This window comes from Methanomethylovorans sp., assembly GCF_041447285.1.
Lineage (GTDB): Archaea > Halobacteriota > Methanosarcinia > Methanosarcinales > Methanosarcinaceae > Methanomethylovorans.
This window is the reverse complement of record NZ_JBGMEB010000015.1, coordinates 1-56,095: the sequence shown is the minus strand read 5'-3', so window position 1 is coordinate 56,095 and position 56,095 is coordinate 1. Positions and strand designations below refer to the sequence as shown.

The window sequence follows — 56,095 nt, the reverse complement described above, 5'->3', positions numbered from 1 at the left end:
GGGACAAAAACGTACTGTTCCTGCATCTACATCCCCGAAAATATGAAGGCCTATAATAGCGTCAACCCCTTCAAGACCACCATTTTCAATAACTGTTTGTGCCCCTCCGGGATATGTTTCCTCTGCCGGCTGAAAGATCAAACGCACTTTGCCAGAGAACTCATTTTTCTTTTCATGAAGCAGGCGCGCCACACCCAACACTATAGCCATGTGGCCGTCGTGGCCGCATGCATGCATAACTCCTTTATGGCACGAAATATACTCACTATTAAAAACTGTTTCCTCTTCCTGTATCGGCAGAGCATCTATATCAGAGCGAATTGCAATACAAGGTCCTGGACCATTGCCAAGTATATCCGCTATAACACCTGTACCTGCAATGGAACTGCTTTCCAGGCCAAACTCCCGGAGTGAGTCCATAATCCTCTTTTGCGTCATGTACTCATTGAAGCTTAGTTCCGGATACCTGTGGAACTCACGCCTCTTTTCTATGATCCATTGTTCAAGGGGAGACAGAAAATCACCTGTAATATGCACATTTAATGTAATTATAGAAGCAGATTGCTCATAATAACTCATAACCATTTTGTTCGGACAGAAATCTGCAATATAATTATTACTAAGGAGACTTATTACTTTTAAACCAACATAATGGTGACCACGATGATAAAAACACGGCTAAGAGATTTCTTTATAACAAAAGAAGACTGGATATTTGCTGTTTCTGACTACTTTCATCCGCATGGTATACGCTCTACGCTAAGATACGTACCCGATGAAACAGGCGAGCGGCAAATGAACGGAAAAAGATACCGCAAGTATGATTTTGATGATGCTTTCGATTTTATGCGAAAGTTTCGGCCTGAATGGGTAGAAGATGTACATGTGGTGCCCGAAGATCAGATTAAAAGAGTACTTGCTCCTAACGAAGCAATACAACGCCTTGAATCATCTGACAGCAGAATAGCTGCAATAGTAAGTGTTCTGGAAAAAGCCGGAGTTCCAAGATCCCACATGGGAGTTACAGGCTCTTTGCTACCAGGACTGCAGAATGAAACCTCTGATGTGGATTTTGTAGTATATGGAAAATACTGGTTTATAGCCAGGGATGCCATCACTGAGGAAAAAAAAAAATCCGGACCAATAGAAGATATAAATATGGAAATGTGGCAAAGGATCTACAAAAAACGCATTCCAGAGATATCCTTTGAAGAGTTTGTGATCCATGAGAAAAGAAAAGGTAACCGCGGCATGGTAGAGGGCACATATTTCGATCTGCTTTTTGTGAGAGACTGGGAACAAATAAAAGAGCCTTCAGCAAGAGGAGAAGACATAGGAACCATGAAAATAGAAGCAAGGGTGACTAATGCAGATCTTGCTTTTGATAGCCCTGCCGTATACAAAGTAGATCATCCTGAAATTGACCATGTGCTGTCCTACACTCACACCTATGCAGGACAGGCTTTAACCGGAGAACTTATTGAAGCTCAGGGTGTGGTTGAAAAAATAGGAGATAAGAAACGCCTTGTTGTGGGAACCTCACGTGAGCCAAAGGGAGAATGGATCCGTTCCCTTACATTGCTTGAAAAAGAAAAGATGTAACAATAAAAAATAAGGGTCAGAAAATAGGAGGATGTTCATCCTCCACCTGTCACCTGCCCTATGTCAACAATCCTTTCAGGGACTTGTTCTCTTGCAAGTTCGGCCTTGTCAACTTTGCCCTCTTCACGTTCCATTTTCACCTTGACCGCATCTGCACCCGTGACCACAAGAGCTTCAACGTTATAATAGAGTCCAGTAGTATCCATCATAATCCACATAGCGCCTTCTTCCTGCTTAATTTCAAGTACCTTTCCTGCAGTGCCTGTATTAAGATATAGCACATATGAGCCAACAACAATGGGAGTCCCATTTATATCATGGGCTTGGATAAAATCTGAACCTTCAGCCATGTTACCACATTCTTTGAACAAACAAGATTCGGAGTAAGAATAACTGAAAAAGGAATTAAGTTAGGACTTCCTTGCGAAGTTCTCCCAGAGTTGCTACCCTTTCAGCAAATGCATTGTGACGGTGAATACTTTCCTCGTTTATCTGCTTTATAGTCACCACTGCATCGTCAGGAAGTTCAGTGAACTCATTGACAATATTATGAGCCATGGTACGCACACAGTCTTCTACGAACTTAGGATTCTTGTGAGCAGTCTGAACTACCATCGCCTCATCGGAACGTTTCAGCAATTCGAAAACACTTGAACTCATGGATTTCTCTATGATGGCAATAACCTTCTCAAGAGAGATAAAATCGTCACTTGCAACTTCAATAGAAATAATTCCCCTTCCTCTTTGGTTGTGAGTTGCCATGGGCACACGGTGGAGGAATTCGGCAATTTTCCTGTTTTCCACCCCTATTTCTTCAAGCTGTTTACGGGCATTATCTGTCATGATCTCCTGAGCACAGGGACAAGCGGTCATTCCTACAACTTCTGCACCAATAAGCTTGGTAATACTAATATTTCCTGTCTCTTCCCTGCTAGCTTTTGCTTCAGCGAAGATCTCAACTACTTCCTGACACTCCATTTTAGTGGATGGAGATTCTCTTTTTATTACATACTCACTCTTAAGGTGCACTTCTGCCCTCGTAGCATATTCATGCCTCTCGAGCAAATTAAGAGCAACATCACTACATAGCTGCTCGATCTCATAAACAGGCATATTGACTGCTTTTTCGAGAACTTCATCAACTGCCTCAAAATTACGAGAAAGGTTTGCCCCCTTTCTGTCAGATGGCAAGTCCACGAAAATATCAAATGTAGAGATCAGCATAACGGGACGCTTATCTTTTCTTTTGACAGCTACCAGTTTTTTAACGTTCGTTACACCTACGCGAGTCAGGTTAACAGGTATTTTGGGCTTATTAGCCTGTATATCTGGCAATATGACAGTGGAAAGTTCCATAACATTACCTCTAAAAACAAATCGCATTCATGTAAAAGTAAGATGAACCCGTTTTTATGTGTACTTGGTGAGAGGGAATGAGTTCATCACATGTAAATGTTGTGTTGCGCGGGGGATACATTAAAATATTTAAACAGCAATATATTTTCTAAAGGATTATGAGCACGCCCGATAATCCAACTGGCGTAAATCAGAATCGAAAGGCAACATTGAAAGAAAAATATATATACTAGATATGCAGAATAGGTTTATCAATTAAAAATCACATGCAAGCTATGAGGTGACATGATGGTTGAAACAAGGAACTTTGTACTGAGAGATAAGAACGGAAATGAGCACGGTGTATTTACCGGGAAACAGCCACGTCAGGCAGCATTAAAGGTTGCAAACCGCGGAAAGGGAACAAAGGCAAAGCCAGAGACCATAAAGCTCCGTGAGAGGGGCACAAAGAAGATCCACGTCTTCAAGGGCTGGAGAGAAACTGTAGCGGCACCAAAGAACAAGCCCGATTGGATGCCCGACAAGATCAGCAAGCCTTTTGTAAAGAAGGTAGGCATTGAGAAACTCGATAAGATCTAAATCTTATATAAATTACTTACTTTTTGGTTACCAGGAATTCTGGTACCATTCTCTTTTAACACATTTTTTCTGCGACCCGATAAAGATAATATATTGGGATCAATATCAATACTCATACATTTTTATTTATAATCAACTCACCAGATGAGGGTGGACCATGACACTGAAAAGAGAGAATATATTGATAGAAGCCCTTCCTTACATTAGAAAGTTCCATAATGCCATAATGGTCATCAAAGTCGGTGGCCATGCTATGGTTGATAAACAGATAATGAGCGATATCATTGAAGATATAGTGCTACTGAAGTTCGTAGGTATACACTCGATAATAGTTCATGGCGGCGGACCGGAGATCACCGAGAAGATGAACCGCATGGGGAAGAAACCCAAATTTGTTGGTGGGCTACGCATCACAGATGATGAGACCCTTGAAATTGCACGCATGGTACTGGTGGGGAACATCAATACCGATATCGTATCCCTTATAGGCAAACATGGGGGGAAAGGAATTGGTCTGTCCGGCAAAGACGGTAAATTGATAGTTGCAAAGAAAATACCTGCCCAAAAGGTCATGATAGAGAACATGGAGCAGGAAATTGACCTGGGTTGGGTAGGAGAGACAGAGATTATCAACACAGAGATTCTGGAAATTGTCACAGAACATGGCTATATTCCTGTAATATCACCTATTGCTATTGATTCCAGTGGAAGGGGGCTGAACATAAATGCAGATACAGTGGCTGGAGACATCGCTGCAGCTCTGAAAGCCCAGAAACTTATTCTTATGACAGATGTGCCAGGAATTCTGAAAAATATTGAAGATAAATCCTCACGCATATCAAGAGTGAAACTCGAAGATGTGGAAAAACTTGTTAAAGAAGGTATTATTTCAGGCGGCATGGTGCCCAAGTTAAGAGGTGCGGTGACCGCCGTGGAGAGTGGTGTACAAAGAGTACACATTATAGACGGAAGTGTATCTCATTCAGTTCTGCTGGAACTCTTCACCAATACGGGCATAGGAACAATGGTTTACAGAGGCGATGAAGAGGAGTGAGAGATCACTCCAAAACAGGTGAGCCAAAACTTACATCATCCAGAACCAGAACCTTTTCCCACAAATGCTTACAATCGCATTCCAAACCTTCAAGGTCCTGCAGGTTTTGACTCATTGAAAAAGCCCGTATGGCGTCTGCAACCTGCCCACTGCATTCTTTGCAGTTGCGAGGTCCCCTTTTGGCGCCTGCACCTACAGGGTCAGAAGTGATAGTCAGATGTGGGAACTCCCTTTTTGTCCTTTTTAGGATCTCCACAATACTCCACAACCATGGAGGACGGTATTCTCCCCGCTCCCATAGATACTCGATAAGTGTGCCTTTCTGAACATTACACAGATTGATAGAGATCACACTGGAATAAACTGAAGCTTCCTTCACAGAAGTGACAATATCTTCCAAAGCCTGTTTCTCAGAGAGGAATGGGGGTTTCAGCATCAGATACGTCTTTACTGCTACACCATTTGCTTTTGCAACCTCTGCAGCATTGACAAAATCCCTGAAAGTAAAACCTTTGTTAATGGAATGTTTTCTTATGAGGTCCGAACTGGTCTCAAGGCCTATGGCCACCTCAAACAAAGTCTCCTTAAGATGGGCAAGGCAAAACTTCAGAGTTTCATCTGTAAGAAACTCTGGTCTGGACTCCACTACTACTTTAAACACCCTGCTGTCCTCTTCAAGAAGGGACAATATCTTTGAGCGGGCATCTGCAGGCACTTCCTTTTCATCAAGGAAACTGCCGGATGTGAAGATCTTGACCATGAAACGGTCAAACTTTGAGGCTTTTACCATGGCTTTCTGGAACTGTGAGACAAGATCATCCGCAGAAGGAGAAGTATGAGCGCTGTCATACACGTAACCACACATAGTGCAGCCTCCAACCTTACCCCACCAGCAACCAGCGGTTCGGAAGATCATGGTTAAAGTATTCTCTACATTACCATCTACATGGTCCTTACCGGTCCATACGGCAGAGGGCATATCCAGAGGAGTAGGTTTTATCCTCTGCCTCTGACGTATCTCTAAAACTGTAGTATTTAGTGACATTTACTCAAACTCGATGGTTGCCGGGGGTTTCGGAGATAGGTCATAAACAACTCTGGCAACAGAAGAGATCTCACCTGTAATACGAGATTCAATGCGCTTGAGCACATCCCATGGCAGTTCCATGGATTCTGCAGTCATACCATCGCGGGAACCGACAGCACGCACAGCCACTATCCAGCCATGTACCCTCTGGTCACCTTTAACACCTGTGCCTTTGCCCACTATAGCTGCAAAGGTCTGCCAAGGATGGAATCTTTCCAATAGTTCCTCTTCTACAATGGCATTTGCTTCCCTGACTGCATCGACTTTCTCCTCTGTGACCTCGCCTACTATACGCACTGAAAGTCCAGGACCAGGGAATGGCATCCTTTCAGAAATCTCATGAGGCAGATCAATTGCTCTGGCAACCTCTCTTACTTCATCTTTGTAAAGATCTTCCAATGGCTCTACAATAGATTTAAAATCCATAACAGAAGGTAGACCGCCTACATTGTGATGGGATTTAATACCGCCTTCTGATTCTATCCGATCAGGATATATTGTTCCCTGAATAAGGAACTCTGCTTTAAGCAGATGTGCCTCTTCTTCAAACACCCTGATAAATGTCTCACCGACAGCTTTACGCTTCAGTTCCGGATCATCTAGACCCTTAAGAGCTTCCAGAAAACGCTCCTTAGCATCTACGACCTGTAAGTTCATATCAGAGAAAATCTCTTTAATTCTCTTTGTCTCCCCTTTACGCATGAGTCCTGTATCAATATAAATAGGGAATAACAGGTCACCTATTGCACGATGAGCAAGCACAGCGCAAACAGAGCTGTCAACTCCGCCTGAAAGCGCTATAATAGCAGGCCCAGAGATCTGTTTCTTTATCTTCTCTATAGTCTGAGGAATGAATCTGTCAACTTTAACCATGGGATTTCTCCGTATTATAACATTGATGATCTTAATTAGAATAAGTTCAGCGGTTTGACCGGATTATTACAGATATATGATTTAATGCTGTCGATGTAATATTTAAATTTTTGTAGAGTGAAGTATAAGAAGTGATAACACCACCTATAGTTATATACAGCTATTGTTAACTCTAGAGCGATGCACCGGACATTAAGTAAGTACTTCGGATATGATTCATTCAGACCTCTGCAGGAGGATATCATCAAAGATGTCCTTGCAGGAAAAGATGTTTTTGTTCTGATGCCAACGGGTGGAGGAAAATCGCTGTGTTATCAGATACCGGCACTTCTTATGGATGGTGTAACAGTAGTGGTATCACCCCTCATTTCTCTTATGAAAGACCAGGTGGATAGCCTCAGAGCCAACGGGGTCGAAGCCGCATATCTTAATAGCACACTGAGCTACAAGGAAAGCAACCAGATAAAACACGATCTTGAAAAGAACCTTATCAAATTACTGTACGTTGCTCCTGAAAGGCTGACCTTGTCCAGTACATTGTCCCTTTTTGACAGAATAAAAGTAAGCCTGTTCGCTATAGATGAAAGCCATTGCATTTCAGAATGGGGACATGACTTCAGACCAGAATACAGAAAACTAAGTATCCTTAAAAGAAAATATCCACACATCCCTGTCATAGCTCTCACGGCTACTGCTACTCCTAAAGTTAGAGAAGATACAATATCCCAGTTACACATCGAGGATTGTAATACATACGTAGCCAGCTTCAACCGAAAGAATCTGCTTTATCAGGTAAGGCCTAAGAAAGATACCTATGAACAGATAGTGCAATTCCTGCGGGACAGAAAAGATAAAAGCGGGATAATTTATTGTCAGAGTCGCAAGACTGTAGATGAACTAACCGGAAAGCTACGTAAAAGTGGTTTCAATGCCCTGCCTTATCACGCAGGACTTTCTGATGCTGCAAGGAGCAGGAATCAGGACATATTCATCAAAGATGATGTGGAGATAATTGTTGCTACCATCGCTTTTGGAATGGGAATTGATAAGCCCAACGTCCGTTTCGTGATCCACTACGACCTTCCGCGCAATCTTGAAAGTTATTACCAGGAAACTGGCAGAGGCGGAAGAGATGGTCTGGAATGCGAATGTATACTCTTTTTCAGTCGTGGTGACAAGTACAAAATAGATTATTTCATCGACCAAATGGATAAAAATGAAGAAAGAGAAGCTGCCAGGTCAAAACTTAAAGAGGTAATGGACTATTGCCAGAGCACAGTATGCAGAAGAAAAGTACTGCTACAGTATTTTGGAGAAGAACTTAAGGAAGATAACTGTGGAGGATGCGATGTATGCCTCAATCCTATAAAAAGGACTGATGCTACGGAAGAAGCAAAGCTGGTCATCAAATGTGTGAAAGAACTGGGACAAAGATACGGCATCACGCATGTAACAGAAATATTAACCGGCTCAAATAGTAAAAAGATCACTGAAAAAGGACATCATAGACTGAGCAGCTATGGAACTGGAACATATCTCCCGAAGGATAAGTGGGCAGACATTGCAAGAGAGCTTGTTTATCAGGAGATACTGAAACTTGAAGGTTCCAAATATCCTCTGCTTAAACTTGGCGAAGGCAGTGAACAGGTAATTGCAGGGAACAGAACTGTAGAGATCAAGCAATTAGCGCCAAGTAAGGATTCCCTTCTCAAATCAGATAAACAAACAACAAGAGAGAAATTAAAGATAGCTTCTAAGAACGAGTTACCACCCTTAAAAGAAATAGAAGCTGAATATACAACAAGGAAACAAACCGGAAAAAGCAACCGGATAGATGCTGAACTGTTCTCCCGCTTAAAGGACCTGCGCAAAAAGGTAGCTAGCAAAGAAAAAGTTCCTCCTTACATTGTTTTTGCAGATACGAGCCTGAAACAGATGGCAACCCAGATGCCCCTGAATGAAAAAGAATTACTTGAGATCACAGGCGTGGGAGAATACAAACTCCAGAAATATGGAGACATATTCCTAAAGGAAATAAAGGAACATCTGCAGGGTGCCCCTGAACAGAATCGAAAACAGGATGAACAAAAAGTTGTAATTGAAAGAGATCAGAAAGAAAAAGTGATCCAATGTATAATCGGGCTTAGAGAAGAGTTTATCAGGCTAACAAAAGAACAATTAGGAACAGAAGCCTCCGATGAATATATCGAAAAGATTTGGTCAGAGATCCTGCCTAATAAAAAATAACCTGGAAATTGTAAAAATTACTCACAAGTATCCAGAAGATGACGTTTACCATGCCCACGCCTGTCGCCCGGATGGACCGGAGTCACTTTGGCAACTTCTGGTTTGTCCTCATCTTGCTTTTCCTCTTTAGTGTCTTTTTCTCCCAATAGGCATACCTCCATAAAAATATATATGGAGCCAGTTACTAAAAATTACCGGTCAGATCGATGGAACCAGATAATTCAAAGACAGATAGAATATGATATCACCAAAAACAATAGCGACAAGGAAACCTGCTGTAATAGGGATCATAAATGGAAGCCCTGGAGTTATCCAGACATAATCCCCTATTGATCCTTTTTTATGTAATTCTTTGAGCTTCAAGATGGTATCGGCATCTATAGAAGTACCTGTGCGGGTAAATTTTGACACAACGCCATCAGGGGTTTCCTCATATCTTTCTATTAACCTTATATGACCTTCCTGGAGACTGGCAATCTTTTGCCTGTAGCCTATAAGAGCATAAAGAGGTTTTTTGAGGAGCTCTTTAGGAGGAACTGTTACTATATTATAAAACAACAGACCAAGTGGTACTATGACTGTCAGAAGCACTGAATTGCCAAAGACACTGAATGTAAATAGATCCAGCAGAGGAACTCCCCATAACGGGAGTTGAGTAGAATTCAGTGATAGTTTTGGGAAAAGAGGTAAGATAATAGATATGACCATGAGAACTTTGGCATCAGCTCCCCCAAAAGCATGTATTGTGAACAGAATATACACAAAAATGAATATTACTACGAACGAAATTAGAGTTCTGAGAATGTAGGGTAAGCCCAAAGTGATCATCTCATATACTATGAGAGGTGAAGCTGCAGCCAGCATAACAGGCCAGACCTTATTAGATACCCGGCGGGTCTTTATGTCGGAATAACAGGAATATACCAAAAAGGGCAAGCACACGAGGACTTTGAGGAGATCTATCATATCACTGCTTCTCCCATTTTTTGAGCTTCATGATTTCTGAAAGTGTAGCACCTCTTTTTATCTCCTCAAAAAGACGCTTTTCTGTTTTTTCCACTTCTTTAGCTCTTCTTGCGATCTCATAGGCATTTTCTTTTGGTACAACTACAACCCCATTATCGTCGCCTACGATGTAATCTCCCGGCTTAACGGGCAGTGACCCACAGGTAATTTCAGCATTAATTTCACCAAAACCTTTGGGCTCACCGGCGTTTGGTACATATGTACTTGCGAATACTGGCAGTCCTATGGTGGTTATGTCATCGATATCCCTTACAGCACCATCTATAACAACGCCCATAATGCCTTTGTTCAGACAACTAAGAGTTGCCAGACCCCCCCACGGAGCTACATCCCTTCTGCCATTGTAGATAACAATAACATCTCCTTCTTTTGCCATGTCTATGGCCTCAACGGGCTTTGCCCAATCGCCACCAAAGGTCTGTATAGTTACAGCAGTACCTACCATTTTTTTACCCTTTAGCATGGGACGTATGTCCTTCATGACACCCTTACGATGCATAGCATCCGAGATATTCGGAGTTGAAACTCCCATTAACAACTTACGGATCTCAGAATCCTGAGAGGGTTTTGAAACCATTACAACAGAAGGCGAGTCCACACTTTCCCTTATTTTTCGGGAGGAGGAACGTACATCAGCAGACCGGATAATGTTGCCGCCCACAATTACAATTTCGGCTCCTGCCTGAACCGCCCTGGCACAGCCTGTAGCATCCAGACCACCTGCAGCTGCAACGGGAATAGAAACGACCTGTACGATATCAGATATGACATCCAGGGGGTCTCTGCCCACCATCTGCTGGTCGATACCAGCATGCACATTGATATAGTCAACACCCATCTTTTCAAGCTGTTCAGACCTTAAAACCGGATCTGATATCGATATAAGGTCTGCCATAATCTTGACACCATACTTTTTTGCAGCCTTCACAGCTTCAATAATTGTAGAATCATCAGCTCCTGCCAGTACCATAACGATGTCTGCACCGGCTTTAGAAGCCATTTCCACTTCAAGTGCACCTGTATCACTTACTTTCATGTCAGCAAGTATTATTTTTTGAGGGAAGGAGTTTTTGAGAGTGCGAACTGCTTCCATTCCCTCACTCTTTATCAAAGGAGTCCCAACCTCTATCCAGTCAACACCGCCTTCTACAGCTTCTTTTGCGATCTGTACGGCACGGTCTGTTTCAACCAGGTCAAGGGCTACCTGAATGATAGGTCTAATCTAATCACCTTCTGAATATAATTTATTACTACTAAACATACCTTAATATCTATAAACTTAATCGAGGGATTTAATATTGAATGCTTCCTAACCCAATATGAGGATAGTTATTTGGAAAACGAGGAAAAGATCACAGACAACCAAAGAAATGTGTTGCTGAACAAGTTGCATAGACCTCTCTTCTGGGTAGGCGAACATATACCCGAAGAAATCGAAATCAAAGGCAAGAATGTCAAACTGCACGAGATAATCTGGGAGATCATCAATAAAACATCATTTTCCAGAAAAGATATTGAGGATATAGAGGTGTTTCTTTCTTTGTTAAGAGAAAAAGAACACGAATATGAAGGGGCTCTTGAACACAATGACATAAGTTCCGAGGAAGCAAAAAACTTGTTCAATCAGACAGCAGGTATCATGAGAGCTATAATGGATCTTGTTCAAATAGAAGAGGAAACTAGGAGAAAAAATATCCAAGAGACAAAGCACGTCTGTGAAGGTGTGGAAGAAAAGGAATGGGAACTTTTTGTCAAAGACACCAAAGATAAGAAGAATAAATGAAATGCTTTATAAATCAAAAGGCCGCCAGCAAATATTATATCCCATGTGACACCTTTTACGATAAATGAATTTCAAAGACCTGCACATCTTATCAATGAAAGACTTCTCAAAAGAGATGATCGATCACATTCTGGAAACGGCGGAAAAGCTCGAATCCATAGCTGTCATGAAAGAACGTTCTGATATGCTTACTGGAAAGGTGCTTGCAGTACTTTTCTTTGAACCCAGCACAAGAACACGCATGTCTTTTGAAACTGCAATGATAAGACTTGGTGGTGAAGTATTGAGCATGGGGTCAGTGGACGCGAGTTCTATATCAAAGGGAGAGACACTTGCTGATACTATTCGTGTAGTGCAGAGTTATGCTGATGCTATTATATTACGACACCCAAAAGAAGGTGCTGCACGCATGGCTTCCGAGTTTTCCAGCGTGCCAGTGATCAATGCAGGAGATGGCGCGGGACATCATCCCACACAGACATTACTTGACCTTTATACAATAAAGAGGGAAAGCAAACTCGAAGGTGTGAAGATAGCATTGGCAGGAGATCTTAAATATGGACGGACCGTGCATTCCCTCTGTTATGCACTTTCCCATTATGGAGCCGACATAACCCTTGTTTCACCTGATGAGCTGCGCATGCCATATGAGATTATCAAAGATCTTGAAGCCAGGGGCATGAAGGTGAAAGAAACTGATTCTATAGAAGAGGCCATCAATGAAGTAGATGTATTATATGTGACCAGGATACAGAAAGAAAGGTTCCCTGATCCTGCTGAATATCTTCGGGTGGCCAGTAGTTTACAAATTACTCCAGAGCTTCTGGAAAATGCTAAAAGTAATCTAAAAATAATGCACCCTTTGCCCAGAGTCAACGAAATTGACCCGCTTGTGGATAAAACTCCACATGCTTGCTATTTCAAACAGGCTTTTTATGGAGTGCCTGTCAGAATGGCACTGCTGGCACTTGTAATGGGGGCAATGGAATGAATTCGGAAAATACTAACTTTGAGCTGGAACCCGGACTTAGGGTGCGGCCAATTGAAAATGGAACTGTTATTGATCACATAAAGGCTGGCCAGGCACTTAATGTGCTGCATATTCTTAAATTGCCGGGACAATTTGAAAGTGTTGTAAGTATTATCATTAACTCCCCCAGCAAGTATGGTAAGAAGGACGTGGTCAAGATCGAGAACAGGGAACTGAAAGTGAAAGAACTTGATAAAATATCATTGATCGCACCTAACGCCACTATCAATATAATAAGGGGTTTCAAGGTCCTGAAAAAGAACGTTGTAAAAATTCCGGAATACGTGGAAGGAATGGTGGAATGCATCAATCCTAACTGTATATCTAACAGTTCAGAACCTATAACATCCAAATTCCGAGTATATGAAGAAAATGATACTATAAATCTAAGATGCGTTTACTGCGAGCGTATAATCTCTGAGAACATAGCTGACCATCTTTTATAAAGTAAGATTAATAGCTCTGAACGCAGATTTAAAAGCATACATAAAGAAGAAAAAAGAGAATTAAAGGCCAAGAATATCTTCCATGGTGTACATGCCTGGACCGGCATTACATATCCATGCTGCAGCCTTTACAGCACCTGAAGCAAATGCTTGCCTGGAATGAGCCTGGTGTTTTATCTCGATACGCTCACCATCTCCTGCAAACAGTACTGTGTGATCACCTACAATGTCCCCTCCGCGCACTGCATGAATGCCTATCTCTTTCTTACGAGGAGCAAGACCCTGACGGCCATAGACATAATCTTTGCCTCCCAGCGCAGCGCTGATGACATCTGCTGCCTTTATGGCAGTACCACTTGGAGCATCTTTCTTCTTATTATGATGCGCTTCGATTATCTCAATATCAAAATCTCCCAAGTACTTTGAAGCTTCAGAGAGTATTTTGAAAAAGACATTAACGCCTACTGAGAAGTTAGGAGAGATTATACCTGCCACACCATGCTTAGAAACAGCTTCTTCTATAATCTGCTTCTGTTCTTTGGAAAGGCCAGTAGTTCCAATTATAAGATTTACACCTGCTGAAGCTGCCCTAGGGGCATTTACAACAGTTGCGTCGGCAATCGTAAAATCAATCAGTACATCTGTGGATGATTCTTTAAGGACGCGTTCCATATCTTTGACATCAGAAATAGAAACTCCAAGATTGCCTACCTGTGCAGTTTCTCCGGCATCTTTACCAATATTCACCAGATCAAATGCTGCTGAAAGCTCTATTCCATCGTAAGCGACAATATTGGAAATGATGAGCTTACCCATCCTTCCAGAAGCTCCTGTAACTGCTGCTCTTATCATGATATGCACCCAAGATCCTTTAGAACTTCTTCAAGAACCATTTCATTCTCTCTGCTCAAAGGAGCAAGAGGAAGTCTTAATCTACCGTTAGCCAGACCTAACATATTCATGGCTCTCTTCACAGGAATTGGATTAGTTTCCGAGAATAGAACACGTGTAAGTGGTGCAAGTTCATAATGAAGAGCCTTCGCGGTCTGAAGATCATTATTTTGAACAGCATTCACAAGGTCGACCATTTTTTCCGGTACAACATTAGCAACTACTGAGATAACGCCTACTGCACCCATACACATTAAGGGTAATGTAAGGCCATCCTCACCTGAAAGGACCACAAAATCATCATCTATAGTCGTTTCAATTATGCGGGAGACCTTTACAGGATTGCCGCTAGCTTCCTTTATGCCTACGATGTTCTCGATCTTGGCAAGCTCTGTGATAACTTCCAAAGGCATATCTTGTCCTGTACGTGAAGGCACATTATACAGGATCACAGGAATATCAGCACATCTTGCAATGCTTGAAAAATGAGCGATGAGGCCGGCATTGTTTGGCTTATTATAATACGGAGATATGATCAGAACTGCGTCGGCACCTGCATCATATGCATGCCTTGTCAGTTCCACTGCCTCAGTTGTGTTGTTTGAACCAGTACCCGCAATAACAGTTGTGTTGGCACAGTCCACGGTCAAATCGATGAGATCCATGTGCTCGAGAGTGGACATAGTAGCTGACTCGCCGGTCGTTCCGCAAGCCACTACCCCTGCAACACCTCCTTTTTCCACATACTCGACAACATGTTTAAAAGATGCAACATCTATCTTGTTATCAGCATTGAACGGTGTTATGAGAGCAGGAAATACTCCTTCGAACATGGTATCCCTTCGACTGGAAATTTATTCCATGCGTACGTGAGTCATCTTGCGTGTGACGTAGCCAGCCACACGGTTTCTTATAACCTTACTTTCAATTGTGGTGTACTGTGTCACAAGGTGCTTGTTTGTATCGAAGTCCTTTGTGAAAACGTCACCATAAGCATCTATCAAGCGAAGTGAAATGGTCTTAATGTTATTCTGTCTTATGTTTCCCATATATAAATCTCCATTTATTATGAATGTATAATCCTAATATGAATTTTCAGGAGTGGAATTTGTACAGCTTATTACTACTCATGCATTTATAACTTTTGGAATGAAAGATACATCTAACCTTATCCTACATTGCGCAAAAGCAGTGTGCTGGACGGCGTATAAATTTACAGCATCATATATCAGTCTTTCCAAGCAATCTGTCAAGAGTACTAGCCTGCCTGAAAACAATTTCTCTTTGACCCTTACGGTTAACATAAAGACCAATGAACACAACCAACAGACCTAATTCTGGTTTTATTGCCGTTAGAATGATTCCTACAAGCATCACAAAGGAAGAGAGGATACCCTTCAATGCTCCTTTTCGATATGACATTATCCTTGTACGCCTGAAGATACGGATATCCCTCAATGTAAGGAACAATACAACAACATAGGCCATAATGGAAATGTACACATACATGAGATGTCCTCCTCGATAAATAAGCAGATGATATTATTTCAATACACCGGAACATCGAAAAGACGAAACATCTGAAGCTATTACTTTCACTGTGCATGGATCAGGAATTATAACCTTGCATTAGAATATAAACACTCAGATAATAAATGAGCAACTGCCAGCCACGTATAACACTGCATATTGATATGGACAGTTTTTATTCGTCAGTGGAAACAAGAGATAAACCTGAAATCCGGGGAAAGCCTGTGATAGTGGGTTCTGACCCTAAAAATGGCATAGGAAGAGGTGTAGTTAGCACCTGCTCCTACGAAGCCCGCAAATATGGCATACATTCCGGAATGCCCATATCCAGGGCATACAAACTATGTCCGGACGCTGTATATCTCCCGGTTAACATGGAACTGTATAAACATACATCTTCGAGAATAATGGAAATACTAAGAGAATTCTCTTCCAGATTTCAGCAGGTCAGTGTGGATGAAGCATATATAGAGCTTGGAGGAGACATCATAGATTATGATAAAGCCATTGATGTAGCAAAGACCATCAAGGAACATATACTGCACCGAGAAGGACTTACATGTTCTGTAGGAATAGCACCAAACAAAGGAATTGCAAAAATAGCATCTGATTTCAATAAGCCTGATGGTCTTACTGTAGTAAGGCCGAACGAAGTGAAGCGATTCCTAAACCCATTGCCTATATCTAAAATTCCTGGAATTGGAAAGAAAACAGCACCATTATTGCATGAAATGGGCCTTGATACAGTCGGACAACTAGCTGTATATGATGTACAATTGCTGATAGCCCGTTTTGGAAAGTTTGGACTTACAATGCACTGGATGGCTAACGGGATAGACGAGAGGGAAGTTGAGGAAAGAGAAGGAGTAAAATCCATCAGCAAGGAAGATACCTTTGATGAAGATATAGCTGATCCCGATACCATAAAAAGAGTATTTTATTCTCTTTCAGAGAAAGTACATTCATCCCTCCTGAAAAATAAGTACCGATTTCGAACTATCACTATCAGAGTGAGATATGAGAATTTCAAAACCTTTACACGATCCAGAACCTTAACTTGTGCCAGTACAGACCTCTATGTAATGAGAAGAGAAGCTCTGCACCTTATGAAAGAGTTCATAGGAACAGGAAAGTTCAGGTTGCTTGGAGTGGGAGTCTCAAATCTTGAAAAGATAGATGAGAGACAAACATTGATCACAGATTTTTAAATATCCCACCACACAGTTGCTAAATTCCAATGAAATGCAGATCAATGATTCCAGCAACATACAGAAGAAACACAAGCATTGGCTGATGCACAATATATATTGCAAGCGATTTTTTACCCATGATTTCAAGGATATAGATCAACCGATTGCTGGAGAGATCAATGAACTCATACTTACGCCGGTAGCTTGGATAGAATATATTGCCGACGAAGATCCCTAGCATAATAACGCCAAACCATGGAAACAATGGAAAATAGTCAAGACTTTGGAAATCTGCAGGTGTGAATCCAAGCCACACCAGCCAGGGAAAATCAACTGTGAAGCTCTCCACGAATTTACTCAGAAGAAAAACAATCAATCCACCAACAAAATTAGCAAGACGATATTCAAGTAAAGGATATGACAATATGATCGCTACACCAATAAAATGCAGAATGCCAAAGACAATGACCTCATTAGGAAAGAGTAGCCAGCTCCCCATAGTAAAAACCAAGCCCCAGAGAAAGATGTGGAAACCTCTATTCAGGTATTTTTTAAAGCTAATCTGTGAACCTGATATCTTGTTCCGGGAATGACTCAAGGTTAAGGAAACCCCTACCAGAAAAACAAAAAGAAGAGCTGCACTTCTGCCAATATAAAACATCAGCCCTGACCTGATTTCAACCTGTAATACATCAAAAAAAACAAGATCATAAATAAAATGGAACAGCACCATGAGAATTATGGCAATTCCCCTCAGTGCATCTATTTCCCAGAACCGGCCATAAACGCTGCGCATTTCACGCTGCTCCGGAATAAATCATTTTTTCTTTTCTTTCTTCTCAGACTTAAATACAGATGGAAGATGTAGAGCATATGTGCCATCTTCCTTGATGGCCATAACTATTTCCTTCCGCTGCAAAAGAGAATCCAGATTAAGTTCGTAAGAACCCGGAGCCAGTATTCTGACAGACTCTACCCTGTCCCCATCTTCCTCTACGACAGTACGTTCCTGTTTTTCTATACCTATGATCTCATCGATCTCTTTTATGAGCTTCTCTGCCGGAGTCTCTTGCTTGTGGGCTTCGTCAAGGACCTCCGAATCGGCTGCCTCTGGAACTGGCTGCTCTTCTTCAGGACCTTTGACGTAGAGGAACTTGTTCCATCCACATGAAGGGCAGCCGCTTAATATAACTGCAGCTCCATCAACGAATATCTCTCCACATCTGGTGCACTTATGTGACATACTTCACCGTTTTTTAATAAGCACAGGGATATATTAAAACTATTCCTACCCGGATGCCTTCCATCGTTCCAGGCATTATCCAATAAAAAGTAGAAAACAGTATCAGAGCATCATTTTATGGGCTTTTAGAGGAGGAACACACTGTAGTCATCATTGACAAACTCTCTGCAGAAATTATATTGTTCTATATATCCCCTAGTTACTACACATCAGAACTTAGAGAATAATTTAATTAATATTGATTAATATTCATAGTAAAGAGTCATAGGTTTTAACTCCCCTTTACATATATTTTTCTGCACCCCTTTCCATCGCAACATTTATCTGTAATGATACCGTTGAAGGGGAGTACCTCATTCTTGAGAAAACAGATAAAATATGAAGCGGGGTAGGGTAGCCAGGAGATCCCGACGGGCTCATAACCCGTAGACCAATGGTTCGAATCCATTCCCCGCTACTAATTTCAACTTAATCACCTGTACTAACATTTTTGCTTTTACTAAACTAAGCTTTATGTTTTTTATCCAGAATAATTACAAGTACATTGATTTACTGCTACAAAGTAGCGACAGTGAATACAATGATAAATTCCGACCTACATGTTATCTTATTTGGACTTGCATCTGCAATCTGCTGGGGTGCAGGAGACTTCAGTGGGGGCATAGCCACAAAGCGTTCCAATGTTTATGGCGTAGTTCTAATCTCCCAGATCATAGGAACTATACTCCTTATAGTATCTGCCTTGCTGTTGGCTGAACAATTACCCGATAAATCCAGCATATTCTGGGGAGCCATTGCAGGAATATGCGGTTGCTTTGGACTTCTTGCCTTGTACAGAGGGCTTTCAAGTGGAAAAATGGGAATAGTGGCTCCAGTTGCGGCAGTCATCACAGCTGTAGTGCCTGTGATATTCAATATATTTACTGAAGGCATGCCTTCAGTTTACATGTTTGCAGGCTTTGGAATAGCATTTACAGGAGTTTGGCTCATATCAGGTAATGAAAACACAAAGGGCATTGTCCTGAATGATCTTTCTCTTCCACTGATGGCTGGAATAGGATTTGGTCTATTTCTTATCTCAATAGATCACGTGAGTGAAAAAGCTGTGTTATGGCCTCTTGTAGCTTCCAGGATAGCCTCAGTAGGAATGCTGACTGGTTACCACATATTGAAAAGAGAACATGAATTGCCCACCCGTAACCTTCTACCCATAGTTATCCTTGCAGGCATCTTTGATACAGGCGGCAACACTTTCTTCGCATTGGCCTCCCAAGTAGGACGGCTCGACATCGCTGCCGTTATATCATCCTTATATCCTGCAGCCACAGTTATTCTGGCATGGGCAATATTAAAAGAGAGAATAAGAATAAGGCAATGGATAGGGATATTAATTTCACTTGCAGCTATTATATTAATATCCTCTTGATATTGACAAAGTCTTACAATATAATTAAATAAAGGCAACCCTTTAATACTGAAAAAGAACTGAACAGGGCGATCCTTAAATGGTAATGGAAAAACTCGGAAGCTCCTTACAGGATGCACTTAAGAAACTCGTCAAGTCCGGCAGGATAGACGAACACACAGTAAATGAAGTGGTAAAGGACATCCAAAGAGCAATGCTGCAGGCTGATGTTAATGTCAAGCTTGTCATGAAGATGTCAAATCACATCAAGGAGCGTGCTATGAAGGAAGAAGTACCTTCGGGCATGAACCCACGTGAGCACGTAATAAGGATCGTTTATCAGGAACTTATCAATATCATCGGTAAAGGTACTGACATTCCTCTGAAACCCCAGAAGATAATGATGATAGGGCTTCAGGGTAGCGGTAAGACCACTACCACCTCAAAACTTGCACGTTATTTCCAGCGTAAAGGTCTGCGACCTGCAGTAATATGCGCAGACACATTCAGGCCCGGAGCATACCAGCAATTGAAAACGCTTTGTGGCAAACTTAACGTCACTTTTTATGGAGAGGAAGGAAACCCGGATGCAGTGGGTATTGTAGGAAGAGGTCTTAAAGAAGTGGAAAAATACGATGTGATTATAATAGACACCGCAGGACGCCACTCTCTTGAAAAGGATCTTATAGAGGAAATGGAGCAGATCCATGCTATTGCACATCCCGATTATAAACTGCTTGTACTTGACGGTGCAATTGGCCAGCAGGCAAGCGAACAAGCAAAAGTTTTCAATGACTCTATAGGCATATCAGGAGTTGTCATTTCCAAGCTGGATGGTACAGCAAAGGGTGGTGGAGCCATATCTGCCGTTTCGGAAACAAATTCCTCCATCGCATTCATTGGTGTAGGAGAAACACCTGAGGACCTGGAAAAATTCGAACCTGACAGATTCATATCTAAACTGCTTGGTATGGGCGATATAAAAGGACTCATAGAAAAAGCCCAGGACCACTTAAAGGAAGAAGAACTTGACATGGAAGCCATGATGAGGGGACGATTCACCCTCAAGGACATGTACAAACAGCTGGAAACCCTGAACAAAATGGGTCCAATGAAACAAATCATGCAGATGCTGCCTCTGGGAGGCATGGGAATAAAGGTACCCGAAGACGCTTATCAAGTAACTGGCGACAAGTTATCAAGGTACAAAGTGGTCATGGATTCCATGACAGAAGAAGAAATGCTTAATCCTCGCCTCATAGGAAGTAACAGGATAAAAAGAATATCCATAGGCTCCGGATGCAGTCCAGATGACGTCAGAGAATTGCTGCGCTACTATAAAACAATGCAGAACACCATGAAGGGATTGCGTGGCGGCAAATTCAATATGCAAAAGATGATGAAGAAATTTGGCATGTAAAGGCAGTGAAATGTGAGGTCAATATTCCTCACATACTTTTAAGAAATTCAAAAACAGATCCTGACCTTTTTCAGTATGGGCAACTTCGGGATGCCATTGTACCCCATAAAGTGGCTTTGTTTTATGCTTCATAGCTTCGATCTCACAAATATCGGACCTTGCCAGCCAGACGAAGTCTTCCGGAAGAGTTTTTACTTCATCTGCGTGTGAAGCCCATACAGATGTTTTAGGAGCCATACCCTGAAGGATATCATTCTCTTCAAGGATCTCAACCTCAACCTCAGCATATCCCCCATATTTTCCAGGTCCAACCTCTCCACCAAATGCTTTAGCCATTACCTGATGACCAAGACATATACCCAGGATAGGGAGATCAATTTCCCTAATATATTGTGCACAATTACCTACTCTTTCCATTGTCGGGCCACCGCTGAGCACCAGCCCGTCAGGTTCTTTAGAGAGAATATCCTCCACAGAAGAGGTATTTGATATGATACTGGTTTCCATTTCCAGATCACGAACAGTACGATGGATGAGATGGCAGAATTGACCATAGTTATTGATAACAAGGATCTTCATTGTTTTCATGGTATTAACCCACCAGGCGTTTATCGCAAGTAGGGCGAATCAATATAAATACATATGCTATTTTGATACAAAAGAGAAAGTGGGGCGTCCTATTCAGAAATGCGTATAAATAAATACTTATAGAGCATAAATAATATATCGCAAATAATTAAAATCTCACGAGGATGTTTTTTTGGATATTATATCTACTGGAATAGAAGGATTGGACGAGATCCTCGGTGGAGGGGTTCTTAGTCCTTCGACCACATTTATTGTAGGAACACCCGGAACAGGAAGAACCACACTCGGAATACAGAGTTTATGTGCTGCAGCAAAAAAAGGAGAAAAAGTACTATATGTAGCCATTTCTTCCAAAACAGAAGCATCAATTAGGCAAATCTTTTCAAGATATAGTTTCTTTGAAGAGAATATCAACATTCGCACCTTTAATGTGAGCAGTGTGGAAAGAGATCCTCTCACTATGCTTGTAGAGCTGGGGAATATTGTAAATTCGCTTAAGCCTAAATGGATATTGATAGACTCTGTAACACCTATAGGTTTTGGATTCCCAGAAGCAGAAAGACGTAGATTCATGTATTCGCTTAATTCAGCGATCAATGAATGGAATGCAGTTGTCTATTTTACAGGAACTCTGGAAATGGAAAATGCAAAAAGCAATGTAATAAGTGACATCGTAGACAATATTATATACCTTTCCCAAAACCTTGATGCATGGAACACCAAACGGCACATCAGATTAATGAAAGTGAGCGGGATGTCATCCATTCACGGAGAACATACATTTGAGATAGGAACGGAAGGCATATCAATCTACCCAAAAGATATTGTACTAACTAACGATTCCATACAAGTTTCTACAGAGCGTATATCCAGCGGTGTACCCTTGCTTGATGAAATGATAGGAGGCGGGTTGTTAAAAGGAACTGCAAATCTTTCAGCAGGATCTACAGGTACCGGCAAAACTGTTCTTGGACTTCATTTCATTGTAGAAGGGGCAAAAAAAGGAGAAGCTGGAATCATTCTGAGCTTTGAAGAAACTCCAGAAGAGTTATACTCAAATGCTGCTAATTTTGGATGGGATCTAAAAGGAATGGAAGAAAAAGGAGTTATTAAAATCATTCATGAATTGCCAGCTTCCTTGGACCCAAACAAACACATGGCTCAGATAAAGGCAGCGATAAAGGAAATAGGCGCACAGAGAGTACTTTTAGATACAATAGAGGGTTTTGATTATGCCATTTCAAATCCTGCCGAAAGGACACAGCACATAGCTGCCCTAACAAGGCTATTCAGGAACAAAGGTGTTACAGCACTTTTTAACTGCCTTACCATGGAGAATACAGAATTCTCGAAGATTTCTGACATACAGATGGCACCAATTACAGACACCATCATAACATTAAAACAAGACCTAAAATCAGATAATCTGCAGAAATCCCTATCTGTGATCAAGATGAGGGGCAGTGACCATAAAAAAGGGCATGCTATGTATGACATAAACTCAAATGGCTTTACGATAAAAAAATCCAATCCCGAATAAAAGCCAGTCAATTATCTTTTTTCCATACTTTATCTCAAAGACTAGTCTGGAAAAAACTTTATATACCATGCCGTGTTAGTGTGTAACATACTAGCACGGCAAAAATACATTCATATGGAGATATAAAGATGTCAGAAATAGGAAAGAGTATACGTATTGAAAGGATTATGGACAGGAACAGCAGAAACATGGTGATCATACCCATGGACCATGGAATATCTGACGGCCCCATAAAAGGTCTTACTAACATTGCGGATTCTATCAATAAAGTTGCTGAGGGCGGAGCAAATGCAGTCCTTATGCAAAAAGGTATGATAAAGCACGGACACCGTGGATACGGCCATGATGTCGGTTTGATAGTGCACATGAGTGCATCCACGTCCCTTGGACCTGACCCAAACAACAAGGTACAGGTCTGCAGTGTGGAAGAGGTCATGAAAATGGGAGCAGATGCGGTATCCATACATGTAAATGTCGGCTCAGAGACAGAAGCTGACCAGCTCCAGAAATTCGGTAAAGTTGCTGAAGACTGCAATAACTGGGGCATACCTTTACTTGCCATGATGTACCCCAGAGGCAAAAAAGTCACAAATCCACATGATCCTGTGATGGTAGCCCATGCTGCAAGAGTAGGAGCTGAACTTGGAGCCGATGTAGTTAAAACTGTATACACAGGAGATGTTGATTCTTTCAAAGATGTGGTAAAAGGGTGCCCAGTGCCTGTGGTAATTGCAGGAGGTCCTAAGACAGAGACCGATGAGCAATTCCTGGAAATGATAAGAGGTGCCATTGATGCAGGCAGTAGAGGTGTAGCCATTGGCAGAAATGTGTTCCAGCATGAAAATCCCACAAAAATTACAAGAGCAATAACAGAGATAGTGCATAAGAATCGTACTGTAGAAGAAGCTCTTGAATTACTTAAGTGAAACAAAGTGAGAACATGAACAGTAAAAGTGTATGGATAAAGGCCGATGCAGGCAGGTGGGATGACAGGAAGGGGAGGATCACCACCGGATTGGAATCAGGCGTGGATTACGTACTGGTAGATGCTAATGATGTCGAAAAGGTAAGAGAATTAGGGGACATAAAGGTTGCTGCTTTTGCTTATGATGAGAAATCTGCTGCTGATGTAATAGTGATCGGCAAAGGGAGCGAAGGAGACGGCACAAAACCATTGCCTCCCGATTGTAGTGGATCTTTTGATATAATTACTGCCACTCGCCTTAAAGGCAAGGGCCTGAAGGTCGCAGGATATGTAGTGATCCGCAACAAGCAATATGAAGAGTTTGCAGCAGAACTAGCCGGAGTGTGTGACTATATTATTACTGTAGGCACTGACTGGAAAGTGATTCCCCTGGAAAACCTAATTGCAGGATTGCATGACAAGGAAGTCCAGATCATATCCGGAGTCAGGACTTCCGAAGAGGCAAAGCTTTCCCTTGAAACCATGGAACATGGGTCTGATGGGGTGTTATTGGACACAGATGACCCCAGCGAAATAAAAAAAACAGTAGCAATGGCAGAAAGATCTGGTGTTGCCAATCTCGATCTGCAAACTGCTGTTATCACTAAAGTGGAGCAGGTAGGCATGGGAGACCGAGTATGCGTAGACACATGCAATCTCATGACAAGTGGAGAGGGCATGCTTGTAGGCTCGCAATCCTGCGGACTTTTCCTCGTGAACTCGGAAGCAGATGACAGCCCATACGTTGCATCCAGGCCTTTCAGGGTAAATGCTGGTGCAGTACATGCTTATGTGCTGGTCGGGGAGAAGACGAAATACCTCTGCGAACTGGAAGCTGGTGACGAAGTATCCATAGTAAATGCAGTAGGAGAACAGAGAAAAGGCATCGTGGGCAGAGTAAAGATCGAGAGAAGACCACTCATGCTTGTGGAAGCTGACCTTAAAGGGAAGATCGTTAAGACCATCCTGCAGAACGCAGAGACCATCAAGCTTGTGACAAAAGGTGGAAAGCCCGTTGCAGTCACAGATTTGCAACCTGGTGACGAGGTGCTTGTGAAATTCGAAGATACTGGCCGTCACTTTGGAATGAAGGTAGAAGAAACTATCATCGAAAAGTGACCAGAGGATGCATGGTTAAGATAGGTGGCTTTGACCTGTCAAAAGGAGCGGCAGTTGTGGCTGTCATAAGCCACTCACCCCTGGAACAGGCCAAAGCAGCACGTTTGCAAGGTGCAGATATACTGGAAATCAGACTGGACCTGCTTGGAATAGAAGATACAAAGTCGACTTTAGAACTGCTAGCATCCTTGAAATCTGAGGTAGACCTTCCATGTATTGCAACCAATAGGGTACCATCTGATGGAGGGAAATGGGAAGGGAATGAAGAAGACAGAATACAAATTCTCCTGGATGTATTGCCATTTGTGGATGCTTTGGATGTGGAACTTGCTGCTCCTACTGATTCCAGAGAAAAAATCATAAAATCGGCACACGAGCTTGGGAAGACAGTTATCGTGTCACATCACGATTTTAATGGAACCCCCTCCTTTGAAAAAATGCAGAGCATCCTTGGAATGATATGGAAATGCGGAGGCGATATAGCTAAATTTGCTGCGAAGGCTAATTCGCCTGCCGATACTATTAACCTTTTACAGGTCACTCATGAAGCTACCAAACCCGTATGTATGATCTCTATGGGCGATCTGGGAAAACATACGCGTGTGATAGCACCATTATACGGATCAGTGCTGACGTATGGTGTCGTGGGCGAAGCAGTAGCTCCAGGGCAGTTGAGCATAGCTGAACTCAAAAGAACAATGAAGGTGCTCTTATGAAAAAAGTATTTGCTGTATTTGGAGACCCCATAGAACACTCATTATCTCCTATAATGCACAACGCAGCATTCAAAGCTCTGGGAATGGACTGTGCCTACCATGCCTTCAGAGTAAGCAAGGAAAACCTTAAAGACGCTATCAAAGGAGCAAGTGCGATGGGATTTGGGGGCTTGAACCTTACTGTACCTCTTAAGGAAGAAGCTCTGAAGATAGTAGAGCCGGATTCCCTTGCAGCAGCCATGGGTGCGGTCAATACTGTAGATTTCAAAGACGGTATCCGAGGATACAATACAGATGGAATTGGGGCAGAGAGAGCACTTATTGAAGCTGGGGTGAAAATCGAGAGCTCAAAAGTACTCATAGTGGGTGCAGGGGGAGCTGCTCGTGGAATTAGCTTCCAGCTTGCAAGCGACGGAGCCGAAGTGATCATTGCCAACCGTACACCTGAAAGAGCCATACAACTTGCAGAAGATGTTGCTGCTGTTGGAAATGTGAAAGGATGCGGACTTGAGCAGCTGAATGATCTTATAGCCAGAGCTGATGTGTTGATCAACTGCACAACTTTGGGTATGTACCCCTATGTAGAAGATACAATAGCTACAGCAGAACAGATGCATAAAGGTCTTGTGGTTTTTGATATTGTATATAATCCTCTGAAAACGAAACTGCTTATGGAAGCAGAAAAGGCCGGAGCAACAACAGTTTCTGGTGTTATGATGCTGGTATATCAGGGTGCAGAAGCTTTCAGGATATGGAACGGCGTAGAGCCTCCCGTGGAAGTGATGAAGGAAGCTGTGATGGGAGCGCTGAGAACTTGAAAATGCTCATAGTGGGTGGTACCGGCGAAATGGGCCAGTGGTTCTCCACCTTCTTCAGGGAAAGGAGTTTTGATGTCAGTATCTGGGGTAGAAGCGGAAAGATAGAAGTAGCCGAAAGGCTGGGGGTCAGGTTTGCCCACGATCTCCATACAGAAGTGAAAAGAAGCGACGTAGTAATAATTTCCGTGCCTATTGACATCACAGAGCAGGTCATTGCAGAGGTTGCACCGCTGATGAAAGCAGGCAGTCTGCTCATGGACCTCACTTCCCTGAAAACCGGGCCAACTCGTGCTATGCAGAAATATGCTCCACAAGATGTGGAAATTCTGGGCACTCACCCTATGTTCGGACCCACTATACCAAGCCTGCACGGACAGAGGTTCATCCTTACACCCATAAATGACAGGTGCCAGAAATGGTTCCCTATTATAAGGAAGATGTTAGAGGACAGTGGGGCTCACATAGTCATCGTTGAGCCCGAGGAACACGACCGGTTCGTTTCCGTAGTGCAGGGACTTACTCATTTTGCATATATAACTATAGGGACCACATTGGACAAGCTTGATTTCAATGTGAAAGAATCACGCAGGTTCATGAGCCCAGTGTATGACATTATGCTGGATTTCGTAGGCAGGATACTGGGTCAGAACCCTTACCTCTATGCTATGATCCAGATGGAGAACCCGGAGGTTATCAAAGTGCATGATGCTTTCCTTCAGGAGTGTCATCACACATCGGAAATTGTGAGAATACATGACATTCAGGGGTTCATTACAAAAATGAAAGAAGCCGCCATACACTTTGGGGACACAGCCCCTGCGCTCAGACGTTCTGACAAACTCATCAATTTCAAGATCTCAGAATATGACCATCTACTGGCATCAGTGGGAGAAGAGAGAGGGCTGTTGCACGTGTATACTGGAAAGATACACGTCGGTGAAGTATGGAAGGTAAACCCTACTGAGGTTTTGCTTGCAGAGGGAACAAAAACAGTATCACTGAAAATAGAGAATATACAACTGCTCTCAGCAGAGGAGCTGAAAGAGTGGAAAATCAGAAATCTTGTACATCATAGAAGGGATATATCTGTCATAATTCCGGAGAACGCTGATCCCGACATCATATTGGAAGTTCTCTCAGGCAATGCGAACATAGTGAGATCTGAGATCATTGACAAATACCTCATCGATGGGAAAAAGAGTGTGACCTACCGCATCAGCATATTGGCAGACCAGGAGCCTGAGAATGTACAGGCTGACATAGAACGAGTCCTGTGTGGTATCGGATGCCAGTTAAGAGTATGATCGGAGAAAATAGTTGATCATAGCATTGTAATATTCACATGGCTTACGGTTATATGCAGGCGAGTTCAATCACCATAAGAGGTGTCTGGCGAGAATATGAAAACAAATGGTTTTGTTGATAAAATGCAAATGGCTCCAGAGCAGCGCCTGAAATTCCAGAAAGGTGGTTTGTTCTTCTTAGCTGCTTTTGGGATATACCTTGGACTGCAGGGCCTCTATCTTATACTTGTAGCAAGGAACCTGCTGGCAGGTCTCCCCTTGTTCGTGGCAGCACTTATGATAGCTCCGCCACCAGTGGGCATATCTGATATATTGCGCAGCAGTTTTGGGATCAACATGCCCATGTACCAGCGGATGGGCATAGCTATTGTCATGCTATTCATCAGCTGGCTTTTCCTGCCCTGATAATAAAGAAAGATCTGAATAAGATCAGACTTTGCTTACGAGCTCTTCAAGAGCTAACTTGGGATTGTGGGCCTTCACTATGCCTGAGGCCAGCAGCACACCCACTGAACCAAGTTCTAAGGCTGCTGCAAGATCGTCACCTTTGGAGATACCAGCACCACATAGCACTTTTACTGCGGGATTGACCTTAAGAATAGCTTCTACAGAACCTGTGACTACAGCTGGATCGGCTTTAGATACCGGAATACCGGAGCCAATAAGCTCTGGAGGTTCTACGGCAACGTAATCTGGAGACAGAGCTGCTGCAGCTGCAGAGGTTGCCACGTTGTTTGTACATACAATGGTAGCAAGACCCGCTTTCTTTGCAGCCTGCACAGAAGCGTCTATCCCAGCAAGTGTAAGCCGCCTTTCTGAGTGGTTTATGAGAGTGCCGAATGCACCGGCATCCTTGATACATCTGGAGAAAGCATGACCTGTAAAGCTACCTGCACCCACACTGTCAAGGTGCTGTGAATATACAGGTATATCCACCTGAGAAGCTATGCGATAGATATCACAGAACTGTGGAGCAACAGCAATGTCAATGCCCGAATCATCTGCAACATCTTTGCATGCCTGTGCGATCTTTACTGAGTTTTCTCCTGTGCCTTCAAGATATGTCTTTAGGTTCAACACTATCATAATTGAGCTAATTTTCACCCCTCCTGAAAAAGGCGTGTATAATGAACACGCTTAGAAATCGGTCATTACTCTGAACTGATCGATCTCTGGCTTGTTCATGCCTTCTATGAATTTCTCTGCTACCTGCCTTACATCCTTTGCGTTGGTTATTGCACGACCGACCACAAGAATGTCTGCCCCTGCTTTCAAGGCCAGAGGCATGGTATCTATGCGTATGCCACCTGCAACTGCCACCAGAACCTTGTGGGATTCGGTCGAAAATGCCTTAATATCAGCAATGCTGCCCCATGCGTGTTCTGTACCCTCGATGTCAATACCACGGTGTAGTTCCACAACATCTGGCAGTGAGCCTACCTTCTTGAGCTCTGCAAGCACTGCAACCGGGTCTGGACAGTTGAGTGTGTCCATTACAGCATATATTCCAGTCTTGTGTGCTTCTTCGATAGCCTTCTGAAGAGTTGACACTGGTGCAAGAGCTGAGACCACAATGGCATCCGCTGTTGCATCTGCAACCATACGAGCCTCGAGGTTACCTGTGTCCAGGGTCTTGAGATCTGCAACTATGAATGCATCGGGCCTGATCTCACGCAGCTGAGAAATAACATCTACACCATAGCGTTTTATGAGCGGAGTACCGGCTTCGAGTATTACGTGGTCGCTCTTTGGAATCTGAGCAACGATACTGCGGATGGCTGCAATGTTGGGGTTATCAAGAGCAACCTGCAGGTATGGAGCATCCCAAAGTCTTGTGACCTTGAATCCCATGATGCCATGAGCAGCTCTGTCCTTCTCTTTCATAACGGTATCCACACTTGGGAAGCCATCCATGGCCCTCTTGAGAGCCAGCTTGGTGGCCCCGTAGTTGTACCTGTAGATCCTGTTGTAGTCAGTTGCTTCAGGGTGTATGAAAACACTGGCTATGATCACAAGGTCTTCCACGTCCTTCTTGTCGATAACGCCTTCTTCAACGGCATCTGCAACAGCCTTTGCCACCGCTGCCTGTGCAGGACCGAAGATCTGGGCTGCTTGTCCCATGTTCTTTACAGTAACTTTGGGGACTATCAGTGTCGATGGTTTAGCTGGAAGGTTTGGACGGATAACTGACAAGAGAGGAGTGTGCCCGGCGGACAGCTGGGTAATTCCATTTGCAAAAGCAAGTCCTACAGGACCATTCTTGTCACCAATGATAAGATCTACGTGTGCGAGTTCTGGTTCCTCGCCAATGAGTGCTTCGCCGACTAGTAACATACTTCACCTACAAAATTGGATAAATAAAGAATATATATACTCTTCATGTCCGACTTTATATAAGTCAGTGATGGAAACTGGCGCATTTTATATTATGTTTGCGATGGGAACTTTATATAATTGTTTAACTTACCGATGGGAAAAATAGAGTGGTATACTTAATTACCCTCTGCCAGATAATTGCTCATGATGCTGATAGCACAGTATTTCCCGCACATTGTACATGGACCAGGGTTATCTGGGCACATCGTTCGGGGTTTATCAGGATCAAGTGCATGTTCCATCTGTCCTTCCCAGTCAAACTTCACACGCTTCTTGGCAAGTTCCAGATCCTTCCCACTTATACCGTATTTTATGGAATCACCTATATGAGATGCTATCTTGAAGGCTACCAGACCTTCTCTCACCTGTTCTGGTGATGGAAGGGACAAATGTTCAGCAGGGGTGATATAACACAGATAATCTGCACCTGCACCGCTTGCCATGCTTGCTCCGACAGCTCCTGCAATGTGATCATACCCTACAGCAATATCAGTGGGCAGGGGGCCTGCAACGAACAGAGGATAATCGGCAATGGATTTGTATAAATGAACTCTCTCAGCAATGTTATTTGCCTGTATATGTCCGCCCATACCTTCTATGATAACCTGCACTCCATGCTCATGGGCCTCATGTGCAAGCTGCGCATTGCTCTCAGCCTCCATTTTATGAGCTTCATCCCACAGATCATGGATACAGCCACTGCGCATGGTGTTCCCCAAAGAGAGCACAACATCTTTTTTCCTGAGGATCTCCATGACCTCCTCAAAATGTTCAAGGAAGGGATTTTCAGATCTATTGGACAACATGAAGACGCTTGTGAACGATCCTCCCTTTGAAACCATACCCATTACCCTGCCTGAACCTTTGATCTTTTCAAGCATCTTTTTCTGCACGCAGTGCAGCACAACAGAACTCACACCCTCAGTCACATGTTTTTTCAAGTAGGACAGGATGTCATCTCCAGTCATATCCATCAAACCCTTTTCAACAACAGCCTGATAGATAGGAACGGTAGTTATTGGCAGGGATGTGTTCTCAAAAATGGACTTCCTTATAAAAGAGATATCACCGCCCATGGAAAGATCGGTTATGGTGTCTGCACCATACTTTTCTGCAATATGTGCTTTTTCTATCTCTTCACCCGGATGGATGGTATCAGAAGACGTGCCGAGGTTCACATTTACCTTAGTTGTCGCACCCTTGCCTATGGCAATACAGCGACCATTATCTCTTATCATGATAACGAGGCTGCCATCTGCAACCCTGGAAATGACATTCTCTTCATCTATTTTCTCGGTTTTAGAAATTAACTTCATTTCAGAGGTCAGTGTACCATCAAGTGCATGATCGATCTGAGTAGCTTTCATGAGTATCTCCTGTAAGTGAGGAAAAGGCTTGTGAATTTGTTTCTGCCCAGAGGAAGTATGGGTTATTTGTGTATTATAGATTATGCGATATAGCTGCAACAAAAGATTTTAATTGTTATTTCATACGCATCACTCTGGATGGACAAAGGTCTTCCAGCACGCAAACATCACATTTTGGAGAGACTGGTCTACATATCTCCTGGCCGAATCTCACAAGCAGTTCATTAACATACTGCCACAGTTCCCTGGGAACTACATGCTCAAGCTCAACTTCGGTTTCCTCCGGAGTTTTGGTTGTTACCAGGCCAAGACGATTGGATATCCTGTGCACATGAGTATCTACAGCAATTGCATCCTTGCGAAAAGCATACGTGAGAACACAATTAGCAGTTTTCCTGCCCACACCTGGAAGTTTGAGAAGATCATCCATGTTATCCGGTACTTTACCTTCGTACTCCTCAAGAAGTATCCTAGATATCTCTATGATACGCTGCGATTTAACCCTGTAGAATCCCACATCCTTTATCAGTTTCTCAATATCCTCTGGGTCAGCCCCTGCCATAGCTTCCGGAGAATCGTACACTTGGAATAGTTTCTCAGTGGTTGGGATAGTAACATCGTCTCGGGTACGCTGTGATAGCACTGTGGAAATCAACACATAGAAAGGATCATTTGTTCGATCGAAAAATCCCAGAGTGTATCTTTCTCTCAAGCGCGATATGACTTCAGACGCAAGCATGGGAACAAATTGCACCTAAGCCAACTTAAGCCTTTTCGAGCATGAGAATATAGATCCCCGCAAAAATGATCGATTTGGTATGCTTAATCGTTACATTTGATAATATTTCAGTTTGCGGAGAGAGACATATATGCCGCCTACTTTTTATGCATAATTGTTCAATTGGGTGCGATGGATATAATTTCAGATCTTGCTGTTTATGGATATGCCGGGCTGTTCCTCGCAAGCTTTCTTGCTTCAACGGTGCTACCATTGGGTTCTGAAGCACTGCTGTTGTTGCTTATAAATGAAGGATTTGATCCAATGTCATTAGTCATAGTAGCGACTCTAGGAAACTATGGTGGAGCATGTACAACCTACTACATTGGGCTTGTAGGACGCAAGGATCTTATTGAGAAATACCTGTCAATTTCCCAGCAGCATTTGAACAATGCTGAAAAATGGTTTAAAAAATATGGTGTGTATTCCTTACTCTTCACCTGGATTCCCCTCATAGGTGATGCCATCACAGCCATGGGTGGCATAATGAGACTCGACTTTAAGATATTCTCCATTTTTGTGTTTCTGGGAAAGTTCCTGAGGTATCTTGTATTTGCATACATGTTTTTGGGCATAATTTAAAGGCAAAGCATCCTTTCAACTGCTATAATAGATTATATTAGGAAAATTATATATAATTGAATGTTGCTTATATATAAATAAAGGAATGTGAAGTGATGACAGACCCAAAAGAGCAACAGATCAGAAAGCACTCACTTTTGATCCCTGTGGCTGTAGCCACTGGCACATTGATAGCTGTAGGCGTGTATGCAGTTATGCCCAGTAACCTGGCACTGTTCACAATCATAGCAGGAGCTATACTGGTTGGATTTTTCACCTATAGATATGTCAGGTCCACAAAAACAAATTAAGGTTGCAGCGATAGGCTTATAGAGGAGAAATACTATTCTATGCTGCTTAAAGGGCCTGTGGTCTAGCTGGTCATGACGTCGCCTTCACACGGCGGAGGTCGGGAGTTCGAATCTCCCCGGGCCCACTGGGTTTTGTCAGATTCTACGTGTTGAGAGATAATTTTGTAAATTGGCTCGAAATTCCCAAAAAAATGTGGGAAAAAAGATCAAATCCCCACTTATTTTTGAAAGGATCACTTTTTTCTGATTACCAATGCAGCAAGGATCGTTGCCACCAGTGTGATCAAGAAGAATCCATAGCTCATGCCTTTAGATTCTTCTACAGCAGTGAATGTTCCGTCCTTGGTTGTTGTCTGCTGTTCCACGAGTTCAAGATTGTAAACTGAAGCTTCTACCAGTGACAAAGGACTGGATGCACCTGTTTCTCCCAGAACAGAGAAAGAGATCGTCGCTATCTCACCATCTCCATTGATGCCTGAAGCATCTACAAATGCAATGTAGATCTGGCCCGGATTCGTAATATTCGATTCCATAATGGCATTCTTACTGAGTTCTGCAGTTTCCACACTGACCGCCTTAAGCACCGATGGATCATATTTCAACACGAGATCCACACTTCCGACATCATTGGCACCTGCGAGGGCAATGGGAACCTGGACCGTACTACCTGAAGATCCTTGAATATCCCCTATGCTTACAACCAAGGATGCGCCTGATGCAACAGATATAAGACTTACCAATAGCAGAGCAAATAGAATTTTTCTCATATTATACCTCCATGCACAGTTCATTCATTTTACTGCCAGTTGCAAGATCATCCTTGCATCAAGTGAAGTAATCTCCCCGTCCTGATTCATGTCCATGAATGATTGTTTGTCAATTTTGCCCACAGACATCTGCAATGCTGCAAGAGCATCCCTTGCCGAATATACTCCATCACCATCAGCATCACCGGAACCTTCGCCTGCAATTATCACCTTAAACAAACCATCTTTGGAAGAGATAGTAATCGCCTGCATATCCTCCGCAGTGTTTGCTGAAACGCTAGTGATCTTCAGTGCAGAAGATGAACCAGAAGCTCCAATCACATTGAATTTTACATAAGCTATTACACCATCGCCGCCAAAACCCTCACTTGAAGCAAGGCTCACCTTTATGTTCCCTGCTACGATATTGGAGTCAAAAATGGCGCTTTGGGTAAGAGGACCGTTCATCACTTCCTTTGCGTCCAGAACAGCCGGATCGTATTGTAATGTAAGGTCCATATTTCCGATGTTATCTGTCACTCCTTTTAATGTAATGGGAATCTGCACAGTACTTCCAGTAGGAGTGGTACGCGATTCGAATGTAATAATCGGACCTGAAGACGGAACTGATTCATTGGTTTCTGTGGCACCCTCACCCAGTAGTTCAACTGCATCCACTTCTTCCCAGCCTGCAATTTTAGTGTACAGGATAACACCATTTACAGAATACTGAGTCTTATCAAATGTGACCTCGAACCATCCTGGGCAGACCGTACTGTCTGTTCCGGTCCATACAGTATGCTTTTGGCCTGAAGTATCCACAACATCCACCTGGTAGATGAATCCAGCAATATTAGTTTCATGAACACGAACACCTATAGCCTGGACAGGAGTTGAGAAAGATAAATTTAACCATTCTGGATCTGAACCCGAACTTGCAGGGGCCCAGGCAGTAGAGATATCTCCACATGCGTCAGTGTTTGGTACACCAGTAGCCTGGTTTGCTGACCAGCGGTCTGCGGTGTACTCACTACTTGCAGTGGAACCTGAGGCCCACTGTCTTGGGGAAACAGTAGTAGATACGGTGCCAGGAGAGGTATCAGAAGGCACAGTAGTAGTAGTAGAGGTATCAGTATCACCTATTAGTTCTACCGCATCGATTTCTTCCCAGCCTGCGATTTTAGTGTACAGGATAACACCATTTATGGTATACTGAGTTTTGTCAAATGTGACCTCAAGCCAGCCGGGACAGGCGGTACTGTCTGTACCGGCCCATACCGTATGCTTTTGGCCTGAAGTATCCACAACATCCACCTGGTAGATGAATCCAGCGATATTAGTTTCATGAACACGAACAGCTGTAGCTAGTACAGGAGTTGCAAAAGACAAACTTAACCATTCTGGATCTGTGCCTGAACTTGCAGGAGCCCAGGCAGTAGAGATATCACCGCATGCATCTGTGTTCGGTGCACCAGTGGCCTGATTTGCTGACCAGCGGTCTGCGGTGTACTCACTACTCGCAGTGGCACCTGAAGCCCATTGATTTAACTCTTCAGCTGAACAGACTACCGTAGTCATTATTACAATCAGCAATGATATTCCAAAGTAAATGTAATTATTTGTCTTGATTTGCATTTCTATCCCCCACTCCACAAATGATGGTGAACTTTGAGTCCCCTGATCCCATCAATTGAAATCATTGACATGCATAAAAAGAGAACGTAATAAAATTTAAGATCCGTATCCCATAACTTAAACACTAGAATAGCATGATGGTAAAGTTTTGATCAAGCAGATATTTAAAATTATCGTAGGCTCTTAGAAAGAGTATTCAAATGCAATAAAAACAAAAAAGAAAATAGTTACAAAAATTAAAACTATACTTAGAATTATGCCAATATTCGATTTTCACTCAGCTTCTGGTACAAACTTGCAGCGCCCCGGATCACCTGCTTTTGCTATGGCCTCTACCTCAGCATAAGCCATAGGATCATAACGTGGGATATCTGCAGTTCTGTACTTAGGGAAAACAAGGGAATATTCCTTCATATAGGTCTTTCCATCAGGACTTAGAGTCACCCGGAAAACGATTTCAGGCCTGTTGCCTTCTTTTACAAGATATGTACTGTTCATAATGCCACCTTCCTGTGTTCCTTTTATCAATGACACAAATATAGCACCTGTAGAGGCCAAAATAGAACTGGCCTCAATTACAGGTATCCCATCTCATGTCCATATGTAAGTAGTACATTAATGTATTTAAGTTAAATGGTTATTTTAATTAGTAATTATACTTACAAATATGCTCTTGTTGAATAAGATCCGATATGATAATAAGCCAGTACACCAATTGTGCCTCATGACCCTATTATCAAAAAAGGAACTAAGAGAAAGAATACTATCAAAAACGCCACTTATTGAGAATATGATAGATCTGGAAACACAGCTGCAGCCCAATAGTGTGGAGATGACATTACAACGTGTTGAAATTATGGAAGGTGCGGGAGCTATTGATTTTGACAATTCATGCCGAAAACTTCCGTTAAGTAGACCCCTTGAATTTGACGAAGAGGGATGGGTGTTCCTTCCGCACGGAACTTACAAAGTAGTATTTAATGAGATAGTTAATATACCGAAAGACCTGGCTGCCATAGCAAGACCCAGGTCCACAATGCTCAGATGTGGTGTGAACATAGGAACTGCTGTATGGGACTCCGGTTATAGAGGAAGAAGTGAATCCATGTTAGTTGTGCATAATCCAGAAGGATTCAATCTGCGTAAGAATGCACGTATCATTCAACTCCTGTTTTACGAATTGCATGCAGAAGTGGAAGAGGGTTATAAAGGCCAATATCAGCATGAGAACATCTAAGCACATAATTGCTACGTAAAGAATATCTATGTTCAATCAATTATAGCAAGTTATGAGCGAGATTGGTAAATCCGTACGGATGGAAAGGATATTCAACCGTAACACGGGGAAGACTATAATCATACCCATGGACCATGGTGTAGGTGCAGGACCGATCAAAGGCATAATAGACCTCCCAACCACTGTGAACAAAGTTGCAGAAGGAGGCGCAAATGCGGTTCTTGGACATATGGGATTGCCCAGATATGGTCACAGAGGATATGGAAGGGACATAGGACTTATAATTCACCTTTCTGCCTCCACATCCCTGGGACCTGACCCCAACCATAAGGTATTGGTAACTACTGTCGAAGAAGCGATCAAGATAGGAGCAGATGCTGTTTCGGTACATATAAACGTAGGTGCAGATGATGAAGCTCAGATGTTGAAGGATCTTGGTTACGTTGCAAAGGTATGTGATGAATGGGGGATACCACTCATTGCCATGATGTACCCAAGAGGACCAAAGGTCACCTCCGAACATGATGTGAAATTCGTAAAACATGCTGCACGTATTGGAGCTGAACTCGGTGCAGATATTGTTAAGACTAATTATACGGGAAGTATAGAAACCTTTAGAGAAGTAGTAGAAGGCTGCCCGGTGCCTGTTGTTATAGCAGGTGGCCCACAAATGGATACAGAAAAACAATTGCTTCAAATGGTATATGACTCCTTGCAGGCAGGAGGCAGCGGTGTTGCCATTGGAAGAAATGTATTCCAGTCAGAAGATCCCGTAAAACTTGTATCCAATATTTCCAAAATTGTTCATGATGGGATGACAGTAGAGGAAGTACTTGGAGAATGAAAACTATTTCACTTTTACTTTTTTACAAAACATAGACCCGTCAGAGTAAACTCTATTCTCCAGTGGAAATGAAGGGGTTTCCAGACCAATTGCACAGTACAACTTATCGGAGATACCTGGAGAAAAAAATTAGATAAAAGAGGAGTAAGACAAGGCCATTGATTTTTAAAAGACTCATTGAAATGATTGTTGGTGGTGGTACGATATGAAAATGCTTCTTTCGGCCTTGCCTAATACCTTGTATATATGAACACAAATATAAGCATTATGGAGATAAAAATTAATTTTGTGAACATGAAAGAGAAAGTTAGTTCTTCTTGGAAACTCGATAATGTTAAATCCAATGGGAATATCGATGTTCTACCATAGAATAACATTCATATGATAAAAATCATTTTTGAGGACCATTATGGATAGATATGAACAGGTTATAGAATTGGCTAAACGCCGTGGATTTTTGTGGAACTCTTTTGAGCTGTATGGGGGCACAGCCGGATTCTATGATTACGGACCTTTGGGAAGCACTCTGAAACGCAGAATAGAACAGATCTGGCGTGAGATATACGTAATACAGGAAGGGTTTATGGAGATCGAGTGCCCGACCATAGGAATAGAAGAAGTGTTCATAGCATCAGGTCATGTAGGAGGATTCTCAGATCCTCTCTGCGAATGCAAGAATTGTGGCGAAGCCTTCAGAGCAGACCATCTGATAAAACACATAACTGAAGAAGCGGATGGCCTCAGTGATGAGGAATTGGATAAAATCATCGCACAGAACAGCGTTAAATGCCCCGAGTGCGGAGGCGACCTGGGAAATACCTATGAATTCAATCTGATGTTCAAAACCCAGATAGGTCCCGGTACGGGAAGAAAAGGATATATGAGACCAGAAACTGCCCAGGGCATGTTTGTGGATTTCCTCCGGCTCGCACGCTACTACCGCGATAAGCTTCCTTTCGGTGCAACCCAAATAGGAAAATCATACCGTAATGAGATATCACCAAGGCAGGGAGTTATAAGGTTGAGGGAGTTCACCCAGGCAGAAGCAGAGATATTCATTGACCCTAAAAGCAAGAGTCATCCGAACTTCCAGAGGTTTAAAGACACTGCAATTAACCTTTATTCTGATGCAGCACAGGATATTGGAAAATCCGAAATTATGACAGTTAAAGACGCTGTAGATAATGGTATTATTGCACATGAGTTCCTTGCCTATCAGGTAGCATTGGTAAACCACTTCCTGCAGCGCGTTGGTATCGCCCACGACAAGCTAAGGTTCAGACAGCACAGGAAAGATGAAATGGCCCATTATGCCATTGACTGCTGGGATGCTGAGATCCTTACTGACAGATTCGGCTGGGTGGAAGTAGTAGGTATTGCGGACAGGACAGATTACGACCTTTCAGCACATGCCAACATGAGCAAAACAGAACTTTCCATTTTTATCGAGTACGAACAGCCAAAGATGGTAGAAAAGTTCGTGGTAAAACCCAATATGGAAAAGATGGGACCGATGTTCAAAGGCAAAGCAAAGATTGTTGCTGAAGCACTTAAAGCCCTGACAGCCGAAGAACTCGAAAAGGAAGAGATCAAAGTTATAGCTGGCGGAGAAGAGTTTACCGTACCAAGAGAAATGGTGGAGTTCGCCCAGGAGACCATCAAGATCAGTGGGGAGACTATCGTCCCACACGTGATAGAGCCTTCATTTGGCATAGACAGGATCCTGTACTCAGTTATGGAACACGCTTATGATGAAGAAATGGTCCCTGCAAAAGAGTCTGAAGAAGAAGCTGAGGATGAAGCAAGGATAGTCCTGAGGTTCAAGAAAGAGGTAGCTCCTGTAAAAGTTGCAGTATTGCCATTGCTGACCAGACAGGAACTGATAGAACCTTCAAAGGAAATAGCCAACAAGCTAAGAAACAAAGGACTGCTGGCAGCTTATGATGATTCCGGGGCTATCGGTCGCCGCTACAGGCGTAACGATGAGATAGGAACCCCTTATTGTATCACTATAGATTACGATACACTGCAAGACAATACAGTGACTATAAGGGACAGGGACAGCATGCAGCAGGTGAGAGTGCCTATTGAGAAGATAGAAGATGTGCTCTATGAACTTGTACATACGGACAGAAAATTTGAAAGTGCGGGAAAGCCTTTATAATACTTTCACTGCGCTTGCACATATTTAAAAAGATATGGGTTGTATATGTTACACTCGACAAAAAGAATGTAACATGACAAACTATATCAAACACCCACTTATATTGCCTGATACCGTTGAGCAGAGGCTCTATCAGCTTGACCTTGCAGGCCGGGCCCTTTCATCATCCACCTTAATAGTACTGCCCACTGGTCTCGGAAAAACCATAGTATCTTTGCTTGTCATTGCAGCCAGGATAGAAAAATATGGAGGTAGGGCTCTTGTACTTTCTCCGACAAAACCCCTTGTAGAACAGCATGCAGCTTTTTTCAAGAAAGTAATGAAGATACCGGAAGAGCAGGTCATCACTTTTACTGGAAGTGTAGCGCCTGAGAAAAGAGCAGAACTCTGGAAAACTGGAAAGGTTATTGTTTCCACACCACAGGTTATCGAAAACGATGTACTTACGAAAAGGATTAACCTTGAAGATGTTTGCCACATAACGTTTGATGAAGCTCATAGAGCAGTGGGTAACTACGCTTATACTTACATAGCAGAGAAATATTTTGAAAATGCAAAGAATCCGCATTGCCTGGGAATAACCGCAAGCCCTGGAAGTACGGATGAGAAAATAAGTGAAGTGTGTGAAGCACTGCATATACGTTCTGTTGCTGTGAAAACCGAATCTGACAACGATGTGCGACCATATATCCATAAAAAAGAGATTGAATGGATCAAGATCGACCTGCCCAAAGACATGATTGAAATAAAAGGGCTGCTTGAAAAGGTCATAGAAGAAAGGTTCACTAAACTTACGGAGCTTGGATATCCAGTACATAACCAAAAATTCGTTACTAAAAAGGAATTGCTGGGGATGCAGAAAAAGCTCCAGGAAGAACTGAGAGGAATGCCTGATCCTGCAGTATATGGAGCAATATCGATTGTTGCCGAGATAATGAAAGTCAACCATGCAGTAGAGATCATAGAGACACAAGGAATCGAATCCTTGTGTAAGTACATGGAAAGACTGGAACATGAAGCATATTCAAAGAGCGGGAGCAAGGCTTCAAAAAGATTGGCTGAAGACCTATATATGCGACAGGCCATTCACCGGATAAAGGATACGGATAGCGAACACCCAAAACTGGATATGGTAAAGAATATTGTATTCAAACAGATAGCTGGCAGACAGGAATCAAGAGTAATAGTTTTCACGAACTATAGAGATACTGCGGATATGGTCACAGCTGCTCTGGAAACTATGGAAGATATTCGCCCTATAAGGTTTGTCGGGCAAAGCTCCAAATACAAAGACAAGGGCCTTACCCAAAAACAGCAGGTACAGATCATTGAGGATTTTAAAAAAGGCACATACAACGTACTGGTAGCAACTTCCGTAGCAGAAGAAGGATTAGATATCCCCTCAACTGATCTTGTAGTATTTTATGAACCCATTCCTTCTGAGATCAGGAGCATACAGCGCAAAGGCAGAACGGCAAGAAAACATGCTGGCAGGGTTGTAGTCCTAGTCACTAAAGGTACAAGGGATGAGGGCTATTACTGGAGCAGCCTTTCCAAAGAGCGCCGGATGCAAAGCAATATGAAAGAGTTGCAGGAACTTATGCCTGCAAATAATTCTACTTTAGAACAATACGCTCAACCACAGGTGGAAAAAGACCAGAAGCAGTTATCTGAATTTGACAATGAAGGCATAAGGATAGTTATAGATCACCGGGAAGTCCGCAGCCAAATTGCCAGAGAACTGGAAAAGCTGGGGGCGGAAATAGATGTTAAGACCCTGGAAGTTGGGGATTATGTCGTCAGCGAAAGAATAGCGATTGAGAGAAAGAGTGCAGAGGATTTCGTAAATTCTCTCCTGAACAACACTTTGTTCGAGCAGGTCTCCAATATCTCACGTTCTTACGAAAAGCCTGCACTGTTAATAGAAGGAGAAGGATTGTTCTCAGCACGCCAGATCAGCCCTAAAGCGATACATGGAACTCTTGCTTCCATAGGAATAGACTTCGGAGTATCTATATTTTACACCAGGGATGCTGAAGATAGTGCAATTCTTATCCACACACTTGCAAAGAGAGAGCAATCTGATGATCTGAGAGAGATAAAGCTTCATGGAAAAAAAGCCTCACAAATGTTATCGGAACAGCAGGAATACATAGTTTCTGCCATAAGCGAGATCGGACCAAAAGCGGCAAAAACTCTTCTTCAGCATTTTGGAAGTGTAGAGAACGTAATGAAGGCAGAATATGAAGAGTTAATAAAAGTCCCTAAGATCGGACCAAAGACAGCTGCCAGAATAAGAGAAGTCGTATCAGGAGACTATAAAGGATGATTCAAGATTACTATCATCCTTTTATTTGAATTACTTTTTCAGCCGGTCTATGATATCCAGACTCTTTTCAATAAGCTCAAGGAACTCCTTGATCTTACGTGGATCCTGCTCCTGCTGCATAGACTGTGCAAGCATAATGGTTTTTTTCTTCAGCATCTCTTCCAGATCTGGTAAAGTGCTGAGATGGGAATCCTTACATACCGGGGCCTCAGAAGGCTTCTCGATGAGAGATGGAAATGAGCCTACTGAAGAAGAAACTTCTTTTTTAGGCTCTATGTTACCAGATATAGCGGAAGAAACATCCGTTTGTTTCTCCACATGTTTTTTCTGAGCTGCAACAGTAGGTTTCTGTCCCGTATCACATACAGGGCAAATAATGTTCCCTTTGTACCTGAATAAGGGAGCTCCACATTCTGCACAGTGCTGTGCCAGCATTGTACCGCCGACCTCAAGCATTCGTGAGATCTTGGATATTGATTCTTCGTCTTTTTGACTCATGTGTTCCTCTATTACATCGTCTTGAGATATATCATTGAGATAGTACCAATGAAAGTCTTTTTATACCATATAATGGTTTAGTTGTAACTTGATTATCTTATTTTAGTGATAAGTCATCTGAAGGTGATTTGTATGGCAAGCGATTTTAAAGATGTTATAAACCAGTGTACACAGATATTAGAGCAGATCGCAAACGACAGTTCTGTTCCACGAAATATAAGGCGTTCTGCAACCGATGTGCTGACCACACTGAAAAAAGAGGATGAGCCTCTATTTATGAGAACAACAGCAAGTATTTCTATATTAGAAGATATCAGCAACGACCCTAACATTCCATTACATACCCGCACCTTGATCTGGAATGTTGCAAGCCAGCTTGAAACAATTCCTGTAGATGATTAATGATTCCTGTATGAGGAACATGGATGTTACCCTGTAAGGAGTACATCCTCTTAAACCCATTTCTGAATTTGTATTAAATAGGCTTCAGATGATTGTGGCCTTTAAAAATGTGTTAATGACACTATCCTTTTAATTGTAATTGTAGTAAATATAGTGGTCATTAGGAAGAATCAAGAAGGAAACATGATAAAGAGTATTATTGCAAACATAAGAGAAGAGCTGGAAGAAAAAGACATAGCCAGAGAGCAGGGTATAACATTATCACGAGAAATAGTGCGTAATTGCAGAGTAGCGATGCAGCACATCCATAAGATGGAACTTGAAAAAGCTTATTCAATGATCCAAACTGCGAGCAGTAATATGAAAAAAATGGATGATGTACTTGAAAGTCAGCCGGATATATACTATGGAGGCTTTGTGGAACATGCCCAGCAGGAATTCACAGAGTGTAGTGTAATGTATGCCCTTGTTTCCGAAAATAGTATACCCGAACCCAGAGAATTAAAAGTGGAGCCTGTGGCATATCTTAATGGACTGGGAGATGTGGGCGGAGAAATAAAAAGACATATCCTTGATCTGATACGCCATGGAAAGTTGGAGGAGGGAGAAAAATACCTGAGTATCATGGAAGAATTATACATGGGCTTGATGTTATTTGACTATCCTGATGCTATGACACATGGACTTAGGGCAAAGACGGATAGACTACGCCTGCTCCTGGAAACCTCACGCGGAGAACTTACAGCAGCAGTAAGGCAACAAAAACTAGAAATGGCTATGAAAACACTGGAAGCTCAATTCTTATCTCACAAATAAAGAAATAAATAATATCGTGCCGAATAAATCATTATCAAGAGGACATCATTATGAAATTCGACCCTGAATATATCAAGGCATCAGCAAAAGAAGACTTTGATGCTGTATGGAACAACGGCAGGCAATATGTCAAAAGATCACCAGTTAACCAGGGATACCCATACATGGAACTGAACTATGGGAAAGTGCATCCTGTTTACGAGACAATATCACGCCTGCGTGAAGCGTACCTTAGAATGGGCTTCCATGAGATGATGAATCCTCTGATAGTAGATGAGAAAGAAGTGCATAAACAGTTTGGACATGAGGCACTTGCAGTACTTGACAGATGTTTCTATTTAGGAGGACTCCCAAGGCCAAATGTCGGAATATCCGATGAAAGGATCACTAAAATAAAAGAAATGTTGGGCGACATTGGTGAAGAGGGTATCGAGAAGATAAGGAAGATACTTCACGCATATAAAAAGGGAGACATAGAGGGAGATGACCTTGTACCTGAAATGGCAATGGAACTTGGTGCTTCGGACTCACTTATAGTAGAGATGATAGATCAGGTGTTCCCGGAGTTCAAGGAATTGGCGCCATTATGTGGCCGAAAGACATTGCGTAGCCATATGACCTCCGGCTGGTTCATAAGCCTTTCAGGCATATTGGAACGTGCTGAACCTCCTTTTAACTTCTTCTCCATAGACCGCTGTTTTAGAAGAGAACAGGCTGAAGACGCTGCGCGTCTCATGACATACTATTCAGCATCATGTGTAATTATGGACGAAGATGTCACAGTAGACCACGGAAAAGCTGTTGCAGAGGGACTTCTTGCACAGTTTGGCTTTGAAAAGTTCAGATTCAGACCCGATGATAAAAGAAGCAAGTACTATGTTCCTGACACGCAAATAGAAGTTTTTGCATATCACCCCAAGCTTGTGGGTTCAAAGACAAAGTATTCTGATGGCTGGGTCGAAATAGCGACCTTTGGAATATATTCGCCTACCGCTCTTGCAGAGTATGAGATACCATATCCCGTAATGAACCTAGGACTAGGAGTAGAAAGGCTTGCTATGATACTTTATGGTGCAATGGATATGCGTTCTTTGACATACCCACAGATACCACAATACTCACCATGGATCATGCATGACAACGAACTTGCAAAGATGGCGTATGTGGAAAAGATACCTTCTACCGCGGAAGGAGAACAAATTCTTGCATCCATAGTTAAACAGTGTGAACTACACGGTTCTGAACCCAGCCCATGCGAATTTGCTGTATGGAAAGGCATTATCTACAATAGAAAAGTGAAAGTGTCAGTAGTAGAACCTGAGGAAAACACTAAACTTTGTGGCCCGGCAGCTTTCAATGAAGTATTGGCATTTAAGGGAGATATCCTGGGGCTACCCAATAACAAGAAGTGGGAAGAAGCTTTTGAAAATGATTCTGCAAGATCAGGCATAAGGTTCATAGATGCCTTCGCTGCCCAGGCAGCATGGGAAATAGAAGAAGCTGCAAAGAATGGTGAGAATTTGGTTGAAACCAGAGTAAGGATAGTTAAAGTGCCTTCTGAGATCAATGTAAAGATTAAACCTCTGGCTCAGCGCTATATTACCAGCAACAATAAAAAGATCGATATAAGAGGACCTGTTTTCACAACAGTGAGGGCAGAAATCGAATGATCTTTCCTTGCGAGCAGTTCGACCCTCAAGGAAGATCACTAGAAGAACTAAAAGAGATACAATGGAGAATAGCTTCTCAGGTATCTCTTTCTGACTATTTTGGAGCAATGGAAACAACGGCAGGCGCTGACTGCTCTTATTTTCAAGGAAAGGTTATTGCAGTTATAGTGGTGCAGGATGCGAATAGTTTTGAAATTTTAGAGAAAAAGTCTGTAGTGCAGCAAGTAAAGATGCCATATATAAGCACATACCTCTCATTCAGAGAAGGTTATCCCCTATGCTGCGCATTTAGGGACTTGAGAATTAAGCCAGACTTGATGCTGGTTGATGGATGTGGTATATCTCACCCCAGAGGTGCTGGAATTGCATCACATCTTGGAGTTGTACTGGACATACCTACCATTGGAATTTCAAAAAATATCCTCTGCGGGAAAGCCTTAGAACCGATTCACGAAGGTGAAGCAAATCCACTTGTGTATCATGATGAACAAATAGGATGGGCACTTAAAAGTACTCAAAAGAGCAAGCCCATTATAGCCACTCCTGGACACCGGATATCACTTAATTCTACTCTTTCGATGGTTAAAAGATTCCTAAGGAGCCACAAACTTCCAGAACCCATACGTCTGGCACATAATCATGCATCTATGATCAGACAGAATTTACATGAATAGAAAGAAATTAGAAAAAATGGGTTAGAAAATAACCCAGTAAATAAACGAAGTTTACCTTGCATCGAAGAAGGGCATCTCTTCCGCTTCTACTTTTGAAGCTTTGCAAATCTGATTGGATTTGGCACGAAGAACTCTTGCTATAAACCGGGGTTCAAGCTGTATGCGCAAAAGAGTCATTTCACGTTCCTCATAATAGACATCATTACTTTGGATCACCCTATGAGTAATCACCTGGTGCTTGAGTATCTTTGCTATGATACCCATAGTACCACCGCGCAGATCTTCGGGGCTGGTATGAGTTATAAAAATGAAATCTCCTACATTGGACTTGTAAGCTGCAAAAAAATTATGAGGACTGCGGATTTCAATAGTAAGTGCGTGATGATTTCTTAGCTCTGAGATCACACGCTCTGACATGCCTGTTAATGCAACGTACTCCATACTATCACCCATACATTGGGAACTCTTTCCTCGGTGCTGGTTGCTGTTCTGTTGATTTTACATCTTCTGCAAGCCTTTGCATTTCTATCTCGATCTTCGCAGCCTGTTCAATAAGGCTTTCAGTATTAACTGACAGATCATATAGCTGATTTAACACGTCAATTACCACAGCTGCAGCTCTTGGATCCGGATTCTGGCTTTGGGTAGCTCCCAAAAGACTGATACCGGGTACTTCCCGAACCAGGCATTCTGCCATAATGCTTCCCGAGATACCGGAAATTGTACCCATCTGAAAAACTTCTACTTTGTCTTTTATCCTTTCAAGCATTTCAGGCGTTGTAGCTGCTCCGAACACCTTGCGCTCTTCAGACATTGTAGCTATGCCTGCAATTGAAACTACTTCCTTTACATTGATGGCCTTTGCCCAATCCAGTAATGCCCTGCTGATATCATAGGATACCACTGGATTGATTGGTATATCCGAGACAACCATGACAATATTATGTTCCTCACTTTCATAAATCCTCACAGGCATATTGATGAGGCCTTCATAGAGCACGGCTATAGGAGGAAAATGCCTTGAGTCTATGGATCCAACATAAGTCATTTTAAGTTCATCTATGATCTGCTGGCTTGCGATATTACCCACCAGACCTATTCCCGGGAAACCTTCTATAAGTACTGGATTTTCCAATTTGATGGGTTTTGTTACTATTTTTACGTCCTTGTCATCATAATCTGTGTCTGCCAAAAGATCACCTGTTTATACATAAACGCTTAATTTAATCGTTTATATTTTATACTGATCATGATAGATAAGAGCATCGTTCATTAAAATAAAGGAAGGGTAACATGGAAAAACCGATATTATATCTGGAAAGTACAGGCAAAGAGAACACACAACTGGTTATTGATGCGGCCATCAAAAGGGCTCAAGAACTAGAGATCAAGCAAATAGTAGTGGCAAGTACCACTGGATACACAGCATTAGAGATGGCAAAAGCTGCTAAAGGAAAAGATCTGAATGTCATTTGTGTAAGCTACCAGTATGGTGTCAAAGGGGATGGGAAATGGGAGATGGACCTTGATACATTGAAAGAATTGCAAAGTATGGGTGTGGAAGTTGTCGTCCAGTCTCATCTGTTCTCAGGGATAGAAAGGGCTATCTCTAATAAATTAGGTGGAGCCAGCAGAGTGGATGTAATATCTAACGCTTTGCGCTCTTTGTTCGGCCAAGGCTTCAAAGTAGTTGTGGAAATCACAATGATGGCAGCAGACTCGGGGAAGATACCAGTGTCTTCTGAAACGGAGGTCATTGCAATTGGAGGCACAGGACACGGTGCAGATATAGCAGTTGTTATCAGGCCATCACATTCACAGAAGTTCTTTGATGCCCAGATAAGAGAGATCATTGCTATGCCAAGAATAAGACAATAAACCAGTAAAATATTACTGGATTTCTTCTTTTTTGTTCTCTTCTAATAAGAAATCTGGTTCTAAATTTTCATTAACAGCTGGATCTGAATTTGAGGTTGGGTTTTGGATACTGATAGCATATTTAAGAGCTACTGCCGTGATGGCAACTGAAACTACAAAAAGAATTATTGCGATGAGAAAAGCTAGTAATGTGTTCATACTATTTCAAAAATAAAAAATGGAAGTACTGTAAAGTACTTCACTGAGGTTTCTCATAAAGCTTTGTCTTCTGGAACAGCTTTCCTCCCTTCTTAGAGTGGGGCTGCCTGAAAACAGTATCATTGGCTTTCTCGATCTCACGCGCTTCGATTGCAAGCTGGGCTGCTGCCCTCATCATTTCATGACCTGCAGCTGTTGTAAGAGCTACCTGTTCAAGCTCCTTCATCATGAAACATGCAGGGAAATTGATCTTTGCAACCATGTCAGCCATGTGCAGTGCTGCAAGGCCCTTTGCTTTTGCATAGGGGTTGCTGAAGTGAGATCTCTCGATACATACCTCTGGCTTTGCAAGAATGTGAGGCAACTGTATTGGCTCGCCTGCATCTACCTGGGCTGCTACCTTGTCCAGTTCTTCCTGAATGAGCCTTACTACACCACATGTAGAGAGGACTTTCATTGCATCAGAGTTGAAGGATGCCATTTCTACCGGGTCAAGGAATTCGGTCTTTGCACCGATGAGTGGATCGACGGTCATGATAATGTAACCGAAGCCAGCCTGCTGGAGAGCTTCACGGTCCTCTTTCTTGGTAGGTCCATCGGAGACGATGATGCATGGAACATCTTTAAAGTGTTCACGTGCTGCAGTTGGACCTGGAGCGCTTGAGTTCGGACTGATCATAATATAAAAGTCTGCTCCCGTATTCTTGAATTCTGCTGTTGCAGCAGCTTCATCTTTTCCCATTTTGGGACCTGTACCGAAAACACGTACACTGATACCTTCTCTTGCTGCAATCTCATCCTGAACCAGATCAATGACCTGGCTCATGCCCAAATTGCCTAGTTTAATTATTCCAATCTTTGCCATATAAAATCACAGCACAGCAATTGTACAGTGTAGCATATATTACTTTTGGGAAGAATAACACTCGAGTGGAGAGATATCTAGAAGGAACGAAGAATTAGTGGAATTTTGCACCAATTGAGAAGAATCTATCCGAAAAGGTTAAAAGTAATGTCATTTATTTCACATCAGCCTGTTCCATAAGCCCCATTTACAATCTTAAATCCTAGGTAGATCAAGTGAGTTATATAAGTGGTCTTTCTGAGAAAAGTAGTGATAGTAAGAAGTTGATAGTTTTTGATATGGACAGCACACTGATCGATGCTGAAACTATCGATGAGCTTGCGAAGGCGGCGGGAGTTGGGAGAGAGGTATCAGCAATAACCGAAAGGGCTATGAAAGGAGAGATAGATTTCTCCCAAGCACTTAAGGAGAGAGTAAAACTTCTGAAAGGATTAACTTTAGAAGATGCAATAGCAGCTTTAGATAAGATGCCTCTGATGCCTGGTGCTAAAGAACTGATCAATTTCGTGAAGTCTGCAGGATATACTACTGCAATGGTATCTGGTGGATTCACACTATCATCGGAAAGAGTGGGAAAACTACTTGGAATAGACCACGTAGTATCCAACGAACTAATAGTAAAGGATGGGATCATCACTGGCGAAGTGGTGGGATCCCTTACTGCACAGAACTCAAAGGAACTGGTGCTTGAAGAGATTGCAGCTCAGCACGGAATCGCACCTGAAGATTGCATAGTTGTAGGTGACGGAGCAAATGATATATGTATCTTCAAAAGAGCAAGATACGCTATAGCATTCAATTCGAAGCCTGTATTGCGACAACATGCAGATATTGTGATTATAGAGAAGAACCTCAAAGCTGTGATACCAGTCATCGAATCATTCGACCTGGATCAGCGGTGTGTATCGTGCATTAGAAATGCATGAAACGCCGGCTTCAACGCCGGAGAGGGAGGATTAACAAGCGATGTTGAAAGAACTGAACGAGAAGAAGACAGAGCTGAAAAGACTGTCAGAAGAATACAAGACACAGCGCAACGAACTCAATGCCGAAGCAAGCAAGCTTGCTGCAAAGCGTAATGAGCTCAATAAGAAGACTAAAGACCTTATAAACGAAGCTCAGAATCATAAGAACCTTCGCGATGAGAACAATGTGAAGGTCAAAGAGCATAAGGACTTGAGGGATGAGATCAACAACAGGGCAAATGAGATATATGCCCAGATAGACACCATCCGTGGAGAGAATAACCTTACAGGTCCATCAATCAAAGATATCCGTAAAGATATCGACCGCCTGGAGTTTGCACAGCAGACAGAAGTCCTCAGCACAAGCAAGGAAAGAGAACTTGTGAACAAGATCACAGAGCTGCGCAAAATATACAATGCTAAAAAACAGCAGCTTGAAAGCAACCAGGAATTAAAGGAACTGCTCACAAAGGCACAGGATATCAGGGACGAAGCTTCAAAAGAACACACATTTTTGTCCGAATATGCACAAAAAGCACAGGAATATCATGACCTCATGATAGCAACCTTTAAAGAAGCTGACAAGATACGTGCCGAATCCGATGCTGCACACAAGGAATTCGTAAAGTTCCAAGAAAATGCAGATGAGAAACACAAAAAGTTCATAGCTGCCCAGAAAGAGATAAGGGACATTGATAAAGAGGTCCGCAAGCTCAAGAAGGGAGAAACTGATGGCAGAAGAGAAGTATCCAAGGCTGATATGCGTAAAGATGCCGAAGATATCTTTGATAAGTTCAAGGCCGGAGAGAAACTCACTACAGAGAACCTCATGGCACTTCAGAGATCTGGACTGCTATAAAAAAGATAAGATAAGGGTGTTTTCACCCTTAAATTTCAATTTTGTTTTATCAATCATTTAATCCCAGACGGATACGTCTGAACTCAGAATTGCGCATTAAGCATTTGCCACCTGTAAAGGTAGCGTCGTGAGTAATCTTTTTCCATATGGATTTAAGACTATCATCATGAATGTTACCATAACTTAGAGGAAGACAAGAACATGGCCACACGTTTCCTTCAGGAGTTATATGCAACCATTTTTTTCCGGCGAAACAACCCATTTTTCCCACGATGTGAGGTATAGGGAAAATTCGGGGACCATCACTTTTGCTTGCCCTGAGGACAAAATCATCGAACTTTTTGCAATCTTCTGCTGAAAGCACCTCGTTAGTACGGTCAAGCCACCTACCAGTTGGAACGATCTCAAAGAAAGATATTTCTTGTACTCCTGTCTCACAGGCAAGTTGATAGAAATCATCTAATTCATGTATATTCCCAGGGGAGATCACCACATACATATTCACAAGCAGGCCAGCCTCAATTCCATTGCGTATTGCAGAAATGGCATCTTTGAACACACCTGCCCTGCCACGCATGAGGTCGTGTCCTTCTTCATGAGCACTATCCAGACTCACACTAAGCATGTAGAGACCAGCATCCTTAAGGCTCTGTGCACGCTCGGCAGTTAAGCCTACACCCGAAGTGAACAGGGCAGGAATTGCACGCTGCTGGTCTACATAAGATATCAGTTCTTCCAGCCCCACATAGAGCAGGGGTTCTCCCCCGTCGAATATGATCAGGGTTGTGCCTAGATCCTGTGCCTGGTCAATTATTGATTTTACAACAGCAGGTTCTAGCTTTGCACGATTTTTTGTATCGGGCAATGCACAGTGGAGGCATTTATTAGGGCAATCCTCAGTAATAGAAATGGTCAATTGCTCTGGCATATATTTACCCCTCATGTTTCCCAACTGGCTGGACACAAGCCTATCAAAGGATTTGCTTGGAATCGGGGGCATCCAGGTGGAATAAATAAGTCTGTCCCCATCCACCTTTGAAGGCTTCGTATCATCGAACATCCCCATGAGATCTTTAATCATCACTTTAAAAACAGGCGATACTAAACCTTCGGTATCCATCTTCACAAGACCATCTTGAATTGTTGCATAGACCTTGAAAAGGGGATTTTGATAGAAATAATATTTATCCATAGTCACTGCTTACTTCCTCCTCAGTGCAGCCCTGTAGGAAAGCAATGAAGATGGCTTTTTCCTGAGCATGAACATGCCGGTACGTATTGCTTTAGTCACAGGATCACCCTGAATAAAAGAAAGATCCTCACCTTCAAATACCTGTATCATGGAATCTATTTCTTTGTCTGTCATTTTCCGCAGTGTCTCGAGTGCGATGCGGCCGAGATAATACTCATTCCTGTACTCTTTATTCCAGCGTTTTCTGTACTGTGACAAAAATGCTGGAGAAACATCACCTTTTGTAATAGCATCTGCGGCTACATCACCGCACATCTGACCTGCATGCATACCGTATCCTATACCAGACTGGGCTGCAGAGCCTCCGGTTATCATAACCCCTTCACCTGTAATCTCTCCTGGAATAGCAGCGATAGGATCACCACCCACGGACTTGCTGATGAAGGAGATATCATCTAAGCCTTTTATTTTCTTGAAGCGCTCCACCCAGGCATCAAAGAAAGAGGAGACATCCATCCCATGCCCGCGTACGTATACACCCAGGGTTGCCCGATCACCACCACATGGAGAATAGGTTGATTTCCATCCTGGAGCATGATTACCGACATAGTACTCAAACATGTCCGGTTCTCCTATACCTGGTGCTTCGATCTCAGCTTCAAGAGACCATGCTGTATCACGAGGATATTTAATGGGTTTCATGCCCAGAAGACCTGCAATTCTCGAATTGATACCATCAGAAATAATTACCAATTTGGACTTCAACATTCCTTCGTTGGTACTTATAGAAAATACACCTTCACCTCGAATCACATTCAGAGCTTCTACCCCTGTGCGGATATCAACACCGGCCTTGCTCACTTGTTGTGCATAATATTCATCGAATTTCTTACGGTTCAAGAAATATGCAGGGCTCTCTACAACAACTTCGCCACCTGATGGTGCTATAATATGTGCACCTTTGAGATTCTTTATCACATAGCTCTGGTCAACGGCCTCACCAGTCCTATCGAACATTCCTTTAAAGAAAGTGTTTGCAGGATGGGTAGGATTACCAATAGCTTCTTTTCGTTCAATAAGAATAACATTTGCACCCTTTAAGGCAGCATTACGGGCAGCCATAAGGCCTGCCGGAGAGGCACCAATTACTATAATATCTGCATCCATTAGAATTACCTTACCATAATATAGAAGCGTAGCCGGATAATAGTATCATGAGAAGTACATCTACTACAAGTGAACCAAACATTATTCCCCTGTAACGTGAACCCTGAAGGAAAAGACGGCCACCTCTTGGAGGAGTGGGGTTTTTAATGAAATCAAATGATTGAGATAGCATCCATATACCTGCAAGGATAGCACCTGCAAAAAATACAGGTCCAAGATGGGCAGTGATACCTATGGCAATAGAAGCAATAACTCCTACTATCCACATGAGAGTAACGAATTTAGCAGTAGCTGGTACACCAAAAGTTACAGGAAAAGTAGGTGCACCGCGTGCACGGTCTCCTTCCACATCCCTTGCGACACCAGAAAGTGTGAATCCCCAATCAGTAAAACACATCATAAGGCCTAAAAAGATAGCCGGAAGAGGTAAAATTGAACCGTAGTCTGGTTGCTTAAAAATTCCTGCGGGATCAAAGGCCAGCCATATACCAATGGGCACAAGGCCATAAGATATCCCAACGGGTACGAAACTTAAGAAAGTAGACCTTTTTGCAATGCTGGAGTATACGCTGATGGTTGCCACTGCAATAATAAGCACAATAAAAGATTCTGGATTGAGGATCAATGCGGCTGCTGATGCTACCACTCCAAGGAAAATAGCGTATATCAATGCTTTACGTTTTTCGAGCTGTGCAGAAGGAAGAGGCCTGTTTGGAAGATTTATGCTGTCTATATCCACATCACAACAGTCGTTATATACATATGAACTTGTGATAGCTGCATATCCACCAATTACTGCAATAATAAATGACATAAGAGAAGGGAGAGAGCCTGTTGCCAGATAAGAAGCAAGCAACGCACTTGCTGCTGGCAGGGCAAGATCCATCTCCGCTATCTCCGGCCGTAGTAATTCAATAAAGGGATGTGTGGTCTTTGAATCTGAGATTGAAACCATTAGATCACCAAAAGAACCTGTTTTTGAGATTTTGTACTTTGTGCTTAGTTCACAAAGAATATCAGATTATAGTAGCTACCTCTTTCAGTTTCGCGACCAAGGGGTGCTCAAACCTTTCTGCTATCATGAAAGTGAATTCTACATCAGGATTCATTTCTATAAGTTTAAGGACATTCATATATGCCTGTTCAAGAGATTCGTAGTCCGGGATGTGAACTGTTTCTGTATTGAAAGGATAGATTTCAGCTAGCTCCTGCGGGAATGCACCAAAGGGGGGTCTGAATATAAGAATATGATCATAGTCTGCATCTATACGCGTAGGTGAAGCTCTGATCAAAACCTTACCTTTAAATGAGAAATGATCTAATCTGCGAGAAAATCTTAAAACCTCGGGTCTTTTAGAGGATTCTGGGCCGCAGTAAAAGAAAGTGGACTTTGATGCAGGATCATGCTGTTCCAGCCAATCTGAATGTTTGTACATCTGTTTCAGGGCTGAAAGCAAGCGCGGATGCGCACGGCATCTTTGTTCAACTAGTTCCAGTAAGTTACCTTCTTTTATGGATTGCTTTACATAGCGCATTTCTTCAAAAGTCACATAGAGGTTGTGCCGAGCAAGGAGATCTTGGCAATTAGATGCTTTTTTGAGTTGTTCTGCTGTATGAGATACACATACAGGACAGGAACATGGAAGATACTGAAGCTGATCCACATGATAAGTTCCCGTAGTGGTAATGTAGCGTCTATCCTTTGCATAAAGGGCATAAGCCGCAGAGTCAAACAGATCACACCCCAAGGATACTGCAAGAGCAAACATCATGGGATGACCTGCACCAAACAGATGAACAGGAGCAGAAGGGTCTAGCCCTTTTTTGGCCGAAACAATTACATCGACCAGATCTGCATAGCGGTATGTTTCCATGAGAGGAACTACTGCTCCAAAAGGATATACATCAAAACCTACTCCAGAGAGAGTACTTGCACATTCTTCACGCAGATCAGGATAGCTTGAACCTTGAACAGGACCAGCAAGTAGCATATCGCCTTTGACCAAATTACGGGCAGCTTTAAGGCGTTCAATGGTGATACTAAGCTCAGACTCGGCTTGATCTCTTGTGACATTAGGAGGAGTTGGGATATCCAAAGGGACACCTATATCTGAACCTATCTTTTGCTGGAAATCCACAATTTGCTCGTTGGTTACTTCTACTTCACCATATACAGATAATTGGAATGATCCAGAATCAGTCATAATAGGACCATCAAAATCCAGCAGAGAATGAAGGCCATCCTTAAGCGCTTTCTCGCGCAGTTCCTCCTTGCGGTAGATAATATAAGAATTGGTGATGAGCATTTGAGCCCCGAAATCTCTCATCTCTGAGGGCTTGATGGTCTGGATATTGGGATTGATAACAGGCATTACGGTTGGAGTTTCCACTACGCCATGAGCAGTAGTCAATTTACCGATGCGTCCTGCAGCATCCTTATGAAGGATCTCGAATCTGGATGTCATGTGGGGGAAGATAATATTAAAGATATATGTATGTTGCTCATGAAAAAATGTTGTAAGATCATAAGTATAGTCTTGAGATGAAAAATACAAACCAACTGAGCATTATTAAGAGATGCTGATAAAATAGAATCAAAGTACAAACTACTTAAAGAGCTGTAGCCGTTAGAATTAGAGTTAAAATTCATAGAGTGAGCATAGCAGCGATCCGAAGTTCCCAAAGGCTCGCGCACTTAAGTACAGTACGGAACGTGGACAGGCTTATCTTCTGTGTTCGGGATGGGTACAGG

Annotated in this window: 61 protein-coding genes, 2 tRNA genes and 1 rRNA gene (1 of these 64 cut by a window edge); 32 read left to right on the top strand and 32 right to left on the bottom strand. The window is 42.6% G+C overall.

Going from position 1 to position 56,095, the window contains the following annotated elements; all coding sequences use genetic code 11:
* Positions 1-579, bottom strand: partial view of a M20 family metallopeptidase gene (locus ACC612_RS09495; RefSeq protein WP_371854290.1) — the beginning only. The gene continues 675 nt to the left of window position 1, outside the view; 579 of the gene's 1,254 nt are visible here — the first part of the coding sequence; its start codon is at positions 577-579; the stop codon falls past the left edge of the window.
* Positions 580-663: 84 nt separating this feature from the next.
* Between ACC612_RS09495 and ACC612_RS09490 the strand changes: the two genes are divergently transcribed.
* The gene (locus tag ACC612_RS09490) at positions 664-1,602 is read left to right on the top strand and encodes a nucleotidyltransferase domain-containing protein (protein WP_371854289.1); all 939 of its coding nucleotides are present in this window, start codon (positions 664-666) and stop codon (positions 1,600-1,602) included.
* Between the two features lie 35 nt (positions 1,603-1,637).
* Here the strand turns inward: ACC612_RS09490 and ACC612_RS09485 are convergent, their stop codons facing one another.
* Together ACC612_RS09485 and mptA are read right to left on the bottom strand one after the other, a co-directional pair.
* Entirely contained in the window at positions 1,638-1,952 is a 315-nt protein-coding gene (locus ACC612_RS09485) for a DUF2098 domain-containing protein (RefSeq protein ID WP_371854288.1), read from the bottom strand.
* 55 nt (positions 1,953-2,007) lie between these two features.
* Positions 2,008-2,958, bottom strand: coding sequence for a GTP cyclohydrolase MptA (gene mptA / locus ACC612_RS09480; RefSeq protein ID WP_371854287.1), 951 nt, complete (start codon positions 2,956-2,958; stop codon positions 2,008-2,010).
* A 288-nt stretch (positions 2,959-3,246) separates the two neighbouring features.
* Between mptA and ACC612_RS09475 the strand changes: the two genes are divergently transcribed.
* Positions 3,247-3,537 carry a non-histone chromosomal MC1 family protein gene (locus ACC612_RS09475; RefSeq protein ID WP_371854286.1) on the top strand — a complete coding sequence of 97 codons (291 nt, stop codon included), beginning with the start codon at positions 3,247-3,249 and terminating at the stop codon, positions 3,535-3,537.
* A 157-nt stretch (positions 3,538-3,694) separates the two neighbouring features.
* Complete coding sequence (argB, locus tag ACC612_RS09470) at positions 3,695-4,591, top strand: acetylglutamate kinase (RefSeq protein ID WP_371854285.1); 897 nt, start codon at positions 3,695-3,697, stop codon at positions 4,589-4,591.
* Between the two features lie 4 nt (positions 4,592-4,595).
* Here the strand turns inward: argB and ACC612_RS09465 are convergent, their stop codons facing one another.
* Together ACC612_RS09465 and guaA are read right to left on the bottom strand one after the other, a co-directional pair.
* Complete coding sequence (locus tag ACC612_RS09465) at positions 4,596-5,636, bottom strand: archaeosine biosynthesis radical SAM protein RaSEA (RefSeq protein ID WP_371854284.1); 1,041 nt, start codon at positions 5,634-5,636, stop codon at positions 4,596-4,598.
* Complete coding sequence (gene guaA, locus ACC612_RS09460) at positions 5,637-6,551, bottom strand: glutamine-hydrolyzing GMP synthase (protein WP_371854283.1); 915 nt, start codon at positions 6,549-6,551, stop codon at positions 5,637-5,639.
* A 180-nt stretch (positions 6,552-6,731) separates the two neighbouring features.
* Between guaA and recQ the strand changes: the two genes are divergently transcribed.
* Positions 6,732-8,798, top strand: a complete 2,067-nt coding sequence (recQ, locus tag ACC612_RS09455; protein WP_371854282.1) for a DNA helicase RecQ — start codon at positions 6,732-6,734, stop codon at positions 8,796-8,798.
* Positions 8,799-8,815: 17 nt separating this feature from the next.
* Here recQ and ACC612_RS09450 read toward each other — a convergent pair whose 3' ends face one another.
* Genes ACC612_RS09450 through hxlA form a run of 3 tightly spaced genes read right to left on the bottom strand, consistent with a single transcriptional unit; the run spans position 8,816 to position 11,034 of the window.
* Complete coding sequence (locus ACC612_RS09450) at positions 8,816-8,944, bottom strand: hypothetical protein (RefSeq protein WP_371854281.1); 129 nt, start codon at positions 8,942-8,944, stop codon at positions 8,816-8,818.
* Between the two features lie 52 nt (positions 8,945-8,996).
* On the bottom strand, positions 8,997-9,764 hold the full coding sequence (locus ACC612_RS09445; protein WP_371854280.1) for an A24 family peptidase C-terminal domain-containing protein: 768 nt from the start codon (positions 9,762-9,764) through the stop codon (positions 8,997-8,999).
* Position 9,765: 1 nt separating this feature from the next.
* Complete coding sequence (hxlA, locus tag ACC612_RS09440; protein WP_371854347.1) at positions 9,766-11,034, bottom strand: 3-hexulose-6-phosphate synthase; 1,269 nt, start codon at positions 11,032-11,034, stop codon at positions 9,766-9,768.
* 123 nt (positions 11,035-11,157) lie between these two features.
* Between hxlA and ACC612_RS09435 the strand changes: the two genes are divergently transcribed.
* The 3 genes from ACC612_RS09435 (at position 11,158) to pyrI (ending at position 13,083) form a co-directional block, all read left to right on the top strand.
* Complete coding sequence (locus tag ACC612_RS09435) at positions 11,158-11,607, top strand: DUF5788 family protein (RefSeq protein WP_371854279.1); 450 nt, start codon at positions 11,158-11,160, stop codon at positions 11,605-11,607.
* A gap of 64 nt (positions 11,608-11,671) precedes the next feature.
* Positions 11,672-12,598, top strand: coding sequence for an aspartate carbamoyltransferase (pyrB, locus tag ACC612_RS09430; RefSeq protein WP_371854278.1), 927 nt, complete (start codon positions 11,672-11,674; stop codon positions 12,596-12,598).
* Positions 12,595-13,083, top strand: coding sequence for an aspartate carbamoyltransferase regulatory subunit (gene pyrI / locus ACC612_RS09425; RefSeq protein ID WP_371854277.1), 489 nt, complete (start codon positions 12,595-12,597; stop codon positions 13,081-13,083). The genes pyrB and pyrI overlap by 4 nt, the downstream gene beginning before the upstream one ends.
* A 60-nt stretch (positions 13,084-13,143) precedes the next feature.
* Here the strand turns inward: pyrI and dapB are convergent, their stop codons facing one another.
* The 4 genes from dapB to ACC612_RS09405 form a co-directional block, all read right to left on the bottom strand.
* A complete protein-coding gene (dapB, locus tag ACC612_RS09420; RefSeq protein WP_371854276.1) occupies positions 13,144-13,935 on the bottom strand; it encodes a 4-hydroxy-tetrahydrodipicolinate reductase in 792 nt (263 codons plus the stop codon).
* Complete coding sequence (dapA, locus tag ACC612_RS09415; RefSeq protein WP_371854275.1) at positions 13,932-14,807, bottom strand: 4-hydroxy-tetrahydrodipicolinate synthase; 876 nt, start codon at positions 14,805-14,807, stop codon at positions 13,932-13,934. The genes dapB and dapA overlap by 4 nt, the downstream gene beginning before the upstream one ends.
* A 21-nt stretch (positions 14,808-14,828) precedes the next feature.
* Positions 14,829-15,023, bottom strand: a complete 195-nt coding sequence (locus ACC612_RS09410; protein WP_371854274.1) for a 30S ribosomal protein S17e — start codon at positions 15,021-15,023, stop codon at positions 14,829-14,831.
* Positions 15,024-15,195: 172 nt separating this feature from the next.
* Positions 15,196-15,483: a hypothetical protein gene (locus ACC612_RS09405; protein WP_371854273.1), complete on the bottom strand. Its 288-nt coding sequence runs from the start codon at positions 15,481-15,483 to the stop codon at positions 15,196-15,198.
* 146 nt (positions 15,484-15,629) lie between these two features.
* On the opposite strand from ACC612_RS09405, the gene dinB reads away from it, so the two are divergent.
* Positions 15,630-16,712, top strand: coding sequence for a DNA polymerase IV (gene dinB / locus ACC612_RS09400; protein ID WP_371854272.1), 1,083 nt, complete (start codon positions 15,630-15,632; stop codon positions 16,710-16,712).
* Positions 16,713-16,731: 19 nt separating this feature from the next.
* On the opposite strand, the gene ACC612_RS09395 is transcribed toward dinB, so the two are convergent.
* Positions 16,732-17,490 carry a heparan-alpha-glucosaminide N-acetyltransferase gene (locus ACC612_RS09395; RefSeq protein WP_371854271.1) on the bottom strand — a complete coding sequence of 253 codons (759 nt, stop codon included), beginning with the start codon at positions 17,488-17,490 and terminating at the stop codon, positions 16,732-16,734.
* A 21-nt stretch (positions 17,491-17,511) separates the two neighbouring features.
* Positions 17,512-17,937 (bottom strand): Zn-ribbon domain-containing protein, encoded by a 426-nt coding sequence (locus tag ACC612_RS09390; protein WP_371854270.1) that lies wholly within the window; start codon positions 17,935-17,937, stop codon positions 17,512-17,514.
* 382 nt (positions 17,938-18,319) lie between these two features.
* Between ACC612_RS09390 and ACC612_RS09385 the strand changes: the two genes are divergently transcribed.
* From ACC612_RS09385 to ACC612_RS09375, 3 genes are all read left to right on the top strand, one after another.
* Positions 18,320-18,394: transfer RNA gene (locus ACC612_RS09385), tRNA-Met, on the top strand.
* A gap of 123 nt (positions 18,395-18,517) precedes the next feature.
* Positions 18,518-19,363, top strand: a complete 846-nt coding sequence (locus tag ACC612_RS09380; RefSeq protein WP_371854269.1) for an EamA family transporter — start codon at positions 18,518-18,520, stop codon at positions 19,361-19,363.
* A gap of 79 nt (positions 19,364-19,442) precedes the next feature.
* Entirely contained in the window at positions 19,443-20,762 is a 1,320-nt protein-coding gene (locus ACC612_RS09375; protein ID WP_371854268.1) for a signal recognition particle protein Srp54, read from the top strand.
* Positions 20,763-20,780: 18 nt separating this feature from the next.
* Here the strand turns inward: ACC612_RS09375 and ACC612_RS09370 are convergent, their stop codons facing one another.
* Complete coding sequence (locus ACC612_RS09370; RefSeq protein ID WP_371854267.1) at positions 20,781-21,350, bottom strand: GMP synthase subunit A; 570 nt, start codon at positions 21,348-21,350, stop codon at positions 20,781-20,783.
* A 172-nt stretch (positions 21,351-21,522) separates the two neighbouring features.
* Here ACC612_RS09370 and ACC612_RS09365 point away from each other — a divergent pair, with 172 nt between their 5' ends.
* The 7 genes from ACC612_RS09365 to ACC612_RS09335 all read left to right on the top strand — a co-directional run bounded on the left by ACC612_RS09365 (position 21,523) and on the right by ACC612_RS09335 (position 28,216).
* Positions 21,523-22,890, top strand: a complete 1,368-nt coding sequence (locus ACC612_RS09365; RefSeq protein ID WP_371854266.1) for an ATPase domain-containing protein — start codon at positions 21,523-21,525, stop codon at positions 22,888-22,890.
* A gap of 128 nt (positions 22,891-23,018) precedes the next feature.
* Positions 23,019-23,816, top strand: coding sequence for a 2-amino-3,7-dideoxy-D-threo-hept-6-ulosonate synthase (locus ACC612_RS09360; protein ID WP_371854265.1), 798 nt, complete (start codon positions 23,019-23,021; stop codon positions 23,814-23,816).
* 14 nt (positions 23,817-23,830) lie between these two features.
* Positions 23,831-24,973 (top strand): 3-dehydroquinate synthase II, encoded by a 1,143-nt coding sequence (locus ACC612_RS09355; protein WP_371854264.1) that lies wholly within the window; start codon positions 23,831-23,833, stop codon positions 24,971-24,973.
* An 11-nt stretch (positions 24,974-24,984) separates the two neighbouring features.
* Positions 24,985-25,689, top strand: coding sequence for a type I 3-dehydroquinate dehydratase (gene aroD, locus ACC612_RS09350; protein ID WP_371854263.1), 705 nt, complete (start codon positions 24,985-24,987; stop codon positions 25,687-25,689).
* Positions 25,686-26,507 carry a shikimate dehydrogenase gene (gene aroE / locus ACC612_RS09345; protein ID WP_371854262.1) on the top strand — a complete coding sequence of 274 codons (822 nt, stop codon included), beginning with the start codon at positions 25,686-25,688 and terminating at the stop codon, positions 26,505-26,507. The genes aroD and aroE overlap by 4 nt, the downstream gene beginning before the upstream one ends.
* A gap of 2 nt (positions 26,508-26,509) precedes the next feature.
* Positions 26,510-27,811 (top strand): prephenate dehydrogenase, encoded by a 1,302-nt coding sequence (locus tag ACC612_RS09340; RefSeq protein ID WP_371854346.1) that lies wholly within the window; start codon positions 26,510-26,512, stop codon positions 27,809-27,811.
* 81 nt (positions 27,812-27,892) lie between these two features.
* On the top strand, positions 27,893-28,216 hold the full coding sequence (locus tag ACC612_RS09335; protein WP_371854261.1) for a hypothetical protein: 324 nt from the start codon (positions 27,893-27,895) through the stop codon (positions 28,214-28,216).
* Between the two features lie 24 nt (positions 28,217-28,240).
* On the opposite strand, the gene tpiA is transcribed toward ACC612_RS09335, so the two are convergent.
* The 4 genes from tpiA to nth all read right to left on the bottom strand — a co-directional run bounded on the left by tpiA (position 28,241) and on the right by nth (position 32,293).
* Entirely contained in the window at positions 28,241-28,897 is a 657-nt protein-coding gene (tpiA, locus tag ACC612_RS09330) for a triose-phosphate isomerase (RefSeq protein ID WP_371854260.1), read from the bottom strand.
* Positions 28,898-28,948: 51 nt separating this feature from the next.
* Positions 28,949-30,145: a bifunctional 5,6,7,8-tetrahydromethanopterin hydro-lyase/3-hexulose-6-phosphate synthase gene (locus ACC612_RS09325; RefSeq protein ID WP_371854259.1), complete on the bottom strand. Its 1,197-nt coding sequence runs from the start codon at positions 30,143-30,145 to the stop codon at positions 28,949-28,951.
* A 158-nt stretch (positions 30,146-30,303) separates the two neighbouring features.
* Positions 30,304-31,554: a phosphomethylpyrimidine synthase ThiC gene (thiC, locus tag ACC612_RS09320; protein ID WP_371854258.1), complete on the bottom strand. Its 1,251-nt coding sequence runs from the start codon at positions 31,552-31,554 to the stop codon at positions 30,304-30,306.
* 115 nt (positions 31,555-31,669) lie between these two features.
* The gene (nth, locus tag ACC612_RS09315; protein WP_371854257.1) at positions 31,670-32,293 is read right to left on the bottom strand and encodes an endonuclease III; all 624 of its coding nucleotides are present in this window, start codon (positions 32,291-32,293) and stop codon (positions 31,670-31,672) included.
* Between the two features lie 171 nt (positions 32,294-32,464).
* Between nth and ACC612_RS09310 the strand changes: the two genes are divergently transcribed.
* The 3 genes from ACC612_RS09310 to ACC612_RS09300 all read left to right on the top strand — a co-directional run bounded on the left by ACC612_RS09310 (position 32,465) and on the right by ACC612_RS09300 (position 33,329).
* Positions 32,465-32,914: a YqaA family protein gene (locus tag ACC612_RS09310; protein WP_371854256.1), complete on the top strand. Its 450-nt coding sequence runs from the start codon at positions 32,465-32,467 to the stop codon at positions 32,912-32,914.
* A gap of 95 nt (positions 32,915-33,009) precedes the next feature.
* The gene (locus ACC612_RS09305) at positions 33,010-33,204 is read left to right on the top strand and encodes a hypothetical protein (protein WP_371854255.1); all 195 of its coding nucleotides are present in this window, start codon (positions 33,010-33,012) and stop codon (positions 33,202-33,204) included.
* A gap of 51 nt (positions 33,205-33,255) precedes the next feature.
* Positions 33,256-33,329, top strand: a tRNA-Val gene (locus tag ACC612_RS09300).
* Positions 33,330-33,437: 108 nt separating this feature from the next.
* Here the strand turns inward: ACC612_RS09300 and ACC612_RS09295 are convergent.
* The 3 genes from ACC612_RS09295 to ACC612_RS09285 all read right to left on the bottom strand — a co-directional run bounded on the left by ACC612_RS09295 (position 33,438) and on the right by ACC612_RS09285 (position 36,119).
* Positions 33,438-33,971 (bottom strand): cohesin domain-containing protein, encoded by a 534-nt coding sequence (locus ACC612_RS09295; protein WP_371854254.1) that lies wholly within the window; start codon positions 33,969-33,971, stop codon positions 33,438-33,440.
* A 24-nt stretch (positions 33,972-33,995) separates the two neighbouring features.
* Positions 33,996-35,585 (bottom strand): cohesin domain-containing protein, encoded by a 1,590-nt coding sequence (locus ACC612_RS09290; protein WP_371854253.1) that lies wholly within the window; start codon positions 35,583-35,585, stop codon positions 33,996-33,998.
* A gap of 273 nt (positions 35,586-35,858) precedes the next feature.
* On the bottom strand, positions 35,859-36,119 hold the full coding sequence (locus ACC612_RS09285; RefSeq protein ID WP_371854252.1) for a hypothetical protein: 261 nt from the start codon (positions 36,117-36,119) through the stop codon (positions 35,859-35,861).
* A 190-nt stretch (positions 36,120-36,309) separates the two neighbouring features.
* Here ACC612_RS09285 and ACC612_RS09280 point away from each other — a divergent pair, with 190 nt between their 5' ends.
* The 4 genes from ACC612_RS09280 to ACC612_RS09265 all read left to right on the top strand — a co-directional run bounded on the left by ACC612_RS09280 (position 36,310) and on the right by ACC612_RS09265 (position 42,159).
* Positions 36,310-36,822, top strand: a complete 513-nt coding sequence (locus tag ACC612_RS09280; protein WP_371854251.1) for a deoxyuridine 5'-triphosphate nucleotidohydrolase — start codon at positions 36,310-36,312, stop codon at positions 36,820-36,822.
* A gap of 52 nt (positions 36,823-36,874) precedes the next feature.
* Entirely contained in the window at positions 36,875-37,666 is a 792-nt protein-coding gene (locus ACC612_RS09275; protein ID WP_371854250.1) for a 2-amino-3,7-dideoxy-D-threo-hept-6-ulosonate synthase, read from the top strand.
* Between the two features lie 409 nt (positions 37,667-38,075).
* The gene (gene glyS, locus ACC612_RS09270; RefSeq protein ID WP_371854249.1) at positions 38,076-39,830 is read left to right on the top strand and encodes a glycine--tRNA ligase; all 1,755 of its coding nucleotides are present in this window, start codon (positions 38,076-38,078) and stop codon (positions 39,828-39,830) included.
* A gap of 73 nt (positions 39,831-39,903) precedes the next feature.
* Positions 39,904-42,159 (top strand): DEAD/DEAH box helicase, encoded by a 2,256-nt coding sequence (locus ACC612_RS09265; protein ID WP_371854248.1) that lies wholly within the window; start codon positions 39,904-39,906, stop codon positions 42,157-42,159.
* A 30-nt stretch (positions 42,160-42,189) separates the two neighbouring features.
* On the opposite strand, the gene ACC612_RS09260 is transcribed toward ACC612_RS09265, so the two are convergent.
* Positions 42,190-42,657, bottom strand: coding sequence for an Sjogren's syndrome/scleroderma autoantigen 1 family protein (locus tag ACC612_RS09260; RefSeq protein WP_371854247.1), 468 nt, complete (start codon positions 42,655-42,657; stop codon positions 42,190-42,192).
* Positions 42,658-42,789: 132 nt separating this feature from the next.
* On the opposite strand from ACC612_RS09260, the gene ACC612_RS09255 reads away from it, so the two are divergent.
* The 4 genes from ACC612_RS09255 (at position 42,790) to ACC612_RS09240 (ending at position 46,219) form a co-directional block, all read left to right on the top strand.
* The gene (locus ACC612_RS09255) at positions 42,790-43,059 is read left to right on the top strand and encodes a UPF0147 family protein (RefSeq protein ID WP_371854246.1); all 270 of its coding nucleotides are present in this window, start codon (positions 42,790-42,792) and stop codon (positions 43,057-43,059) included.
* 183 nt (positions 43,060-43,242) lie between these two features.
* The gene (locus tag ACC612_RS09250) at positions 43,243-43,875 is read left to right on the top strand and encodes a haloacid dehalogenase (RefSeq protein WP_371854245.1); all 633 of its coding nucleotides are present in this window, start codon (positions 43,243-43,245) and stop codon (positions 43,873-43,875) included.
* 50 nt (positions 43,876-43,925) lie between these two features.
* Positions 43,926-45,545 carry an O-phosphoserine--tRNA ligase gene (sepS, locus tag ACC612_RS09245; RefSeq protein ID WP_371854244.1) on the top strand — a complete coding sequence of 540 codons (1,620 nt, stop codon included), beginning with the start codon at positions 43,926-43,928 and terminating at the stop codon, positions 45,543-45,545.
* Positions 45,542-46,219, top strand: coding sequence for an endonuclease V (locus ACC612_RS09240; RefSeq protein WP_371854243.1), 678 nt, complete (start codon positions 45,542-45,544; stop codon positions 46,217-46,219). Before sepS ends, ACC612_RS09240 begins: the two co-directional genes overlap by 4 nt.
* 51 nt (positions 46,220-46,270) lie before the next feature.
* Here ACC612_RS09240 and ACC612_RS09235 read toward each other — a convergent pair whose 3' ends face one another.
* Positions 46,271-46,660 (bottom strand): DUF473 domain-containing protein, encoded by a 390-nt coding sequence (locus tag ACC612_RS09235; protein WP_371854242.1) that lies wholly within the window; start codon positions 46,658-46,660, stop codon positions 46,271-46,273.
* 4 nt (positions 46,661-46,664) lie between these two features.
* Positions 46,665-47,411: a proteasome assembly chaperone family protein gene (locus ACC612_RS09230; protein ID WP_371854241.1), complete on the bottom strand. Its 747-nt coding sequence runs from the start codon at positions 47,409-47,411 to the stop codon at positions 46,665-46,667.
* 101 nt (positions 47,412-47,512) lie between these two features.
* On the opposite strand from ACC612_RS09230, the gene ACC612_RS09225 reads away from it, so the two are divergent.
* Positions 47,513-48,097, top strand: a complete 585-nt coding sequence (locus ACC612_RS09225) for a pyruvate kinase alpha/beta domain-containing protein (RefSeq protein WP_371854240.1) — start codon at positions 47,513-47,515, stop codon at positions 48,095-48,097.
* A 12-nt stretch (positions 48,098-48,109) separates the two neighbouring features.
* Here ACC612_RS09225 and ACC612_RS09220 read toward each other — a convergent pair whose 3' ends face one another.
* Both ACC612_RS09220 and ACC612_RS09215 read right to left on the bottom strand, forming a co-directional pair.
* A complete protein-coding gene (locus ACC612_RS09220; protein WP_371854239.1) occupies positions 48,110-48,295 on the bottom strand; it encodes a hypothetical protein in 186 nt (61 codons plus the stop codon).
* Positions 48,296-48,335: 40 nt separating this feature from the next.
* A complete protein-coding gene (locus tag ACC612_RS09215; RefSeq protein WP_371854238.1) occupies positions 48,336-49,160 on the bottom strand; it encodes a F420-dependent methylenetetrahydromethanopterin dehydrogenase in 825 nt (274 codons plus the stop codon).
* Positions 49,161-49,375: 215 nt separating this feature from the next.
* On the opposite strand from ACC612_RS09215, the gene serB reads away from it, so the two are divergent.
* Together serB and ACC612_RS09205 are read left to right on the top strand one after the other, a co-directional pair.
* The gene (gene serB / locus ACC612_RS09210; protein ID WP_371854237.1) at positions 49,376-50,086 is read left to right on the top strand and encodes a phosphoserine phosphatase SerB; all 711 of its coding nucleotides are present in this window, start codon (positions 49,376-49,378) and stop codon (positions 50,084-50,086) included.
* Between the two features lie 40 nt (positions 50,087-50,126).
* Positions 50,127-50,984 (top strand): coiled-coil protein, encoded by an 858-nt coding sequence (locus ACC612_RS09205; RefSeq protein ID WP_371854236.1) that lies wholly within the window; start codon positions 50,127-50,129, stop codon positions 50,982-50,984.
* A gap of 49 nt (positions 50,985-51,033) precedes the next feature.
* Here the strand turns inward: ACC612_RS09205 and ACC612_RS09200 are convergent, their stop codons facing one another.
* The 5 genes from ACC612_RS09200 to rrf all read right to left on the bottom strand — a co-directional run.
* On the bottom strand, positions 51,034-52,176 hold the full coding sequence (locus ACC612_RS09200; protein WP_371854345.1) for a radical SAM/SPASM domain-containing protein: 1,143 nt from the start codon (positions 52,174-52,176) through the stop codon (positions 51,034-51,036).
* 9 nt (positions 52,177-52,185) lie between these two features.
* A complete protein-coding gene (locus tag ACC612_RS09195; RefSeq protein WP_371854235.1) occupies positions 52,186-53,343 on the bottom strand; it encodes an NAD(P)/FAD-dependent oxidoreductase in 1,158 nt (385 codons plus the stop codon).
* A 10-nt stretch (positions 53,344-53,353) separates the two neighbouring features.
* On the bottom strand, positions 53,354-54,298 hold the full coding sequence (locus tag ACC612_RS09190) for a UbiA prenyltransferase family protein (RefSeq protein ID WP_371854234.1): 945 nt from the start codon (positions 54,296-54,298) through the stop codon (positions 53,354-53,356).
* A 61-nt stretch (positions 54,299-54,359) separates the two neighbouring features.
* The gene (tgtA, locus tag ACC612_RS09185) at positions 54,360-55,808 is read right to left on the bottom strand and encodes a tRNA guanosine(15) transglycosylase TgtA (RefSeq protein ID WP_371854233.1); all 1,449 of its coding nucleotides are present in this window, start codon (positions 55,806-55,808) and stop codon (positions 54,360-54,362) included.
* A gap of 192 nt (positions 55,809-56,000) precedes the next feature.
* Positions 56,001-56,095, bottom strand: a 5S ribosomal RNA gene (gene rrf, locus ACC612_RS09180); the annotation flags it as partial.

Excerpts from the sequence above, each read along its gene's own strand:
- ACC612_RS09490 (WP_371854289.1), top strand. The coding sequence starts at position 664 with ATGATAAAAACACGGCTAAGAGATTTCTTTATAACAAAAGAAGACTGG.
- ACC612_RS09485 (WP_371854288.1), bottom strand. The coding sequence starts at position 1,952 with ATGGCTGAAGGTTCAGATTTTATCCAAGCCCATGATATAAATGGGACT.
- mptA (WP_371854287.1), bottom strand. The coding sequence starts at position 2,958 with ATGGAACTTTCCACTGTCATATTGCCAGATATACAGGCTAATAAGCCC.
- ACC612_RS09475 (WP_371854286.1), top strand. The coding sequence starts at position 3,247 with ATGGTTGAAACAAGGAACTTTGTACTGAGAGATAAGAACGGAAATGAG.
- argB (WP_371854285.1), top strand. The coding sequence starts at position 3,695 with ATGACACTGAAAAGAGAGAATATATTGATAGAAGCCCTTCCTTACATT.
- ACC612_RS09465 (WP_371854284.1), bottom strand. The coding sequence starts at position 5,636 with ATGTCACTAAATACTACAGTTTTAGAGATACGTCAGAGGCAGAGGATA.
- guaA (WP_371854283.1), bottom strand. The coding sequence starts at position 6,551 with ATGGTTAAAGTTGACAGATTCATTCCTCAGACTATAGAGAAGATAAAG.
- recQ (WP_371854282.1), top strand. The coding sequence starts at position 6,732 with ATGCACCGGACATTAAGTAAGTACTTCGGATATGATTCATTCAGACCT.
- ACC612_RS09445 (WP_371854280.1), bottom strand. The coding sequence starts at position 9,764 with ATGATAGATCTCCTCAAAGTCCTCGTGTGCTTGCCCTTTTTGGTATAT.
- pyrB (WP_371854278.1), top strand. The coding sequence starts at position 11,672 with ATGAATTTCAAAGACCTGCACATCTTATCAATGAAAGACTTCTCAAAA.
- pyrI (WP_371854277.1), top strand. The coding sequence starts at position 12,595 with ATGAATTCGGAAAATACTAACTTTGAGCTGGAACCCGGACTTAGGGTG.
- dapB (WP_371854276.1), bottom strand. The coding sequence starts at position 13,935 with ATGATAAGAGCAGCAGTTACAGGAGCTTCTGGAAGGATGGGTAAGCTC.
- dapA (WP_371854275.1), bottom strand. The coding sequence starts at position 14,807 with ATGTTCGAAGGAGTATTTCCTGCTCTCATAACACCGTTCAATGCTGAT.
- ACC612_RS09410 (WP_371854274.1), bottom strand. The coding sequence starts at position 15,023 with ATGGGAAACATAAGACAGAATAACATTAAGACCATTTCACTTCGCTTG.
- ACC612_RS09405 (WP_371854273.1), bottom strand. The coding sequence starts at position 15,483 with ATGTATGTGTACATTTCCATTATGGCCTATGTTGTTGTATTGTTCCTT.
- dinB (WP_371854272.1), top strand. The coding sequence starts at position 15,630 with ATGAGCAACTGCCAGCCACGTATAACACTGCATATTGATATGGACAGT.
- ACC612_RS09395 (WP_371854271.1), bottom strand. The coding sequence starts at position 17,490 with ATGCGCAGCGTTTATGGCCGGTTCTGGGAAATAGATGCACTGAGGGGA.
- ACC612_RS09390 (WP_371854270.1), bottom strand. The coding sequence starts at position 17,937 with ATGTCACATAAGTGCACCAGATGTGGAGAGATATTCGTTGATGGAGCT.
- ACC612_RS09380 (WP_371854269.1), top strand. The coding sequence starts at position 18,518 with ATGATAAATTCCGACCTACATGTTATCTTATTTGGACTTGCATCTGCA.
- ACC612_RS09375 (WP_371854268.1), top strand. The coding sequence starts at position 19,443 with ATGGTAATGGAAAAACTCGGAAGCTCCTTACAGGATGCACTTAAGAAA.
- ACC612_RS09370 (WP_371854267.1), bottom strand. The coding sequence starts at position 21,350 with ATGAAAACAATGAAGATCCTTGTTATCAATAACTATGGTCAATTCTGC.
- ACC612_RS09360 (WP_371854265.1), top strand. The coding sequence starts at position 23,019 with ATGTCAGAAATAGGAAAGAGTATACGTATTGAAAGGATTATGGACAGG.
- ACC612_RS09355 (WP_371854264.1), top strand. The coding sequence starts at position 23,831 with ATGAACAGTAAAAGTGTATGGATAAAGGCCGATGCAGGCAGGTGGGAT.
- aroD (WP_371854263.1), top strand. The coding sequence starts at position 24,985 with ATGGTTAAGATAGGTGGCTTTGACCTGTCAAAAGGAGCGGCAGTTGTG.
- aroE (WP_371854262.1), top strand. The coding sequence starts at position 25,686 with ATGAAAAAAGTATTTGCTGTATTTGGAGACCCCATAGAACACTCATTA.
- ACC612_RS09340 (WP_371854346.1), top strand. The coding sequence starts at position 26,510 with ATGCTCATAGTGGGTGGTACCGGCGAAATGGGCCAGTGGTTCTCCACC.
- tpiA (WP_371854260.1), bottom strand. The coding sequence starts at position 28,897 with ATGATAGTGTTGAACCTAAAGACATATCTTGAAGGCACAGGAGAAAAC.
- ACC612_RS09325 (WP_371854259.1), bottom strand. The coding sequence starts at position 30,145 with ATGTTACTAGTCGGCGAAGCACTCATTGGCGAGGAACCAGAACTCGCA.
- thiC (WP_371854258.1), bottom strand. The coding sequence starts at position 31,554 with ATGAAAGCTACTCAGATCGATCATGCACTTGATGGTACACTGACCTCT.
- nth (WP_371854257.1), bottom strand. The coding sequence starts at position 32,293 with ATGCTTGCGTCTGAAGTCATATCGCGCTTGAGAGAAAGATACACTCTG.
- ACC612_RS09310 (WP_371854256.1), top strand. The coding sequence starts at position 32,465 with ATGGATATAATTTCAGATCTTGCTGTTTATGGATATGCCGGGCTGTTC.
- ACC612_RS09305 (WP_371854255.1), top strand. The coding sequence starts at position 33,010 with ATGACAGACCCAAAAGAGCAACAGATCAGAAAGCACTCACTTTTGATC.
- ACC612_RS09295 (WP_371854254.1), bottom strand. The coding sequence starts at position 33,971 with ATGAGAAAAATTCTATTTGCTCTGCTATTGGTAAGTCTTATATCTGTT.
- ACC612_RS09290 (WP_371854253.1), bottom strand. The coding sequence starts at position 35,585 with ATGCAAATCAAGACAAATAATTACATTTACTTTGGAATATCATTGCTG.
- ACC612_RS09280 (WP_371854251.1), top strand. The coding sequence starts at position 36,310 with ATGACCCTATTATCAAAAAAGGAACTAAGAGAAAGAATACTATCAAAA.
- ACC612_RS09275 (WP_371854250.1), top strand. The coding sequence starts at position 36,875 with ATGAGCGAGATTGGTAAATCCGTACGGATGGAAAGGATATTCAACCGT.
- glyS (WP_371854249.1), top strand. The coding sequence starts at position 38,076 with ATGGATAGATATGAACAGGTTATAGAATTGGCTAAACGCCGTGGATTT.
- ACC612_RS09265 (WP_371854248.1), top strand. The coding sequence starts at position 39,904 with ATGACAAACTATATCAAACACCCACTTATATTGCCTGATACCGTTGAG.
- ACC612_RS09260 (WP_371854247.1), bottom strand. The coding sequence starts at position 42,657 with ATGAGTCAAAAAGACGAAGAATCAATATCCAAGATCTCACGAATGCTT.
- ACC612_RS09255 (WP_371854246.1), top strand. The coding sequence starts at position 42,790 with ATGGCAAGCGATTTTAAAGATGTTATAAACCAGTGTACACAGATATTA.
- ACC612_RS09250 (WP_371854245.1), top strand. The coding sequence starts at position 43,243 with ATGATAAAGAGTATTATTGCAAACATAAGAGAAGAGCTGGAAGAAAAA.
- sepS (WP_371854244.1), top strand. The coding sequence starts at position 43,926 with ATGAAATTCGACCCTGAATATATCAAGGCATCAGCAAAAGAAGACTTT.
- ACC612_RS09240 (WP_371854243.1), top strand. The coding sequence starts at position 45,542 with ATGATCTTTCCTTGCGAGCAGTTCGACCCTCAAGGAAGATCACTAGAA.
- ACC612_RS09235 (WP_371854242.1), bottom strand. The coding sequence starts at position 46,660 with ATGGAGTACGTTGCATTAACAGGCATGTCAGAGCGTGTGATCTCAGAG.
- ACC612_RS09225 (WP_371854240.1), top strand. The coding sequence starts at position 47,513 with ATGGAAAAACCGATATTATATCTGGAAAGTACAGGCAAAGAGAACACA.
- ACC612_RS09220 (WP_371854239.1), bottom strand. The coding sequence starts at position 48,295 with ATGAACACATTACTAGCTTTTCTCATCGCAATAATTCTTTTTGTAGTT.
- ACC612_RS09215 (WP_371854238.1), bottom strand. The coding sequence starts at position 49,160 with ATGGCAAAGATTGGAATAATTAAACTAGGCAATTTGGGCATGAGCCAG.
- ACC612_RS09205 (WP_371854236.1), top strand. The coding sequence starts at position 50,127 with ATGTTGAAAGAACTGAACGAGAAGAAGACAGAGCTGAAAAGACTGTCA.
- ACC612_RS09200 (WP_371854345.1), bottom strand. The coding sequence starts at position 52,176 with ATGGATAAATATTATTTCTATCAAAATCCCCTTTTCAAGGTCTATGCA.
- ACC612_RS09195 (WP_371854235.1), bottom strand. The coding sequence starts at position 53,343 with ATGGATGCAGATATTATAGTAATTGGTGCCTCTCCGGCAGGCCTTATG.
- ACC612_RS09190 (WP_371854234.1), bottom strand. The coding sequence starts at position 54,298 with ATGGTTTCAATCTCAGATTCAAAGACCACACATCCCTTTATTGAATTA.
- tgtA (WP_371854233.1), bottom strand. The coding sequence starts at position 55,808 with ATGACATCCAGATTCGAGATCCTTCATAAGGATGCTGCAGGACGCATC.